This is a genomic window from Treponema pedis (assembly GCF_017161325.1).
GTDB lineage: Bacteria > Spirochaetota > Spirochaetia > Treponematales > Treponemataceae > Treponema_B > Treponema_B pedis.
Genome location: NZ_CP045670.1, coordinates 2,018,501 through 2,076,171 on the forward strand (window position 1 = coordinate 2,018,501; position 57,671 = coordinate 2,076,171).

At 36.7% G+C, this 57,671-nt stretch carries 49 protein-coding genes, 1 tRNA gene and 3 pseudogenes (2 of these 53 running past the window's edge); 18 read left to right on the forward strand and 35 right to left on the reverse strand.

What is annotated here, in order from left to right; translation table 11 throughout:
- A protein-coding gene (locus DYQ05_RS09275) for an aminotransferase class I/II-fold pyridoxal phosphate-dependent enzyme (RefSeq protein ID WP_206183312.1) crosses the window boundary here: on the reverse strand, nucleotides 1-724 show its 5' end (the start). It extends 1,121 nt beyond the left edge of the window; 724 of the gene's 1,845 nt are visible here — the first part of the coding sequence; it begins with the start codon at nucleotides 722-724; its stop codon lies beyond the left edge, outside the window.
- A gap of 107 nt (nucleotides 725-831) precedes the next feature.
- On the opposite strand from DYQ05_RS09275, the gene DYQ05_RS09280 reads away from it, so the two are divergent.
- Entirely contained in the window at nucleotides 832-2,172 is a 1,341-nt protein-coding gene (locus DYQ05_RS09280) for a DUF1015 domain-containing protein (protein WP_206183313.1), read from the forward strand.
- 92 nt (nucleotides 2,173-2,264) lie between these two features.
- Here the strand turns inward: DYQ05_RS09280 and ruvB are convergent, their stop codons facing one another.
- Genes ruvB through DYQ05_RS14020 form a run of 3 tightly spaced genes read right to left on the reverse strand, consistent with a single transcriptional unit; the run spans nucleotide 2,265 to nucleotide 4,487 of the window.
- Nucleotides 2,265-3,302: a Holliday junction branch migration DNA helicase RuvB gene (ruvB, locus tag DYQ05_RS09285; RefSeq protein WP_024467016.1), complete on the reverse strand. Its 1,038-nt coding sequence runs from the start codon at nucleotides 3,300-3,302 to the stop codon at nucleotides 2,265-2,267.
- 8 nt (nucleotides 3,303-3,310) lie between these two features.
- Nucleotides 3,311-4,354, reverse strand: coding sequence for an iron-containing alcohol dehydrogenase (locus DYQ05_RS09290; protein WP_353934598.1), 1,044 nt, complete (start codon nucleotides 4,352-4,354; stop codon nucleotides 3,311-3,313).
- A complete protein-coding gene (locus tag DYQ05_RS14020; RefSeq protein ID WP_252723331.1) occupies nucleotides 4,341-4,487 on the reverse strand; it encodes a hypothetical protein in 147 nt (48 codons plus the stop codon). The genes DYQ05_RS09290 and DYQ05_RS14020 overlap by 14 nt, the downstream gene beginning before the upstream one ends.
- 337 nt (nucleotides 4,488-4,824) lie before the next feature.
- Here DYQ05_RS14020 and DYQ05_RS09295 point away from each other — a divergent pair, with 337 nt between their 5' ends.
- Nucleotides 4,825-6,096: a glucose-1-phosphate adenylyltransferase gene (locus tag DYQ05_RS09295; protein ID WP_024465448.1), complete on the forward strand. Its 1,272-nt coding sequence runs from the start codon at nucleotides 4,825-4,827 to the stop codon at nucleotides 6,094-6,096.
- Here the strand turns inward: DYQ05_RS09295 and DYQ05_RS09300 are convergent.
- From DYQ05_RS09300 to DYQ05_RS09355, 12 genes are all read right to left on the reverse strand, one after another.
- Nucleotides 6,093-8,615, reverse strand: a complete 2,523-nt coding sequence (locus DYQ05_RS09300) for an ATP-dependent Clp protease ATP-binding subunit (protein ID WP_206183314.1) — start codon at nucleotides 8,613-8,615, stop codon at nucleotides 6,093-6,095. The genes DYQ05_RS09295 and DYQ05_RS09300 overlap by 4 nt on opposite strands.
- Nucleotides 8,616-8,633: 18 nt before the next feature.
- Complete coding sequence (locus DYQ05_RS09305) at nucleotides 8,634-9,701, reverse strand: ATP--guanido phosphotransferase (protein WP_024465447.1); 1,068 nt, start codon at nucleotides 9,699-9,701, stop codon at nucleotides 8,634-8,636.
- Nucleotides 9,685-10,188, reverse strand: a complete 504-nt coding sequence (locus DYQ05_RS09310) for a UvrB/UvrC motif-containing protein (RefSeq protein ID WP_020965739.1) — start codon at nucleotides 10,186-10,188, stop codon at nucleotides 9,685-9,687. The genes DYQ05_RS09305 and DYQ05_RS09310 overlap by 17 nt, the downstream gene beginning before the upstream one ends.
- Nucleotides 10,185-11,519, reverse strand: coding sequence for an ABC transporter permease (locus tag DYQ05_RS09315; protein WP_206183315.1), 1,335 nt, complete (start codon nucleotides 11,517-11,519; stop codon nucleotides 10,185-10,187). The genes DYQ05_RS09310 and DYQ05_RS09315 overlap by 4 nt, the downstream gene beginning before the upstream one ends.
- A gap of 1 nt (nucleotide 11,520) precedes the next feature.
- On the reverse strand, nucleotides 11,521-12,246 hold the full coding sequence (locus DYQ05_RS09320; RefSeq protein WP_020965741.1) for an ABC transporter ATP-binding protein: 726 nt from the start codon (nucleotides 12,244-12,246) through the stop codon (nucleotides 11,521-11,523).
- The gene (locus DYQ05_RS09325; protein ID WP_024467645.1) at nucleotides 12,239-13,516 is read right to left on the reverse strand and encodes an FtsX-like permease family protein; all 1,278 of its coding nucleotides are present in this window, start codon (nucleotides 13,514-13,516) and stop codon (nucleotides 12,239-12,241) included. Before DYQ05_RS09325 ends, DYQ05_RS09320 begins: the two co-directional genes overlap by 8 nt.
- The gene (locus tag DYQ05_RS09330) at nucleotides 13,516-14,229 is read right to left on the reverse strand and encodes a hypothetical protein (protein ID WP_206183316.1); all 714 of its coding nucleotides are present in this window, start codon (nucleotides 14,227-14,229) and stop codon (nucleotides 13,516-13,518) included. Before DYQ05_RS09330 ends, DYQ05_RS09325 begins: the two co-directional genes overlap by 1 nt.
- Nucleotides 14,230-14,239: 10 nt before the next feature.
- Complete coding sequence (ftsY, locus tag DYQ05_RS09335) at nucleotides 14,240-15,121, reverse strand: signal recognition particle-docking protein FtsY (protein WP_029409774.1); 882 nt, start codon at nucleotides 15,119-15,121, stop codon at nucleotides 14,240-14,242.
- Nucleotides 15,108-16,667, reverse strand: a complete 1,560-nt coding sequence (locus DYQ05_RS09340; RefSeq protein ID WP_206183317.1) for a DUF8525 domain-containing protein — start codon at nucleotides 16,665-16,667, stop codon at nucleotides 15,108-15,110. Before DYQ05_RS09340 ends, ftsY begins: the two co-directional genes overlap by 14 nt.
- Complete coding sequence (locus DYQ05_RS09345; RefSeq protein ID WP_020965746.1) at nucleotides 16,658-16,978, reverse strand: response regulator; 321 nt, start codon at nucleotides 16,976-16,978, stop codon at nucleotides 16,658-16,660. Before DYQ05_RS09345 ends, DYQ05_RS09340 begins: the two co-directional genes overlap by 10 nt.
- Nucleotides 16,979-16,990: 12 nt before the next feature.
- Nucleotides 16,991-18,083 (reverse strand): peptide chain release factor 2 gene (gene prfB / locus DYQ05_RS09350; RefSeq protein WP_252723332.1). Its coding sequence is split into 2 segments (ribosomal slippage): nucleotides 16,991-18,016 and nucleotides 18,018-18,083, totalling 1,092 coding nucleotides; the frame shifts between segments, so codons are not numbered across the junction.
- Between the two features lie 411 nt (nucleotides 18,084-18,494).
- The gene (locus DYQ05_RS09355; RefSeq protein ID WP_024467684.1) at nucleotides 18,495-18,776 is read right to left on the reverse strand and encodes a CRISPR-associated protein Cas2; all 282 of its coding nucleotides are present in this window, start codon (nucleotides 18,774-18,776) and stop codon (nucleotides 18,495-18,497) included.
- A 266-nt stretch (nucleotides 18,777-19,042) separates the two neighbouring features.
- Between DYQ05_RS09355 and DYQ05_RS09360 the strand changes: the two genes are divergently transcribed.
- The 3 genes from DYQ05_RS09360 to DYQ05_RS09370 all read left to right on the forward strand — a co-directional run bounded on the left by DYQ05_RS09360 (nucleotide 19,043) and on the right by DYQ05_RS09370 (nucleotide 22,704).
- Nucleotides 19,043-19,333: an HPF/RaiA family ribosome-associated protein gene (locus tag DYQ05_RS09360; RefSeq protein WP_024465510.1), complete on the forward strand. Its 291-nt coding sequence runs from the start codon at nucleotides 19,043-19,045 to the stop codon at nucleotides 19,331-19,333.
- A gap of 559 nt (nucleotides 19,334-19,892) precedes the next feature.
- Nucleotides 19,893-21,986, forward strand: a complete 2,094-nt coding sequence (locus tag DYQ05_RS09365) for a methyl-accepting chemotaxis protein (protein ID WP_024467683.1) — start codon at nucleotides 19,893-19,895, stop codon at nucleotides 21,984-21,986.
- Between the two features lie 109 nt (nucleotides 21,987-22,095).
- A complete protein-coding gene (locus tag DYQ05_RS09370) occupies nucleotides 22,096-22,704 on the forward strand; it encodes a TlpA disulfide reductase family protein (RefSeq protein WP_024467682.1) in 609 nt (202 codons plus the stop codon).
- A 78-nt stretch (nucleotides 22,705-22,782) separates the two neighbouring features.
- On the opposite strand, the pseudogene DYQ05_RS09375 reads toward DYQ05_RS09370, so the two are convergent.
- Nucleotides 22,783-25,148 (reverse strand): annotated as a pseudogene (locus DYQ05_RS09375) (ATP-dependent helicase).
- A 160-nt stretch (nucleotides 25,149-25,308) separates the two neighbouring features.
- Between DYQ05_RS09375 and DYQ05_RS09380 the strand changes: the two are divergent.
- Entirely contained in the window at nucleotides 25,309-25,812 is a 504-nt protein-coding gene (locus tag DYQ05_RS09380) for a GNAT family N-acetyltransferase (RefSeq protein WP_024467680.1), read from the forward strand.
- A 159-nt stretch (nucleotides 25,813-25,971) separates the two neighbouring features.
- Here DYQ05_RS09380 and fusA read toward each other — a convergent pair whose 3' ends face one another.
- From fusA to DYQ05_RS09400, 4 genes are all read right to left on the reverse strand, one after another.
- The gene (gene fusA / locus DYQ05_RS09385) at nucleotides 25,972-28,050 is read right to left on the reverse strand and encodes an elongation factor G (RefSeq protein ID WP_024467679.1); all 2,079 of its coding nucleotides are present in this window, start codon (nucleotides 28,048-28,050) and stop codon (nucleotides 25,972-25,974) included.
- Nucleotides 28,051-28,266: 216 nt separating this feature from the next.
- Nucleotides 28,267-29,718 carry an amidophosphoribosyltransferase gene (gene purF / locus DYQ05_RS09390; RefSeq protein ID WP_020965757.1) on the reverse strand — a complete coding sequence of 484 codons (1,452 nt, stop codon included), beginning with the start codon at nucleotides 29,716-29,718 and terminating at the stop codon, nucleotides 28,267-28,269.
- 112 nt (nucleotides 29,719-29,830) lie between these two features.
- Entirely contained in the window at nucleotides 29,831-30,001 is a 171-nt protein-coding gene (locus tag DYQ05_RS09395) for a hypothetical protein (RefSeq protein WP_020965758.1), read from the reverse strand.
- A gap of 261 nt (nucleotides 30,002-30,262) precedes the next feature.
- Nucleotides 30,263-31,555, reverse strand: coding sequence for a Na+/H+ antiporter family protein (locus tag DYQ05_RS09400; protein WP_024465507.1), 1,293 nt, complete (start codon nucleotides 31,553-31,555; stop codon nucleotides 30,263-30,265).
- Between the two features lie 154 nt (nucleotides 31,556-31,709).
- Between DYQ05_RS09400 and DYQ05_RS09405 the strand changes: the two genes are divergently transcribed.
- A complete protein-coding gene (locus tag DYQ05_RS09405) occupies nucleotides 31,710-32,153 on the forward strand; it encodes a hypothetical protein (protein ID WP_020965761.1) in 444 nt (147 codons plus the stop codon).
- A 15-nt stretch (nucleotides 32,154-32,168) separates the two neighbouring features.
- Nucleotides 32,169-32,766: pseudogene (locus DYQ05_RS09410) on the forward strand (RsmD family RNA methyltransferase).
- Between the two features lie 28 nt (nucleotides 32,767-32,794).
- On the opposite strand, the gene aroC reads toward DYQ05_RS09410, so the two are convergent.
- Nucleotides 32,795-33,850 (reverse strand): chorismate synthase, encoded by a 1,056-nt coding sequence (gene aroC / locus DYQ05_RS09415; protein ID WP_206183318.1) that lies wholly within the window; start codon nucleotides 33,848-33,850, stop codon nucleotides 32,795-32,797.
- A 459-nt stretch (nucleotides 33,851-34,309) separates the two neighbouring features.
- Between aroC and DYQ05_RS09420 the strand changes: the two genes are divergently transcribed.
- From DYQ05_RS09420 to DYQ05_RS09440, 5 genes and pseudogenes are all read left to right on the forward strand, one after another.
- Nucleotides 34,310-34,882 (forward strand): TetR/AcrR family transcriptional regulator, encoded by a 573-nt coding sequence (locus DYQ05_RS09420; protein ID WP_029409910.1) that lies wholly within the window; start codon nucleotides 34,310-34,312, stop codon nucleotides 34,880-34,882.
- Nucleotides 34,883-35,027: 145 nt separating this feature from the next.
- Nucleotides 35,028-36,774, forward strand: a pseudogene (locus DYQ05_RS09425) (ABC transporter ATP-binding protein).
- A gap of 196 nt (nucleotides 36,775-36,970) precedes the next feature.
- Nucleotides 36,971-38,488: an ABC transporter ATP-binding protein gene (locus DYQ05_RS09430; RefSeq protein ID WP_206183319.1), complete on the forward strand. Its 1,518-nt coding sequence runs from the start codon at nucleotides 36,971-36,973 to the stop codon at nucleotides 38,486-38,488.
- Nucleotides 38,481-39,200 (forward strand): energy-coupling factor transporter transmembrane component T family protein, encoded by a 720-nt coding sequence (locus DYQ05_RS09435; protein ID WP_252723333.1) that lies wholly within the window; start codon nucleotides 38,481-38,483, stop codon nucleotides 39,198-39,200. The genes DYQ05_RS09430 and DYQ05_RS09435 overlap by 8 nt, the downstream gene beginning before the upstream one ends.
- Before the next feature lies 1 nt (nucleotide 39,201).
- Nucleotides 39,202-39,801: an MptD family putative ECF transporter S component gene (locus tag DYQ05_RS09440; protein ID WP_029409908.1), complete on the forward strand. Its 600-nt coding sequence runs from the start codon at nucleotides 39,202-39,204 to the stop codon at nucleotides 39,799-39,801.
- A gap of 204 nt (nucleotides 39,802-40,005) precedes the next feature.
- Here the strand turns inward: DYQ05_RS09440 and DYQ05_RS09445 are convergent, their stop codons facing one another.
- Together DYQ05_RS09445 and DYQ05_RS09450 are read right to left on the reverse strand one after the other, a co-directional pair.
- Nucleotides 40,006-41,967 carry an ABC-F family ATP-binding cassette domain-containing protein gene (locus DYQ05_RS09445; RefSeq protein ID WP_206183320.1) on the reverse strand — a complete coding sequence of 654 codons (1,962 nt, stop codon included), beginning with the start codon at nucleotides 41,965-41,967 and terminating at the stop codon, nucleotides 40,006-40,008.
- 14 nt (nucleotides 41,968-41,981) lie between these two features.
- A complete protein-coding gene (locus DYQ05_RS09450) occupies nucleotides 41,982-43,280 on the reverse strand; it encodes an SH3 domain-containing protein (RefSeq protein ID WP_024469769.1) in 1,299 nt (432 codons plus the stop codon).
- A gap of 213 nt (nucleotides 43,281-43,493) precedes the next feature.
- Between DYQ05_RS09450 and DYQ05_RS09455 the strand changes: the two genes are divergently transcribed.
- Nucleotides 43,494-43,566 (forward strand) — tRNA-Thr (locus tag DYQ05_RS09455).
- A gap of 52 nt (nucleotides 43,567-43,618) precedes the next feature.
- Here DYQ05_RS09455 and DYQ05_RS09460 read toward each other — a convergent pair.
- The 9 genes from DYQ05_RS09460 to DYQ05_RS09500 form a co-directional block, all read right to left on the reverse strand.
- Nucleotides 43,619-44,212 carry a class I SAM-dependent methyltransferase gene (locus DYQ05_RS09460; protein ID WP_206183321.1) on the reverse strand — a complete coding sequence of 198 codons (594 nt, stop codon included), beginning with the start codon at nucleotides 44,210-44,212 and terminating at the stop codon, nucleotides 43,619-43,621.
- Between the two features lie 44 nt (nucleotides 44,213-44,256).
- Nucleotides 44,257-44,799, reverse strand: a complete 543-nt coding sequence (locus DYQ05_RS09465; RefSeq protein ID WP_029409904.1) for an ECF transporter S component — start codon at nucleotides 44,797-44,799, stop codon at nucleotides 44,257-44,259.
- A gap of 148 nt (nucleotides 44,800-44,947) precedes the next feature.
- Nucleotides 44,948-46,795 (reverse strand): glycerophosphoryl diester phosphodiesterase membrane domain-containing protein, encoded by a 1,848-nt coding sequence (locus DYQ05_RS09470; protein WP_206183322.1) that lies wholly within the window; start codon nucleotides 46,793-46,795, stop codon nucleotides 44,948-44,950.
- Between the two features lie 519 nt (nucleotides 46,796-47,314).
- On the reverse strand, nucleotides 47,315-48,118 hold the full coding sequence (locus DYQ05_RS09475) for an ABC transporter ATP-binding protein (protein ID WP_206183323.1): 804 nt from the start codon (nucleotides 48,116-48,118) through the stop codon (nucleotides 47,315-47,317).
- Nucleotides 48,119-48,123: 5 nt separating this feature from the next.
- Nucleotides 48,124-48,609, reverse strand: coding sequence for an ATP-binding cassette domain-containing protein (locus DYQ05_RS09480; RefSeq protein ID WP_435372830.1), 486 nt, complete (start codon nucleotides 48,607-48,609; stop codon nucleotides 48,124-48,126).
- Nucleotides 48,554-48,907, reverse strand: a complete 354-nt coding sequence (locus DYQ05_RS09485; protein WP_206183325.1) for an ATP-binding cassette domain-containing protein — start codon at nucleotides 48,905-48,907, stop codon at nucleotides 48,554-48,556. Before DYQ05_RS09485 ends, DYQ05_RS09480 begins: the two co-directional genes overlap by 56 nt.
- A 9-nt stretch (nucleotides 48,908-48,916) precedes the next feature.
- Complete coding sequence (locus DYQ05_RS09490; protein WP_206183326.1) at nucleotides 48,917-49,597, reverse strand: ABC transporter permease; 681 nt, start codon at nucleotides 49,595-49,597, stop codon at nucleotides 48,917-48,919.
- Nucleotides 49,598-49,676: 79 nt separating this feature from the next.
- The gene (locus DYQ05_RS09495; RefSeq protein ID WP_206183327.1) at nucleotides 49,677-50,513 is read right to left on the reverse strand and encodes an ABC transporter permease; all 837 of its coding nucleotides are present in this window, start codon (nucleotides 50,511-50,513) and stop codon (nucleotides 49,677-49,679) included.
- 103 nt (nucleotides 50,514-50,616) lie between these two features.
- Nucleotides 50,617-52,110, reverse strand: a complete 1,494-nt coding sequence (locus DYQ05_RS09500; RefSeq protein WP_206183328.1) for an ABC transporter substrate-binding protein — start codon at nucleotides 52,108-52,110, stop codon at nucleotides 50,617-50,619.
- A gap of 176 nt (nucleotides 52,111-52,286) precedes the next feature.
- On the opposite strand from DYQ05_RS09500, the gene DYQ05_RS09505 reads away from it, so the two are divergent.
- The 3 genes from DYQ05_RS09505 (at nucleotide 52,287) to DYQ05_RS14030 (ending at nucleotide 55,011) form a co-directional block, all read left to right on the forward strand.
- The gene (locus tag DYQ05_RS09505; RefSeq protein WP_024469850.1) at nucleotides 52,287-53,714 is read left to right on the forward strand and encodes a TldD/PmbA family protein; all 1,428 of its coding nucleotides are present in this window, start codon (nucleotides 52,287-52,289) and stop codon (nucleotides 53,712-53,714) included.
- Entirely contained in the window at nucleotides 53,715-54,221 is a 507-nt protein-coding gene (locus DYQ05_RS14025; RefSeq protein WP_252723334.1) for a hypothetical protein, read from the forward strand.
- Between the two features lie 103 nt (nucleotides 54,222-54,324).
- Complete coding sequence (locus DYQ05_RS14030) at nucleotides 54,325-55,011, forward strand: metallopeptidase TldD-related protein (protein ID WP_252723335.1); 687 nt, start codon at nucleotides 54,325-54,327, stop codon at nucleotides 55,009-55,011.
- Nucleotides 55,012-55,130: 119 nt separating this feature from the next.
- Here DYQ05_RS14030 and DYQ05_RS14365 read toward each other — a convergent pair whose 3' ends face one another.
- Both DYQ05_RS14365 and DYQ05_RS09520 read right to left on the reverse strand, forming a co-directional pair.
- Complete coding sequence (locus DYQ05_RS14365) at nucleotides 55,131-55,415, reverse strand: CC/Se motif family (seleno)protein (protein ID WP_264175400.1); 285 nt, start codon at nucleotides 55,413-55,415, stop codon at nucleotides 55,131-55,133.
- A gap of 2 nt (nucleotides 55,416-55,417) precedes the next feature.
- Nucleotides 55,418-56,809, reverse strand: coding sequence for an L-cystine transporter (locus DYQ05_RS09520; RefSeq protein ID WP_206183329.1), 1,392 nt, complete (start codon nucleotides 56,807-56,809; stop codon nucleotides 55,418-55,420).
- Between the two features lie 210 nt (nucleotides 56,810-57,019).
- Here DYQ05_RS09520 and DYQ05_RS09525 point away from each other — a divergent pair, with 210 nt between their 5' ends.
- Nucleotides 57,020-57,671 carry the 5' portion of a peptidyl-prolyl cis-trans isomerase gene (locus tag DYQ05_RS09525; protein WP_206183330.1) on the forward strand. Its footprint extends 887 nt past the window's final position, so the window shows 652 of its 1,539 coding nt (coding positions 1-652); it begins with the start codon at nucleotides 57,020-57,022; its stop codon lies off the right edge, out of view.

Consider the following 57,671-nt stretch of genomic DNA (forward strand, 5'->3'; position numbering starts at 1 on the left):
CCAAATCCGCAGGGTCATCTATTTCATACCAATCATCTCCGTTTACAACCAAACCTTTTAAAACGGAAGCTGATAAAAATGAAAGAGCTTTCAGCACTTGCTCATAATATTCATTTTTACCGAAGGCCTTTTGATAAGCTTCAAGAAACGGAATATAATATTGACTCGTAAATTCTTTTGAAAATTTATAAATGTTTACGGTTTTAAAATAACTTCCCGTATCCTGCCAATTAAAATGAGCCTTATCCAAAATACTTATTATATAATTATTTTCATCAAGCAAAGTACAGGTTCCGTCCATCCACGGCTCAAAAGGCGAAACCACCGCAAGGTCTTTATCTTTGCTTTCAATAAGTTTTGTTATAATTGAAGGTTTAAAAATTAAATCGCTTTCAAGGAGAAGAGTGTCGTCTTTTGACATTTCATTACAGGCAAGATAAAGAGAATAAATATTGTTTGTTTTATCATATATGGGATTTTCAATATATTTTATTTCCATTCCGTTTAAATTTTTTTCATTAAATTTGGAAGAAATAAAATCTTTTAATACGTTACCCTTATATCCGATAACAATAACAAGCCGTTTTATCTTATTTAAAACAAGGGCTTCTATTGTGTATTCGATTAATGTTTTCCCGTTCACGGAAACCATACATTTTGTTGCATCTTTTGTGTAAGACCTCAGTCTTTTACCCATTCCCGCCGCAAGAATTATTGCCTGCATTTTAACCTCTCTATAAAGATTTTTTTTAATTATGCTGTATATGCAGGTTTTTGTCAACCTATCTGAAGTACTGGAATTTATTTACATTATCTATTATAATTTCCAATATGAACATATTCGAAAAATACGCTTTAAAAACTCCGGATATTTTACTTCCGGGTAAACTTACGGATTTTTCCGTTTGGGCTGTAATAGCCTGCGACCAATATACACAAGATAAAGAGTATTGGGATAAAGTACAATCCATTACAAAAAATAAACACTCCGCACGGCATATTATTTTACCGGAATTTTACTTGCACAATCTCTCGGAAAAACAGAGACAAGAAGAAGTCATAAAAATACATAATAATATGCAAAATTATATTAAAAATGCCGTTTTTGCGGAGCCTATTTCTTCCATGATTTATATTGAAAGAAAGACTTTTTACGGACGTACCCGAAAAGGGCTTATTACATGCATAGATTTGGAAAAATATGATTGGAAAAAATCTTCTAAAGCGGAAATACGGGCTACGGAGGCAACTATATTGGATAGACTCCCTCCGCGTATGGAAATAAGACGGACTGCTCCGATTGAACTTCCCCATATTATGCTCCTTGCAAACGACTATGATAATATTCTTATCGGAGAACTGGAAAAAAATATTCATAAAACAGAGGTCTCTCCTATATATAATTTTGATTTAATGATGAATGCCGGAAGCATTTCAGGCTGGGCTATTCCGCAAGAATTATCTTCCGCGGTAATAAAACCCGCACTTGAAAAACTTTATAAAAATAATACCGGTGAAGACGGTTCGACATTTATGTTTGCAGTAGGAGACGGGAACCATTCACTTGCCGCTGCAAAGGCAGTATGGGAAGAATTTAAACAAAAAACAGGCTCTATTCCGGCGGAAGACGGCTCCGTATCAATTCCTAAAAGTATTGAAAACCATCCTCTCAGATACGCATTAGTGGAAATAGTAAATCTATACGATTCGGGACTCACCTTTGAGCCGATTCACCGTATACTTTTCGATACCGACGGCAAAAAACTGACGGATTTTATACAATCAAAATTAGGCGGTACGGTGATAAAATGTAAATCCGAAGAAGAACTTTTGAATAAAGTCGAATCTTCAACATCATCTTTCGGCTTTATTTCCGAACGGGAAGGATTGATTTGTTTGGAAACAAATCTTGATTGTCTTGCAATAAGCGCAATTCAGCCGCTTTTAGATGAGTTTACAGGTTCAGAGAAAAAGATAGATTATATTCACGGAACCGATGAAGCCTTTCGCCTTTCGGAAAAGGTAAATTCCGTATCGGTTCTTTTACCGCCCATATCAAAAATGAACTTTTTTTCTACAATTGCGGAATACGGCTCGCTACCGCGCAAAAGTTTTTCTATGGGAGAGGCCAGCGAAAAACGCTTTTATCTTGAATGCAGAAGTCTTAGTTAAGCTCGCGAGTTTGCTTTGCAAACATCGTGTATTGTATGCCTTACATTACGAAACGGCGGTAAATAAACGATATTCAATAGGCTTTATTCATTTTAGTCAAATAAAGAATTCTCTTGAGAAACTTGGTTAAGTTTTACCGGAGGCTTTAAACCTAAATGGGTATAAGCCTTATCGGTAACCGTTCTGCCGCGCGGGGTTCGCTGAATAAGCCCGGATTGAATTAAATAAGGCTCGTAGTAATCTTCCAGTGTATCCTGCGATTCACCTATGGAAATTGCAAGGGTTTCAGCCCCTACAGGACCTCCGCCGTAATTTTCTATAATTGAGCTTAGAATCTGCCTGTCATAGGTTTCAAGCCCGAGTTTATCTATGTTAAGCTGTTTTAAACCCGCAACAACTACGGCTTCATCAATTTGAGCCTTTCCTGCAACTTGCGCAAAGTCGCGCATACGGCGTAAAAGACGGTTTGCTACACGAGGCGTTCCGCGCGAGCATTTTGCTAAAGCTAAAGCGGCGGCCTCTTTTATCTTTATTTCCAAAATGGAAGCCGAACGGCAAATAATTGATGAAAGCTCTTCATAAGAGTAAAATTCAAAGCGCTGCACAATTCCGAAACGGCTTATAAGCGGGCTTGAAACCATGCCGGCTCTGGTAGTAGCTCCTATCAATGTAAAAGGCGGAATCGGAATACGCACTGTTCTGGCTCCCGGCCCCTGCCCTATTATCCAATCAAGCTCGTAATCTTCCATTGCAATATAAAGCATTTCTTCGATTGCAGGTTTTAATCTGTGAATTTCATCGATAAAAAACACGCTTCTTTCGGTTAGGGTCGTTAAAATACCGGCTAAATCTTTAGGCTTATCCAAGGCGGGCGCTCCCGTAACCTTAAAATCAACACCGAGTTCGTTTGCCGTAATTTGCGCAAGAGTAGTCTTTCCGAGACCTGGAGGCCCTATTAAAAACAAATGGTCCAAACTTTCACCGCGCTCGCGGGCAGCCTTAATAAAAACCGCAAGATTTTCCTTAGCCTTACTTTGACCTCTAAAATCAGCTAAAAGTTTAGGTCTGAGAGCCCTATCCTTATCGTCTCCCGCCTGTTCTTCAGGCCGTACAACATCAAAATTTTCCATAAAGATTTTTACATTGCCGCCTTATAAATTGCAAGCACGTCTTTTTCCGTAAGTTCCTGAAAACCGTAAATTTTTCCGTTTTTTCCGCGGTGCCTTATTGCAGCTTCCGCCATCTCTTCCAAATGTTCTTCCCTTATATTTACATCTTTAAGCGTCATGGGAATACCCAGCGAAACGAAGAAATTATGTGTTTTTTGAATCGCATCTTGAGCCGTTTTGTAAACATCTTCATCTTGCGGAAGGTTCCACACATTTTTTCCGTAATCCGCAATTTTTTCTACGGTAGAAGAATTTAAACAATGAGAAAGCCAATGAGGAGTTAAGATTGCAAGACCTATACCGTGGGTAATATCGTAAAATGCGCTTAACTCGTGCTCCATAGGGTGAACGGACCATGCCGTATTTTTTCCCCCGTCAAGAAGACCGTTAATTGCCCAAGAATTCGCCCACAATAAATTGGCTCTGGCTTCGTAATTTTCGGGTTCCCTTATTGCGATGGGGCCGTATTTTATACAGGTTTTTAAAATACTTTCCGCAAAGCGGTCCTGCAAAAAAGCTCCGTCATTTAAGCTAAAATAACATTCAAATGTATGGCTCATAATATCGGCGGTACCTGCCGCAGTTTGTATTTTAGGAACCGAAAAAGTATACTCGGGGTTAAGCACGGAAAATTTAGGCAAAAGCAGTTTATCGGCAAACCCCAGTTTTTCTTTTGTTTTAAGATTCGAAATAACGGCACCGCAATTCATTTCGGAACCTGTAGCGGCAATGGTTAAAACGGTTCCTATCGGAAGAGTCTTTTGTATTACGGCTTTTCCGGTAATAATGTCCCAAGCATCCCCCCGATAATTTACGCAAGCTGAAACGGCTTTTGCACAATCAATAGTACTGCCGCCGCCGACCGGCAAAATAAAATCCAGATTGTTTTCACGTACGGTTTTTACACCCTCTTCCACTTCGGTAATACGGGGATTGGGAGAAATACCGGAAAGCTCTTTAAAAAAGATATTCTTCGATTTAAGCTGCTCCGTAATCTCATCATAAAGTCCGATTTTTTTTTATACTCCCGCTTCCGTAACAAAGCAACACTCTTTTACCGTATTTTAAAATTTCTTCGGCTAAATTTTTAACTCCGTTTTTTCCGAATAAAATCTTTACAGGCACTTCAAAATCAAAATCATACATAAAAACCTCCGTATAAAATAAACGCCCGCAAGGAATTTTCAAATTCCGAGGAGTGTTTATTTCCGCCGTTTCGTAATGCAATGAGAAACGGCATATAATAAGGAGTTTGCAAAGCAAACTCACGAGTTTAAAACAGACTAAAATAAACGAATATAAGTATATAACAAATACTCACTTTTTGCAACCTTACTTCTTGTATTAAACCTTCAGATTCCATTAGCCTTGTCAACTTTATAAAAAAATGTAATTTCCCTCTGGTAAAATTTTAAAAACCGTTATATAATTATGAAGTAAGAAATGTTAAAATTTCTTAAAATATTTTTTACGGAAGGAAAATATGGCAAAGGTTCTATCTATAATTTTAGGCGGAGGAAAGGGCACAAGACTTTTTCCTCTTACAAAACACCGCTCAAAACCTGCGGTTCCGTTCGGAGGGAAACACCGCATTATCGACATTCCGCTTTCAAACTGTATAAATTCGGGGTTTAGAAACATTTACATTGTAACTCAATTTAATTCCGCATCTCTTCATCTTCACATTGCAAAGGCCTATACCTTCGATACCTTTTCAAACGGATTCGTTGAAATTTTAGCCGCGGAACAAACCTTCGATAATACCGGTTGGTATAAAGGTACAGCCGATGCCGTACGCAAAAACCTTCATCATTTCAGACACGATAAACCTACTCATTATCTTATTCTTGCAGGCGACCAGCTCTACAGAATGGACTTAAAAAATTTTCTAAAATTTCATGAAGAATCGGGGTCGGATATCACCGTAGCCTGTACGCCCGTAACCCGCGAAGATGCCTCCGGTTTCGGTATAATGAAAGTAAACGAACATTCTCAAATAACCGAGTTTATGGAAAAACCTGGAACGGAAAAAGATATAAACACATGGAAAATTCCTTACAGCTCCGCAATAAAACCGGATAACCCTCAAAAAGAATATCTTGCTTCAATGGGAATTTATATTTTCAGCGCAAAAGTAATGGAAGAGTGTTTAGACAGTAAATATACCGATTTCGGAAAAGAAGTAATACCGGAATCGCTTAGTAAATATAAGGTATCTGCCTTTCCGCATAATGGTTATTGGACCGATATAGGAACAATACGTTCTTTTTATGAGGCTACTTTGGATTTAACCGAAATACAACCGAAATTCGATTTTTACGATGCACAAAGCCCGATTTATACGCACAACAGAAGTTTACCCACTTCAAAAATCAATTCCGCGGAATTAAAAAGAGCAAATTGCAGCGACGGCTGTGTAATAACAAATGCGGTCATTCACCATTCGGTAATCGGAGTACGCTCCGTAATTGAAACCGGCAGTTTTATAGAAGATACAATTTGTATGGGAGCCGATTATTATGAAAGCGGCGAAGAAAAAGAATTAAACAAAAAAAACGGTTTACCGAATATAGGTATCGGGAATAATTGTAAAATACGCTCCGCCATTATCGACAAAAATGTCCGCATAGGCGACAATGTTTCAATAGGTAACGGAAACATTCCGCCTGACGGAGATTACGGTACTTATCATGTTGTAGACGGTATTTACGTAATAATAAAAAATTCCGTAATACAAAACAATACGGTAATTTAATTTTCAGTATATTCCGCTGCAACCTTCATAGGCTCCGGTAAAGAATGTAAGTTGTCGTTTTCAAACTTATTTTCTTTGTTTACGGTTATACAAATTTCACCGTTTACACAGTCTATAAATGCCGTTGAATTTTTTACAAATTCTTCTTCGATAATTTTAACCGCTAAAACATCTTCTATTTTTGTCTGCAAAAGACGGCGCATGGGTCTTGCACCGTAAGAAGGATTATATCCGTTTTCTATAAAATATTTTTGAGCCGCTTGCGAAACTTCTATAAATAACTGTTTTTCCGAAAGGCGGGCTTTAAATTTTTCCATTTCCAATTTAAAAATATGTTTTATATTTTCTTCGGTAAGCGGTTTAAATACCAAAATGTCGTCAATACGGTTTATAAATTCAGGAGGTAAAAATTTTTTAATTTCATTCATCGCATTAGCTTTTATTTCAGAATAATCCATAACACCCGAACCTGAAGGATTAAAGCCCAACTGCTGCTCTTTAATTATGGACTTTGAACCTGCATTACTCGTCATTAAAATAACGGTATTTTTAAAATTAACTATTTTTCCGCGGCTGTCCCTAAGTTCTCCTTCTTCTAAAATTTGTAAAAGAATATTAAATACATCGGGGTGAGCCTTTTCGACTTCGTCCAACAGGACAACTGAATAAGGATTGCGCCTTATCTTTTCCGTTAAAAAGCCTCCGTTTTCAAATCCGATATATCCGGGAGGAGCTCCTATTAACCGTGCCGCATTGTGTTTTTCCATATAATCGCTCATATCTATTCTTATCAAAGAATCTTTTGTTCCGAATAAAAAGCCGGCAAGCGTTTTTGCAAGCAAGGTTTTTCCTACTCCCGTAGGACCTAAAAATAAAAAAGAACCTATAGGTCTATCGGGAGAGGAAATACCTGCACGGGACCTCCGTATTGAATTTGAAATAATCTCTACGGGTTCATCCTGTCCCACAACCGATTTTTTTAACTCGCTTTCAATTTGTAAAATGCGTTTTGTTTCGTCCGCTGTAAGTTTCGTAACGGGAATATCCGTCATAACGGAAATAACCTGAGCAACATCGTTTTCATCTATGCGGTGAGCGGGGTGTTCAGGCGGATTCAGCCAGCGCATTTTAATTTCCGCAAGGTCGTTTTTTAAAACCAATACTTCATCTCGTATCAAAGCCGCTTTTTCATAATTTTGAAGCGCAACCAATTCCGTTTTTTCTTCCGTAAGTTTTTTTATCTTTTCTTCGACTTGAAAAAGCTCTGCAGGACGTTTATCCAAAACGGTTTTTTTCATAGCGCCTATTTCATCTAAAACATCTATAGCTTTATCGGGAAAAAATCTGTCGGTAATATACCGTTTGGAATACTCTATTATTTTATGCAAAATTTCATCGCCGTAAATGACATTATGATGAGTCTCATACTTCGATTTTACACCTAAAAGGATTTCAAATGTTTCTTCAGGGCTCGGTTCTTTTATATTTATAGTTTGAAAGCGGCGCTCCAACGCTCCGTCATTTTGAAAATACCTTCGGTATTCATCGACGGTTGTAGCGCCTATACACTGTATTTCACCACGCGCTAAAGCGGGCTTTAAAATATTTGCAGCGTCCATAGCGCCTTGCGACCCGCCCGTACCTACGAGGTTATGCAATTCATCAATAAATAAAATGATGTTTTTATCTTCTTTTATTTCGGTAATAATTTGCTTTAACCGCTCTTCAAACTGACCGCGATATTTTGTCCCGGCAATTACGGAGCCTAAGTCTAAAGAAACAAGCCTTTTATTTAAAAGATTATGAGGCACTTGCTCGTTCGTTATCGCATAAGCCAAGCCTTCGATAATTGCGGTTTTTCCTATTCCGGGTTCGCCTACAAGTACGGGATTATTTTTTGTACGCCTTGAAAGAATTTGAACAAGACGCCCTATTTCTTTTTCTCTGCCTATTACGGGGTCCGATTTTCCGTCCCGAACAATATCGGTTAAATCCCTTCCGAATTCCATTAAGGTTGAATCTTTACGTTTTTGTGTTTCTGCGGGTTTATCGAAAGGAGAGCCTTTTTGCCTCCAATCCGGATTGGAAGTAAGTTTTAAAGCCGCATTTCTTACATCGTCAAGAAAAATATTATGCCTTACAAAAAACTGCGACAAAATTGAGTTATCTTCTCTTGAAAGAGCAATTAAAATATGCTCGGTACCGATATAATTATGCCTCATTGTTCTGGATTCTATTGCGGCAATATCGATGAGAGTTTTAATTCTGCGCGAAGGCGGAATTTCGCCTATAATCCGCTCACCTTGTCTTACAAAAATATTTTGCTCCACCGCAAGCTGTAAATTTAAGATATCGATATTAAGATTTTGTAATATTTCGTAACCGCGCCCGGTTTTATTTTTTATCAACGCCAATAACACATGTTCCGGCTGAAAAAAATCCGCATTTACTTTTCCCGCCTCTTGCTGTACGAAAATGTTTAATAATTTATGCGCATTTTGCGAAAGCCCTTGAAACATAATAACCTCCTGCCGCTCCTATTCTTTAATTCGGATTTTAGAGCAAATATCTTTAATAAGGTTTGCTCTGCACTCTTCTATAGAAGATTCCGTAATTGATTTATCAAACATATTATCGTTTAACAATAAAAATGCAAGATGTCCCATTTGAATTTTAAACAACATAGAATTGCATTGCTCATGAGTAATTCCTTCAATAAGATTTAAATTTAAACCAAGTTTGATTTTAAAAATAATATCCGCAGCTTCTTTAAATTCCATAAGTTTTGCATATTTAAAAATTGCAGAAGCACGGAAAATCATATCTTCCGTTTTTAACTTATTTTCCTCGGCAAAACTTTTACGTAAAGAGCGTTCCCTGTCAATAATATTTTGAACACCGGAAACAAATTCCGCAAGTTGAACAGTTTCATCTCCTCCCGCGCAAATCCCTGTAGAAATTGCAAAAAGAAACCCTATCGATTCTTTTGAATTGGCAGCATAGTAGCCTGAAACATTTAACCCGCATTCCCTTGCAAATTCCACTACAGAGCTTAATTTATTCGATAATAGAATTCCGGGAAGAGAACATAAAGCAGAGTATTTTATACCGGAGCCTATTCCGGTTATATCCGAAGTTATAAACCCTGCATCTTCTACGGCGGAAAATACAAACTTATTTTGCATTCTATCTTCCAAATCGGAAGCGGGAGCAAGGGCTGCATGCACATCAAAACCTGCGGCAAATGAAGAAATATTTATATGGTCCTCCATGTTTATTCCGGTATACAAAGAACCGTTATCATGTACTACCAAGGCTTTATCCGCTTCAACCGGCAATTTGCTGAAAAGGATACCGCGCTCTTCAAGAAGTTTTACCGCAAGAGGGTCGATTGCATCAAGTTTTATCTTTTTAAAATAAGCCGAATCTTCAAGCGTATCAAAAAAAGAAAAAAGGAGCGAAGTAATTTCTTGCGAATCTATATGCGAAATTAAAAGCGGGAATAAAAACCCTGAAATATTCCGAGCAATATTACATCTCGTAAATAAAACAACATCATTTTGCTCTCCCGTTTCACTGTACCAACCGTCAAGTTTCACTTTCATATTTTTTCTCCAAAGCTTTTAACTCATCGCGCAAAAAAGCCGCCTTTTCGTATTCTTCCGCTTCAATTGCCTTACGTAACTTTTGCCTGAGTTCAGCTGCAATAAGCTTATTTTCAAAACCGATTACCTTTGATTTTTGAATTACTCCGGTATACCGCAAATCTTTTTTCTTTTGCTTTAAAATTTCCGCAATTTCATTTTTAAAGGCCGAAAAACAATTTACACAGCCGATTTTTTGTTTAAATCTTATATCTAAAAGCTTTTGACCGCAGTGCGGACACACGGGAGAATTTTCAAATTCGAGTTTTTTGTTAAGCTCATAATTATTAAAGATATTTTTAATTGAAATATCCATTTTTTCGGAAAAAATTCCGAATCCGAATTTTGCAGCGCAATCTCTGCATAAATAAATATTTTTTTTAGCGCCGTCAGAAATTTGCTCGATAGAAACGGCTGCTTCGTTTTTTTTACACATATCGCAAATCATAATTTCCTCATAATTTCAATCGGTCTTTCTTTTCCCGCCCTCAAAGCCGGAATAATACAAACTGCGACCGATAAAATAAGCATCGACACGGCAATTAAATAAAGCTCCTTAAAATCAATTATTACGGGAATGCTTTCCAAATAAAAAGCCGGATCCAAAATATGAATTTCCAAAGGTACTCCGCCGGCAAAAACCGAATAAAAAAAATTTTGTAAATAGTTTAACAGTTTTTCAATAAAAGAAAATATTTCATTTATATGAAGGGCGGCCAAAATACCTAAGGGCATTCCGAAGATAATCCCGCCCAAACCGGTTAAAAACCCTGCAAACAAAAAAGAAAGAGTAATTGAAGAAGGCGGTGTACCCGTTGCTTTTAAAATCGCAACTTCCCTCCTTCTTTCCATTACAAGCATTACCACAGCAGAAGAAATATTTGCCGAAGCTACAAGCACGATTAAAAACATAATAAACATTAAAATATTTTTAGTTGTCGCAAAGGTTATAAAGCTCGTACGGTTTAAATCCTTCCAAGTATAAACCGTAAAATTGTCGGGTAAAATTTTATTAAGTTTAAAATATAACTCATTCAATTTAACTTCGTCAAAAGGATTTTCCGTCGAAACTAAAACCGATGTAAATGAAGAAGTAACAGGCATAATTTTTATACCTTGTTCAAGAGGAATAAAAACCCATAAAGAGTCCAATTCCTGATAACCTGAAGAAATAATGCCCGAAACGGTAAAAGAAGAAACCTTAGGCACAGTGTTCCCTTTTTTATTTTTATTTAAGGTTATAACCCTGCATACATCACCGGCTTTTAATTCCAGGGATTCTGCAATCTTTTTCCCGAGTATTACCGAGCGCTCCGTTTCAAATTCCAATTTTCCGTCTATAATTTTAATTAATTTTTTTACATTGCCGTTTTTTAAAAAAAATTCAGGCTCAATCGCTCGTATTGTCCCGCCGCTCCTTCCGTTTTTTCCGATAATTAAACCGTTTCCCTGCCGCTCAATCCAAGCATCTTTAAAAAAATCATTTTCAAGATTTTCCGAAAGAATTTTTTTTGCTTCTTTTTCCGTCTCACAGTTTTTTAATTCCGAAAATATACGCATATTTACAAGCTGCAAATGTCCCGTTCCGAGTTCTACAGTTCGGGAAGTAATACCTTCAATCATTCCGTCCGAAACTATAAGCACAACAACAACGGGAACAATACTGATTCCAATTCCCAAAACCGCACCGAGCAAACTTTTACGTGCATTTGAAACGCTTTTTCCCGAGCCTATTCCCAAAAAACGGAAGGCCATGCTTATAAAAACAAATTGCCTCATTTCAAAGCCGCTCCTCTTCTCCGAACCTTACCTGCACCAGCTTTCCGTTTTTAAGCCGATAACAGACATCGGTCAATTCGGCAATTTTAGCATCATGCGTAACTACAACTAATGTTTTTTTATGCTTATCCGCTACCGAAAACAAAAGATTCTGAACGGCTTGAGCATTTGCGGGGTCCAAATTACCTGTAGGTTCGTCCGCCAATAAAAGAGAGGGTTCATTTATTAAAGAACGCGCAACGGCAACACGCTGTCTTTCCCCTCCTGAAAGCTGCATAGGGAAATGCGATGCCCGTTCCTGAAGTTTTACATCTTCCAAAAGAGAAAGAGCTTTTTCTTTTATTTCCCGTTTGGGTTTTCCGGCAATTAAGGCGGGCAGCATAATATTTTCCAATGCCGTAAAATCTTTTAATAAATAATGAAACTGAAATACAAGTCCCAAAAAAGAACTTCTATATTCGGTTAAAGATTTTTCATCAAGCAGGTGAACTGCATATTGCCTCCCGGTTTCTTCAGGAGAACCTGCAAATATTTCACCTTCATCAAAGGATTCAAGCCCGCCAAGAACATTTAAAAAAGTACTTTTCCCCGAACCGGACTCGCCTATAATGGAAATCTTTTTATTTTCTTCAATTGTAAAATCGAGATTATCTAAAATTACAAGTTTTTCGTTTGCAGATAAAAAAGTTTTTGTCAAATTTGAAATTGAAACTACAATCTTACTCATAACGCATTACCTCCGCAGGTTTAAATTTTAAAATACGCTTTGCGGCAATAAGGGCTGCCGATGAAGCTGAAAAAACGCCGAACAAAAATACGCTTAAAATTTCACCGAAAAAAAGTCTTACCGGTACATCTTCCATATAAAGATAAACGGGATTAAAAACATAAAACTCTTCACTTACATAACCTTGACTTAAAATGGAAATAAACAGTAAAACCTTATTTACCGCTTGTTCCGTAATTGCAAATATCGAATTTATTTGCAGTGAAAGAAAAAGTCCGAGTAAAAGCCCGGAAACGGAACCTATAAAACCTATTGTAAAACCGTTTGCAATAAAAATAAACTGAACATATTTCGTATATGCACCCATTGAAACCAGTACGGAAATATCTTCACGCCTTTCATAAATGGAACGTCTCATTCCGTTATAAATATTGACCGCAACTACCAAAAAAATTAAAACAATCAATAAAAGCATCATATTTTTTTCTATTTGCAAAGCTCCGAAAAAAGCATGGTTATATGAACGCCAAGATTCAGCTTCTATTTCAGGGACTGCATTTTTTACGGAAGAGATGTATAAAGCATCGTTATTTTGATTTTTTAATTTTACGGAAGCATATAATTTTTTTTCGTTTCCTAAGATTTTGTTTCCGCCGTCAAGCGAAACAAAGGCAAAAGAAGAATCTACCGCATAATAGCCTGTCTTAAAAATCCCCGTAACAATAAGCTCCCGATTTTCGGGAAATATATCCGTATCGGAAGAACCCGCCGCTGCCAATATTATTGCGGTATCTCCTACGGATAAAGCAAGCTGTCTTGCCAATTCATAACCTATAACGGCATAATTGTCTTGCTCAAGATTAAAAGAACCCGATGTCATTTTTACGGTTTTTGCAAATCCGAAATCTTTTTGTAATACATCATGTTCGACTGCACGCAATAATATGCCGTGTTGTTTTTCATAGTCGCCTTGCAATAAGGTTTTTACTTCTTTAAATTTAAAAAAGGATTCGTGTAAATGCAGATTTTCGCATTTTTGTAATTCTTCCGAAGTCCCGTACAATCTTATATGAGCGGAACTTACCTGCATAATAGTATCAATGTATCCCATTTGAAAACCGTTCATTACAGAAAGGATTACTATTAAAACGGTAACACCGAAAGCTATTCCTAAAATCGAAAACATAGTCGATGCGGAGGAACGTCCTTGCGTGTCGGCGGAATTAAATCTGTTTAATACAAAAAAAATCCAGCTTAATTTTTTTTTCATTATATAGATTCCTCCAGTATTTTTATTTCTTTTCCGTCTTCAAAAAGATGAATAATTTTTTTATCGTTTTTATATTCTATAAAACTCAATTTTTTTCCGTCTAAAAAATCGGTTTGCGAAATTCTTTTTCCGTTTATATTATAAGAAAATTCGGAAGAGCGTTCGGTTTCATCTTTTATAAAAACGGTTTTAACCAATAAATCTTTTCCGTTATAAACGTTTACGGTTTTTTCGGTTAATTCCGATTCGAGAGTATACACTTCATTTTCAAGTTCAAACCCCTTTTTATTATATTTTATTTTTATTATCTTATCGGATAAAACAATTTCGGCGGCAGCCTTGTATCCGTCATTATAAGTATAACTCCGTTTTTCGATGAGTTTGTCTTTTTCGTAAAGCACTGAAATAATTGCATTTCCGTTTTCATCGAATTGTTCAAAAAACCATCTTTCACCGTAACACGCCGTAAGCCCCGAATTTTGTAAAGAATAAAAATCTTCCGCAGTCTTTTTATTACGTTTATCTTTTTTATCTTCAGAAGCCCCGTCATCATTTAAACCGTCTTTTTTTTCGGAGTTTTCAATTTTACTTTCGGATACCGCCGAACCGCTTTCCGAAGATTCGGTAAAATTTTTATCTCCCGCATTTTCGGAAAAACAAAAAGAGAAAAATAAAAAATACAAAATAAAAAAAATATTTTTTTTAATTTTCATAATTTTAATATTATCTTTTTCCTATAAATTCTTTTACATAATCTTCAGGAGAAAAAGGAATTAAATCTTCATATTTTTCGCCGGTCCCTGCAAACAAAACAGGAAGAGAAAGTTCTTTACCCGCCGTAATTGCCGCTCCTCCCTTTGCGGTAGAATCGTACTTGGTTAAAACGATTGCATCTATACCCACAGCATTATGAAAAACCTCAGCTTGGCGTAAACCGTTTTGTCCCGTAGTTGAATCAAGAACTAATATTTTTTTATAACATCCTTCGCCGGCCTTGGTTTTTGCAATGCGGTCAATTTTTTGTAACTCCCGTACCAAATTTTCTTTATTATGAAGCCGCCCCGCAGTATCGGCTAAAACCAATCCGCCGCCTGAGGCAGCCATTGCCTCTCCGGCATCAAAAATAACGGCTCCGGGGTCTCCCCCGTTTTTATGCGCTACAACACGTACATTATTTTTTTCTCCGTGAAATTTAAGCTGTTCAATGGCGGCGGCTCTAAAAGTATCTCCTGCAGCCAATATAATAGGCGTTGAATATTTACTTTTATAATAATGAGCCATTTTTGCAATTGTAGTAGTTTTTCCGACACCGTTTACCCCCAGAATAAGATAAATTGAAACTTTATCTTTTTCCGGAATAAATTCGCACGATTTTACATAAGGTAAAATTATTTTATAAAGAGAATTTAAAACATCTTCTTCGGAATTAAGTTTTTCTTTTTTACAAATTGCACGAAGCTCATCTTCAATCAGCATTGCGGTTTTTGCACCTATATCTCCTTCAATAAGCGTATCGCTTAACCGTTCAAAAAAAGCTTCATCAGGCCCGTTATATAATCCGAATATTTTTTTTAAACCGTCTGCAAAATTTTTACTCCTGCTCATCTTGTTTTATCTCCGTTTTATTTTCATTTGTGTTTAACTTTTCTTTAACTTTATATTCGGGAGTAACTATATCGGGTTTAATTTGACGAGGCAATGCTCTGTCGGCTTTTACAAGATAAATAATCAGCTGAATAAAATAATTTACGCCCAAAGCAACGGTTACCCATTGAAACCCCTGTTGAATATAACCGAACTTATTTATTTCATTTACCTTATCCTGAGTTAAAGGAAACTTCCCTTCTTTAAACGATTGTATTTTATCATCCAATCTGGATTTTAAAATCATAGTAACGGGAAGACTTACATAAAAGGCCGCAAGCGACCAATATAAAATTTTTCTATGTAATTCTATAGAATCCTTAGTATTTTTTTTATTCAAATCGACAATCATACTTTGTACATATTCAGGAGATAAATCCCCGTTAAGATTATTGCGTCCGGTTTTTTCAGGGTCAAATAAACCGAAGGTATGAACTCCTCCGTTATTAAATTCCAAAATTGTTTTTACACGCGGAATAGTTATAATACCCGGCACGGTTGCGGAATATTGTGTTTTAAAAAAAACATGAGGAGTTTTTTCCGCAAGATTAAATCCTATCTTAGTCTGTCCGTCTTTTTGTAAACTTATTTTTAAAGTATAAGCCTCTTGATTTTCTATAATAATCTCTTTCGAAGCCTCCGCATAATTTTCAGCGGAAGCGCTCACCGTATATTTACCGGCATGAAGAGCAATAGGCTTTGAAAAATCCGTTACCGCTTTATTATCTATATAAAGTTTTGCTTCTTTCGGAGTTACATCAAAAAAAACTTTTATTTCCTTTGCATTTTGAATTACCGTATAAATTTGATAAGCGAGAGCTTGAACAATTTGCTCAACGTCCTCATATCTTCCGGCATCCGAAAACTCATGCACGGGCATTCCTATTAAACCCGTATCAAGTTTTACTTTTATAACCATGTAGCCTGAAATATCTTTTACCGTTCCGTAAATAAGAGCCGAAATATTTTCTTTAGCCAAGGTTTCCGAAGAAACCGCATTTCCGGAAAGTTTGTATAAGGCTTGCCCCTGCTTCCACAAAACAACATTTTTAACGGAATCTTTTTGAAAAAATTTATTTTCCTGAATTGCGATATCCGCACGTGAATAAAAAATTTCTTTTTCTTTTTTTTCAATTTCACCGTTTAATTTTTTTTCTTTTTTTTCTTTTATTTTTACATCTTCCGCAGATAAAAAAAGCGAATCTCTTTCGGATATAAGTTTAGCCCTTTCTTTTATAAGGGAAAGCCGTTTATTCGAAGCTGAAGTTACGGCGCGCATTTTTTTTTCTTCAAACGGAACAAGCCGTTTTGCTCCCGTATCCAAATATATTAAAAACATTTCAGGAATTATTGTTTTATAATTTTGATAAGACTGAGCAACCGATTCCGTTTCAAATTCGGAAACCGCAATTACCCACTCATCTTTTTCAGCTCCGGCTTCCCGAGCAATTAAAAAACAGGGAAATGAGAAAAATAAAATAAACTTAAAAATACATTTTACAGACAATTTAACACCCCGCTTTCAAAAAATGGGCATAAAATAAAATCGGACGCTCCGCAACGGATTGCTTCGGCAGCTTTTTCTTCAAAACCTGCACGTGCAATAACTATAAAACGGGTTTCGGGGCTTACCTTCCTATACTTTGCGGAATCGATAAAAAATTCCGAATCGAAAAATACAAGGCGGACTTTTTTTTCACTTAAAGTCTTTAAAAGTTCAGGGAAAGAAGTTTCGTTTATTATTTCGTTTAAATGCGTTTCGCATATTTTTTTTATTTGAGAAGATAAAAATTCCGATTTACAAACTATACAAATCACAAAAGTTCTTCCTTATCTATTTTCAAGGTTCGTGTTTAAAAACACATTTATAAACTCATCTATTTCACCGTTCATAACGGCTTGGATATTTCCCGTTTCGTATTTTGTTCTGTGGTCCTTTACCATAGTGTACGGTTGAAAAACGTAAGAACGAATCTGATTTCCCCACGAAATATCTTTTTTTTCGGCGGCGAATTTCATATTCTCTTTTTCTTTTTGTTCTTCATAATAATTATACAGCCGGGCTTTTAAAACGTTCATTGCAGTAGTGCGGTTGCTTATTTGGCTTCGCTGCGATTGGCAGGCGACCACAATTCCCGTGGGCAAATGAGTAATTCGCACTGCGGAATCGGTTTTATTTACGTGTTGTCCGCCAGCCCCTCCCGAACGGTAGGTATCTATACGTAAATCTTCGGGGCGTATATCAACATCGATTGTATCGTCAAGCACGGGGAAAACAAACACGGAAGTAAAAGAAGTATGTCTTTTCCCGTTTGAATCAAAGGGACTTATGCGTACAAGACGGTGAATACCCGTTTCGCATTTTAAAAGGCCGAACGCATATTCTCCCGTTATTTGAAAAGTTACCGATTTAATTCCGCCTTCAGCCTCTATTAAATCGATTGTTTCCGCTTTAAAATTATGAGCTTCACACCAGCGTAAATACATACGCACCAGCATACTTGCCCAGTCGCAAGCCTCCGTTCCTCCCGCTCCGGCATGAAGAAAGGCATGGTTTTTATCTACTTCTCCCGAAAGTAAATTAAGAGTATTAAGTTTTCGGTATTTTTCGTAAAGTTCATTGTATGATGTTTCAACCTCTTTTGCCGTATTGATATCGCCCGACTCATCTAAAAGTTCGATTAAGACCTCCAAATCGGCAATTTCATCAATCAGGGCTTTCCAAGGTTCAATTCTGTTTTTTAAAGCCTTTATTTCTCCCATAGTCATTTCAGCCTTTTTAGTATCGTTCCAAAAACCGGCTGCAAGCGTTAAGGCTTCTTTTTCGGCAATTTTTGCGTTTATTGCAACGGGGTCAAAGACGCCCCCAAATTCCGTTTACATCATTTTTTAATTCAACAAGTTTTGTCCTATATTCTTCCATAAAAATCACCTCACAATATCAATTTTATCGATAAATCCGCCGTTTCAGCAGTTACATTTTATTTATTACAAGCGGACTTTCACCCTAAACTCTTTTATCGTCAGTTTTTTCTTTAAGCCCTTGTGTCTGCTTGCAATTATTTAAGCTTGTTTTTTTGTGTCAAGCACAACCTTTTCCCTTAATATTTGCTCTCATTGTTTAAATTAAAAGGCTTTTTTCGTCCGCTTTTTTAAAGGAAACCTTATCGGCAATTTTTTTTCACTAAAAAGACAGCCTTTAATAGTAAAAAGGCTTTTCCCGAAACGTATAAGTCGGTTTAAAAATAGCGTCCGTTTCCGTAAGAGTTAAAAATGTATTCGGATTTGTTGCAACCGAAACCTGTTTTAAGCTTCTTCAATAAAAACAAACCTCTTATTTTGCAGGCGGACGCACCAAAACCCGCCTCCACTTTTTTTTATAAAGCGTAGTAATCGCCAAAACGTCCTGTACGGGATATTGATAAAGACGGACAACATCATAATAGTCGGTAACCCTGTCGATATCCTGCTTTAAAGTAATAAGCCCTTCATCGCTCATCGTTACCGATTCCCAGCAAGCACGCTGAACGCGCTCAAAACCGTTGGAAGTTAAAACCTCGGCAAGGTTTGATGCTGTTTCTTTACCTCCCGGATCTATAACAACTGAAACAAACATAGATAATAGAATACGATAAAAAAGGAAAATTGTCAAACCCCTTGAACTTAACCGTTTTACTCAGAAGGATATAAACCTTTTATACCGCGCCTCAAATCATAATCAAGAAAACACGATAAAATCGAAAAATATGCTTTTTTGCTTGAAAAACGAAAGGATTTTTAAATTTCTTTAAATTTTTATTAAAAAAACGAAATTTTTACTCGACTTTTAAAAAAATATGTGCTATGCTATATATAAAGCTGAATGCTTTTCCGGAGGATATTATGAATATAAACACTCAAGCCGTAAAATTTACCATGGACGAAAATCAAAAAAAATATGTCGAGCAAAAATTTAAAAGAATCGAATATGCCGAAGATTTGATAACCGATATCCAGTGTTTTATAAAACTGGATAAAAAATTCATCTATGATACAACCATTAACTTCAGATGGGGCGGAACAGCACATATTTCTTCCGAAAATTATGAGTTTGAAGCAGGTATAAATAAAATGATGGATATAATCGACCAAAAGGTAAAAAAAGAAAAAGATAAAATTCAAGAGAAAAAATAAGCCCGAAGGCTTTAAAAGTTTCTCTTTTTAACAAATTTATTTAAGCCTTTATTTAAACCGCCGCTTTCGATAAGATTGCAGACTATGATGTGTTTTTTTATTCACTTCGGGCAGCGTGTGTACGGTAAATTTATTCGATATCGGAAAATATTAACAATAAAAACTCCCGGATTTAATTAAAACAATAACAAATTTAAATTATACCGATTGACAAGAATAAAAAAATAACTATAATAATTCTTCCAATGAAAATTATGAACAATTTATACGCTGCCGAACAATTTGAATACACACTTGAAAATTATTTTCATTCCTTTAATTTTTATCGCATACGAAAAATCATTCTTTATGCCTGAAATATCTGAATAAACAAAGCGCTTAAACCTTAACCGCTACGAACTGCACAAATACAGGGCTATCGATTATATTGAGAGCCGTTAGGGAACCTCATTATTTCGATAGAATTTATTTCTTAATATTTTAACAAAACAACTTATCAATCCGGCTTAATTTAAACCCGATTTTTAATTTTAAAAATCGGGTTGTAAGGAGAATATAAATGAACAAAAGGATTTCTATCAGAACAAGACTTTTAATTATCTTCGGTATATTGATTGCAGTAGCAACATTTATACTGGGATTTATCGCAATGCAGCTTACAAAAAAAGCCGTTACGGAAAAAGTTATTGAGCATTTGACCGATAAGGCGAAGGATACGGCGGAAGTTATTGACGGACGGATTACAGCCTTCTTTCAATTTCTTGAAGGTGTAGCACGGGCTCCTATCCTGCGCAATAAGGAACTGTCTTATCGGGAAAAAACCGCATATTTAAAAAAAGAAGCGGCCTTTAATAATCAGATAATAAATTTACATTTATGCGATTTAAGCGGCAACCGCCATCTTGATAACGGAGAAACGAATTTTATAGGAGACCGCCCTTGGTATATTTCCGCCAAAGGAGGTAAAAACTTTTTAAACGAACCTATAAACTCCCGCCTTACGGGAGAATTTATTGTAGCATTTGCAGTTCCGGTTTATGATTACGACCGCAATGTATCCTATGTCCTGCTTGCCACCTGTCCTGCAAACTGGCTCTCCGAAAATATTAAAAATATTACGGTAGGACAAAACGGCTATTGCTATATTTTAGGTGTGGACGGAACCGTTATTGCTCACAGAAATTTCGACTTTGTATTAAACAGAAATAATTCATCAAATATGGTAAAAAACAACAGCAGCCTTGTTTCACTTGCAAATTTCGAATCAAGTGCTTTAAAAAATACCGACTCGACTTTCGGCTATTATACTTATGAAGGAATTTCCAATATTGCTTCCCATGCGATTATAAAATCTACAAATTGGACGGTTATAGTAAAAGCGCCGGTAGAAGAATTTATGGGAACAATACAAACCTTACGCAATTCCATGTACGGTATAAGTATAGTAATTTTTATCGCCACTTTATGTGTTGTATTTATTGTCTCGCATGCAATTGTAAAACCCATAGTAAATGTTGTAACGGCACTTAAAAATATAGCCCAAGGAGAAGGAGATTTAACTGTACGGCTGCCGTTACACGGTAATAATGAAATTACTGACCTTGCCGGATATTTTAACCAAACTATACAAAAAATAGGAGCTTCGGTTAAAGAGGTTGAATCAAATACGGCCGTAATGGAAGAAGTCGGAGGAGAGCTTGCAAGCAATATGACTGAAACCGCAAGCGCCGTTCATCAAATAAGTGCAAATATAGACGGAATAAAACAACAAACCCTTACACAGGCTGCAAGCGTTACGGAAACTGCGGCTACCATAGAACAAATTATCCGCACTATAAAACAGCTTAACGGTAATATCGAAAATCAGGCGGCGTCCGTAGCCGAATCCTCTTCCGCAGTTGAACAAATGGTTGCAAATATAGGTTCTATTACGCAAACTTTGGAAACAACAAACGAAGTAGTTAAAAACCTCGCTTCGGCAACGGAAGACGGAAAAAAATCGATAATAACTTCAAATAATGTAACCCGGAAAATTGCGGAAGAATCGGGAGGTCTATTGGAGGCAAGTTCCGTTATTCAGCATATCGCAAGCCAGACAAATTTACTTGCAATGAACGCGGCTATTGAAGCCGCCCATGCCGGAGAAGCCGGAAAGGGTTTCGCCGTTGTTGCGGACGAAATACGTAAACTTGCCGAAGAATCAAGTATACAGGGAAAAACCATAACAGCCGTTTTAAAAACCCTGTCCGGCGAAATTGAAGCCTTATCGGAGGCTTCCAAAACGGCGGAAGAAAAATTTAATGTAATTTTCGATTTATCGGAGCAGGTAAAAACTATGAGCGGAAAACTTATGGAAGCCATGCAAGAGCAGGAACACGGAAGCCGCGAAGTTTTAACCGCAATTAAGGATATTAACACGGTTACGGCGGAAGTCAGCGACGGTTCGGCGGAAATGCTGCGCGGCGGGGAAAATGTAGCCGAAGAAATGAGAAAACTTGACAGTCTTACTCGTGTAATTACCGACAGTATGAATGAAATGGCGTCGGGAGCGGTACAAATAAGCAACGCCGTACAGGAAGTAAGCGAAATTACACAAAAAAATAAGCAAAGTATAGAAAACCTTGCAGATGAGGTAGGAAAGTTTAAAGTATAGCATAAATAATAACTAAAAAAACAATAAAAACGGCTTTTTTTTAAAAATTTTATTGTTACCTATAGCAAAAAAGACTGTTTATCTGTATATTTATATTAGGAGTTTTTAAATGAAACACAGTAAAATTATCTTAGCGGTATTGATTTGTGCCGTAATTTTCGGGTCGTGCTCAAAATCTGAAGAAATGAAACCTATGGAAGACTCTATGTCCATGAACGATAATGCTTCTTCAACTGCAGCACCTAAGGAAATGGAAGCTTCGGCTTCAAAATCGACGGTTTTGGAATTTTCCACAATCGATTTGGACGGAAACACCGTAACAAACGAAATCTTTTCCAAATATGACCTTACACTTGTAAACGTTTGGGGAACATTTTGCGGCCCTTGCAAGGTAGAACTTCCCGCTCTTGAAGCCGCATACAAAGAATATGCAAAAAAGAATTGTAACGTAATAGCCATTACTATTGACCTTTCCAAAGAAGATACTTCCACGCTCGATTTGGCAAAAGAAATTTGGAAGGATTCAGGCTGTACATTTAAAGCCTTATATTCCGTACCGGAATTCGCAGCGGTTACCGATACTCTTACGGGAGTTCCTACAAGCTTTTTTGTAGATAAAAAAGGTGCAATCGTTAAAGGTTCTTTCCATACGGGAGCCTTGGACCTTGAAGGTTTTAAAAAATTCTTTGACAAGCATTTAGGTATGATGATGAAATAAGCCGAGGCTTGTAAGCCGGAAGATTTTATAATCTTTCGGCTTATTTTTTTATTCCGTAAACACAAGGATATTAAACCCTTATTTTATAACCGTTAATTCGCCGCTCTGATATGCGGGCATAAACCTTTTTTCAAATCCCGTTTCAAATTTAACGCTTATAACAAGCTCCCCTTCCGTTTCTTCCGCTTTTATAATTCCGCCGTATCCGTATTCATCATGATAAATTCTTACCCCCTTTTTCCACTTGCCGTTTAAAGGATTTACGTTTTTTGGCTTCTTTATAGAGGAAATATCTATTTGTTTCCCGTACGGATTTTCTTTCAGCGAATAAGTTTTCTTTTTATACGGGTTTGCGTTAAGCTCTTGTCCGTAAGCATACTCATTTTTTTCATCTTCATCATTGTAATCATTGTAATTCCCGTTATTACCGTACAAACCGTTAAAAAACGATGAAGACATGCCTAAAAACTTTACAAGGCTTTTTTCGATTTCAAAAATAAAGCGGCTGGGTTGCATAAACGAAAGGCTTCCGTAAAGACGGCGCGAGGAACAAGTTGTCATATAAAGCATATCTTTTGCACGGGTACATGCGACATACATTAAGCGCCTCTCTTCTTCAAGTTCGTCAAAGTCTCCGTTGTCGCGGGGAAAAACTCCCGTTTCAAGGCCCGTTATAATAACATTTTTAAATTCCAAACCCTTTGTATTATGAATAGTAATTAAATTTACCGAATCAATATTATCGTCGGTTTCCGCAAGGCTTCTATCCAGCTCTATATGTTCTAAAAACTCCGTTAAGCCCGTTACCGAAAAATCATAAAGAGAGGCGGCATTAGCAAGTTCGTTTAAGTTGGCGGTTTTTTGTGTCCCCGAAGCGGCATCTTCCGACTCATAATGCTCTGCAAGCCCCGTACGCCTTAATATTTCGTAAATAAAGGGAGCAAGACCTTCACCCTTTTTACTGTAAGCATCTTCCTTTGAATTAAAGTTAATGTCTCCCGTTTCTATAACTTTGCGGAGATATTCCACCGCCGCTAAAAATTCGGTTAAACCTGTTTTTGCTTTTTTTGTAAGCGTAATCCGCTCCATAGACTTTGTAAGAGCCGAAATAAAATCTTCTTTCGGTTCCAAACCGGGTATATCGCCGTTTTGACCGAACATAAGGGAGCGTGCAGCTTCAATCAGTTTTGTCTGAGTAATTCCGCCTATACCGCGTGCAGGTTTATTTATAATCCGCCTTAGAGCAATTTCGTCCCTGCCGTTTGCAATTAAGGCAAGCACTGCAAGGGTATCTTTTATTTCTTCCCGTTCATAAAATTTTAATGTACCTATCACCTTATAAGGAATTTTTTTATGCAAAAAATCCGTTTCAAAATTAAGAGATTGAGCATTTGTACGGTAAAGAATCGCCCAATCGGAATAACGTCCGCCTTTTTTTATATCTTGAAGAATAAGCTGCCCGCACAATTCCGCTTCGGCTTCCTGGTTAGGTAAAAAATAAATTTCAGGCTTTTCTCCGGAACCTCTTTCGGCATATAAAGTTTTTCCCAACCTTCCGGAATTTTTTTTCACTACCGAATCGGCAACGCTTAATATTTCGGAATATGAGCGATAATTTTTTTCCAACCTTATTATTTGGTATTTTTAAAATTATCTGCAAAGGTTAAAATATTTTGTACTTCCGCTCCCCGGAATCTATAAATGGATTGGTCATCATCTCCTACAACACAAACATAAGTATGTTCCCCGGCAAGCTGCTTTAAAAATTCAAATTGAGCTATATTGGAATCTTGATATTCATCAACCATAATTACCGAAAATCTGTTTTGCAAAGAAGCCCGTATTTGGGGAATTTCTTTTAAAAGTTTTACGGGAAGCATAATCAAGTCCCCGAAATCGGCATTCCCCGTTTCTTTTAAACGCTCTTGATATCTTTGATATGCTTCGGCAAATTGAGGATTGGTATCTACCTCGTGCAATAAGGGGTTATCAGGTAAAAGACAATAATCTTTTGCACGAGATATTTTTTTTATGATTCCCCTGACTTGATTTTTTGAAAGACCGGGCATTGCCTGCGATAAAAGAGAACAGGCATCTTCATCATCGTAAATGGTAAAGTTGGGGCTTAACCCTGCCGCCTCGGAATATCGGCGCAAAATCCATGCACCGAAAGAATGAAAGGTACGGATTAAAGACCTTCCGGCTGCGGGCTCCAGGGCTTCCGCCCTTTCAAGCATTTCCCGTGCAGCCTTGTTTGTAAAAGTTACCGCTAAAATTTGCTCGGGTAATATACCGCATTCGGCTATAAGCCATGCAATTTTCGTGGTAATAACCCGTGTTTTTCCGGAGCCTGCCCCCGCAAGAATTAAAAGAGGTGCTCCCAGATGTTTAACGGCTTCAAGCTGTTCCTTATTTAAAATTTCCAAATAATTTAACTTATCCAAAACCCTTCTCCGTATTTTTCTTTATTACCGTAAGTAAAAGATTTGCAATATTTACCGCAAACCGAAGGTATTTTAACATCTTTTTTGATTTATGGAAAGATATTGCTTTATCTTCGCTTTTATGATACAATTTTCGTCTTACGTAAGGAATAAATCAAAAATGATAAGATTGGCACAAACTGAAGATATCCCCAGAATTGCCGAAATAAATATAGCGGGCTGGCGACATGCGTATATAGACATTGTTCCGAATGAATTTTTATTTAAAGAATTGTCAGTTTTAAAAACCGTTAAAAAGTTGGAAGAAAATTTTATGTCGGAAAAAATTCGGTATGTTTATGAAGACGATAAGGATAAAATAATTAAGGGAATGTGTATAGCAGGGAACTGCCGAGATGATGATACGGTTGAAGGCTTTGAACTTATGGCAATTTATATCGAACCCGCTTTTATTCGCTGCGGTATAGGTACGGAATTTATTAAACATTTTGAAAAGACGGCTCAAATGCAAAATAAGCGTGAATTATATATTTGGTGCCTTGAAAAAAATCGAAATGCAAGAGCTTTTTATGAAAAGTTCGGATATAAATTAGACGGAAAAACAAAAATGCTTGATAAGATAAAGGCTTTAGAAGTCAGATATAAGAAAATTTTAAACTTATAAATTTAAAATACGGGATAAACCTTGTACGGAAGTTACGGAACCGGCTAAAAAATTTTTAAGTTTTAGACGGTCCCGTTACTTTGCAGTATAAAATCGGCAAAAAAACCGTTTTATACTCCGACACGAAGAAAAATTAAAACACATTTTAGGGTGTTTAAACTACTCCTCCTGTTCTTCCATAAACGCTTTCGCTTCCGCAATTACCTCATCGGCAACCTTGCCGGAAATAGGGTCGTAGTGATCGAATGACATTTCAAACGAACCCGTACCGCTTGTCATTGAACGTAAATCTATTGCATAACGTAAAAGCTCTTTATGGGGAACTTGCGCTCTGATTTCTTCAATTCCGCTTGCAGGAGAAGATTGCCCTAAAATTCTTCCGCGCCTTGAAGATAAATCGCTCATTATATCCCCGAGGTAATTGTTTTCTACAAATACCGTTAAATTCATAATGGGCTCAAGAAGAATGGGGCCTGCATTGCGCATAGCATCTTTAAAGGCATTGCGGGCGGCTATTTTAAATGCCAATTCCGAAGAATCGACGGGGTGTTCTTTTCCGTCAAGAACCGTTACCGCAACATCAACAACAGGATAACCGGCCGAAACTCCGTTTTGCATAGCTTCCAAAATACCTTTTTCCACGCCCGGGATATAGCCTTTAGAAATAGCTCCGCCGTAAATCGCATTTGTAAATTTATAATGTTCACCGCGCGGAAGAGGCTCTATAGACAAAACTACCCGCCCGAACTGTCCGTGTCCGCCAGATTGCTTTTTATGCGTATACTCCGCTTGGGATTTTCTATTAACTGTTTCACGGTAAGCAATACGCGGAATTGAAGTTTGTAACTCAATTTTAGACTGCTTTTGAATTTTATCCAAAACAATACTTGTATGTAAATCTCCCATTCCCGAAAGTACGTTTTGCCTTGTTTCGGAGTTAAAGGCAAATGAAAGAGTCATATCTTCTTCGCAGGCTTTAAAAAGCTGTTCGCTTACCTTATCATCGTTTTTCTTATCGGTTGCGGAAACCGCAAGCGAATAAATCGGCTCGGGAGTTCTAAGGCGTACAAACGGAACGGCATCGGCGGAATATGCAAGCGTATCATTGGTTTTTGTATTTGCAAGTTTTACCAAAACGCCTATATCCCCTGCAAAAAGCTCTTTTATTTCATTAAGTTTTTTTCCGCAAGGCTTATAAATTTTACCGATACGTTCCTTTTTCTGCTCGCGTAAATTATACACTTCGGTGTCCGCCGAAAGTTTTCCCGTAATTACCTTTATATATGAAAGCCTTCCCGAAAATTGGTCGTTGGAGGTTTTTATGACAATTGCGGAAAGAGGCGAATTTTCTTCAAGTTTAACGGAAGTTTCGTTTCCTTCTTTATCTATACTGCGCTCAAGGCTGCCTTCAGGAGACGGCATTATTTCCGTAATAAAGCGCAAAAGGGAGGTAAGCCCCGAATTTTTTAATGCGGAACCTGCAAAAAGAGGTACAATTCTGTTATCTTTCATAGCAAGCGTTAATCCGCGGGATATTTCTTCCGGGGAAAGCTCCCCTTCATCTATAAATTTTACCAAAAGCTCTTCATCGCCTTCTGCCGCGGCTCCTCCCAAAACTTCAAGAGCTTCCTTATATTTATCTTTATACTCTTCAGGTATGGGAATTTCAACTTCTTTTCCGTTTTCAAATTTATAAGCAATACCGTGAAGTACATCTACAACGCCTGTAAACTCCGCCCCCTTCCCCATCGGAATTGTTACGGGGAAAACGTCCACCGAAAACTGTTTTTTTACATCGGTAATGCAGTTATCGAAATCGGCTCTGTCTTCGTCCATTTTATTTGCAAAAACAAGGCGGGGTTTATTGCGGCGGTCCAAGTCTCGCCAATACTTTATTGTTTCAATTTGAACGCCCGAACGTCCGTCCAAAACAATTATTGCGGCTTCCGATGAGCGGAAAGCGGCTATTACTTCTCCGATAAAATCCGAAGCGCCGGGCGTATCCCAAAGATTTACCAGTTTATCGTCTTTTTCCAAATTAACCAATGAAGAATAAATGGAAATTTTGCGCTCTATTTCTTCTTGAGTATAATCGGTAACGGTTTTTCCCGAATCCGTCGTTTCGGGTTTACTTATTACTCCTGCCGAAAAAAGCAAATGCTCTATAAGACTTGTTTTACCGGATTGACCGTGTCCGGCAACGGCTAACGTTCTGATTTTATCGGTTGAAAATGCCATAATAACTCCTTTAAATAGCTTATTTTACTATAAAATGATACATCATACTTAAAATGATACATCATATTTATAAAATTTGCAAGAGTTTTTTTAAGTATTTTTTAATCCGTAAAAGAGCTGTCCAATTGAAAGAAAATCTTTAAAGGTTTAGCCTCTTCCGCTTTGCCGGGACTTTAAAAAAATTCGCTTTTTATAAGCCTTGTAATCTTATACGGTTTATTCAAAACCGTCTTTGGAAGCGGCTTTACTTACATCAAGAGGGTATTTTCCGTCAAAGCAGGCACAGCAAAAAGCCGTTTCCGCTCCGGAATTTTTCATTGCGATAAGCATTTTTTCCTGACTTAAAAATGCAAGAGAATCAGCTCCTATGTGAACCCTTATTTCTTCCGCAGATTTATTGTGTGCAATCAAATTTTCGGGAGCTCCCATATCAACACCCATAAAACACGAATAGCGTACCGGAGGAGCGGAAATTCTGATATGTACTTCCTTTGCACCCGCCTTTCTAAGCATTTTTATAAGAGGCCCTATGGTACTTCCCCTTACAATGCTGTCGTCTACTACAACTATCTTTTTTCCGTTTACAGCCTGCTCCAAAATATTAAACTTCATTGCAACGCCCTGATTGCGCAATTTTTGCGTAGGTTGAATAAAGGTGCGTCCTATATAGCGGTTTTTGGAAAAGCCCTCATCATAAGGAATACCCGATTCTTGAGAATAACCTATTGCGGCGGAGCGCGAAGAATCCGGAATTGCAATTACAATATCCGCCACGACGGGGGCGGTTTTTGCAAGCTCCTTGCCGAAATTTACGCGTGCAGTGTGAACGGAGGCATTATTCCAAATGGAATCGGGGCGTGCAAAATAAACATATTCAAAAATACAGGGTGAAATATTTTTTTCGGGGATTTTACCGCAAAGGTCGGCTCCCGTATCGGTTAATTTTAAAATTTCTCCCGCTTTTACTTCAAAAACATTATCACAGCCCAAGGTAAGCATTGCACAGCTTTCGCTTGCGGCAGCCGAAATTCCGTTTTGGATACAGCCTACACAAAGCGGACGGAAGCCCCAAGGGTCGCGGGCGATATAAATTCCTTCGGTTGTAAGAACCGCAATCGAAAAGGCTCCCTCCCATTCTTTCATACAGGAAGCAATACGCTCCGCCCAAGAATTTCCGGAAGCGGCGGCAAGCATCATAATCATAACTTCGGTATCGGAAGTGGAAGAAAGCCCCACTCCCCTTTCCAAAAGTTTTCTGCGTAATAAGGGAGCGTTCACTAGGTTTCCGTTATGAGATAAGGCTATCGGACCGTGCATGGTTTCAATATAAAACGGTTGAATATTTCCGGCGGAAGAAGAGCCCGTTGTGGAATAGCGGGTATGTCCTATGGCTGCATAACCTTGTAAATTCGCTATATCGTTTTCGGTAAAAATATTGGAAACAAGACCGGGCTTTTTAAAGATTCTTATATGCTTTCCGTTGGATACGGCTATACCGGCAGCCTCTTGACCTCTATGTTGAAGAGAAAAAAGCGCATAAAATACGGAACGGGCGGCATCATCAAGCCGTTCAGGTGTTTTTGTTCCGCAAGACTTTGAATCCCAGACAGCGGCAATACCGCATTCTTCGTTTAGACTTGATTTAAAAAAATTACCTTCACGGTTCATTTTAATCCTTAAGAAAAAATCTTATCAGTTTAAAGAAAAACTGCAAGAAAAAGAAAAAGGAGAGATACTGCGGTACAAGAGCAGACCTCTCCCTTTTAAACTTGAACGCCGTTTAGCGGAAGTCTTTCGGGCGCCTTTCAACGCGCTTACACTTCGCACATTCGGCAATATTTTTAATTTTACCGTTTTCTACCATTGTTTTTAAAACGATATCGCCGCCGCACGGACATGTAAATTTCTGTGTAGCTACGGCAGTTCGTGAGTTTTTACTTGCACCAGCCATTTTATGCCTCCTAGCACCAATGTTTATCTAAATCGGATTTGAGAAATAAGTATAGAAAAAAAAACGGTTTATGTCAAGCGGTAAAAAATTACAATGTTTAAACACGAGGTAAAAAGTACAAGAGCCTTACCTGCCGCATTACAAAAAGCGCATAAGCGATATTGCATACGGCAAGAAAAGCTAATTTTTAAAATAAGCGCAACACCCGTCGGTATGCACGGCACCCGAAAGGTATTGCATATAAAGAAAACAGTTCCAATTTTAAAGCAGCATTGCCGCAATTGTTCCGAAAATTATAAGAGGAATATTATAATGTAAAAAGGTCGGTATACAAGTGTCCCAAATATGGTCATGCTGACCGTCGGCATTTAAGCCCGCAGTAGGCCCCAAAGTGGAATCCGAAGCCGGAGAACCGGCATCGCCTAAGGCTCCCGCCGTTCCCAAAAGACAGGCAATTGCCGCAGGACTGAAACCCAAAGCCATTCCCAAGGGGACGTAAATAGTTGCAATTACAGGAATTGTTCCGAACGAAGTTCCTATACCCATAGTAATACCCAGTCCGATTAAAAGCATAATAACGGCACCTATCAACTTATTGCCGCCTATAATATTTGCACTGGAAATTACAAGAGAATCTACGGCCTTGGTAGCCTTAATTACTTCCGCAAAACCGGCTGCAACAAGCATAACAAAAGCGATAAAACCCATAAGTTTAATTCCCTGGGCCATGGTTTCATCGGCATCTTTTACTTTTATAACGCGGGTAACAAGCAATATTAAAATTCCCATAAGACCTCCAAGCGGCATTGAACCGGAAAGTATTTGCACTACAAAGGCCGTAACTATAGCTAAAAGAGTAAACCATTCCCTCGAAGTAAATTTTATATCTTTATTTACCTCCGAAACGTTTTCAACCTGTTTATATTCGCGCGGTTTTTTATACGAAAAAAATACGGCTATAAACAATCCCAAAATCATTCCCGCACTCGGAATAATCATAGCCTTCCAAACATCGGTTTTTTCAAAACTGAGTCCGTTTTGGCTCATAGAATTTGCAATAATTCCATGAAAAATAAGACCGAATCCCGCAGGAAAGGCAACATATGGCCATTTTACCGAAAAAGTTAAACCGCAAGCCATTGCCCTTCTGTCAAGTTTCATTTTATTCATTACTACCAAAAGCGGAGGTATTAAGATAGGAATGTATGCAATGTGAATGGGTATTGCATTTTGCGAAAAACAGCCCAAAAATGCAATAATTAAAACAAAAACGGCTCTTTTATTGTTTAAATGTTTTGATAATTTTACCGCCAATAACTCTACAATTGAAGTTTGAGTTATAGCCGCCGCCAAGGTCCCCAAAAGAATATAGGATAACGCCGTTTCCGCATTATTCCCCATTCCGGAAATAAGGGTTTTAAGGGTAGTACTAAGCCCCAAACCGCCTACCAAGCCTCCTATTATGCCTGAAATCATAATAGCGATTAAGATATTGATTTTTAAAAGACATAACACCGTCATTATAATAACGGCTACAATAACAGGATTGAACATAAAATACCTCCTAAGGGTTTAATGTTAATATAATGCTAGCACAGGAATTTATACCTGTCAAGATTTTATTTTTAAATTTCATAAAAAAATATAGAATTTTCCCTTAACTCAAGTGAAACTGAATTTTGCCGAAATAAAATAAAGGAGAAAAAAAATGCTTCATAAGATTATTTTTCAAGATAATTTATTCCAGATAACAAGAATGCTGGATACCGTAAGAGACGGAATGCGTCTCGATTTGGCTCAAGACATTTTCAGTAAAAAATTCATACACGATATTTTATTTTTTGATTCGGCTTTACAAAAACTTTTTAATCAAATTGAGCCTCAATCGCATCTTCCTGACTATATGGATTCTATGCACTGTCTATATTTTTGTATGGCAAAATATATAAACTTGCTTCAAGTTATTTTAACCGAAAAAAAAGCGGCCGAGTTTTTAAACGGCTGCGATATCGAAAATTTGGAAAATATTTGGAAAACTCATAAAGACTTAATCGATAAAATAAATATAGACGTAGACGATACGGAAGTACACAGCGAATCTTATAATATGGTTTCGCAAAACGAGCTTTCCGAATTATTTAATTTTAATTAATTTTTTTTTTACCTTATGCGTATTACAGGCGGAATATTAAAAAAATAGAGTTGTAGTTTGTCCAAAGGGGATAATACGTCCTGCAATGGATAGAATGAGAGAATCTCTTTTTTCTATTTTGGGTGATTTAACGGGATTCTCATTTTTAGACCTTTTTACAGGCTCCGGGATTTGCGGGCTGGAAGCCTATTCCAGAGGGGCGTATCCCGTTTATTTGGTAGAAAAAGACGGCGGAAAATTTCCCGTGCTTCTTAAAAACGCTTCAATGGCCGACAAAAAGCTGGAATGTAAAAAAATGCCTGTAGAGCTTTTTATAAAGCGCTCAAAAATTTCTTTCGACATAATTTATATTGACCCCCCTTTTCCGTATAAATTTCACTTGGAATTATTGGAACAAATTGCGGAATCGGAGGTACTTAAAAAAGGCGGCTCGGTTTTAATTCACCGTCCTGCGGAAAAGGAATTACCCGAAATAATTACAGCCTTTAAGGACAAAAAAGAAGCGGACGGAATAAGCCCGGAGGAAAAAACGGAAAACTGTCAATACCGTTTAGTTAAAAAGGATAAGCGTATTTACGGCCGCTCTATTGTAGACTTTTATATTAAAGAATAATTTTTTTAATCCTACCCTTACAAGTCGCTTACACTCTGTCGTTTACCGAGGCAAGAACCGAATCGGCTAAGGTTAAATAAACCATAGCTTCAACTACCGGCACAATTCTCGGGAAAAGACAAACATCGTGCTCTCCTGTAACGGATAATTTTATTTTTTCTCCTTCGGAATTAAAAGCCGTTTGCTCTTTACGTATTGAAGGCGGAGCTTTTACCGAAAGCCTAAAAAAAATATTATCCTCCGAAATACCGCCCGATATTCCGCCTGAGTAATTTTTTCCGATTTTGTTGTTTTCGCTTGCGGTAAGAGATGCCGAAGCGAAACCGCCTCCTATTTCTACCCCCTTTACGGCACCTATAGACATAAGGGCTTGTGAAAGAACGGCATCAAGTTTATAAAAAACCGGTGAGCCCAAACCCTTGGGGACATTTAAAACCTCTGCCGATAAAACACAACCTGCGGAATCTCCTTCACGGGATAATTGTAAAAGTTTTTCCGAAATATTTTCAGGTAAGGCGGAATTTTCAAAGACAGGAGAGGTTTTTATCCCCGCAATTTCCTCCGCCCAGATTTTTATTTCAGTCTTTTTTTGTCCCGTTTTTTCAAAATAAGAATTTAAAAAAGCCCGCGCACAAGCTCCTCCTATAACCCGCCCGACAGTTTCTCTGCCTGAAGCTCTCCCTCCTCCGCGGTAATCTCTAAAACCGTATTTTATTTCATAAGCATAATCGGCATGTCCCGGACGGTAAATATCTTTTAAGTTTTCATAATTTTTAAAAGAGGTTTCCTTATTTTTGACCAGCACCGCTATAGGAGAGCCGAGAGTTTTTTCCAGATAAACACCCGAAAGAATTTCGCAAAGGTCTTCTTCCGCACGGGTTGTAGAAAAAATATGAGCCGTTTTCACTTCTTTACCGCCGCGGAGTAAAGGAGAAGGCTTTCTTCTATTCAGTGCGCTTTGAATATCTTCATTCTTAAGAGGAACTCCGGCAGGGCAACCGTCAATTACCGCCCCTACTCCCAAGCTCCTGCTTTCACCGAAAGTCGTAACCGTAAAAAAACGGCCGAATGAATTCGCTCCCATAAAAAAATCTCCCGTATTAAAAAACTTACAGTAAACCTTTATATCATATTTTTAAATTATATGGAAGGTTTTAAATTATTCCGACTGAAAAAGCTTTATCTTGACAAAAAATAAATATAATTTTACTATACATAAAACATATAATTTTAACCTCATGAGTTTGCTTCGCAAACTCCTTATTGTATGCCGTTTCTCATTGTATTACGAAACGGCGGAAATTCATCAATGCTCGATTTTTAAAAATGTCTTGCGCTTGATGAATTTAAACGGAGGCTTATTTTAGACAATGCAGATAGCATTGTCTAAAAACGCTGTCGAGTTTGCTTCGCAAACTCCTTATTGTATGCCGTTTCTCATTGCATTGCGAAACGGCCGAAATTCATCAATGCTCGATTTTTGATAAAATCTGCGCTTGATGAATTTATTTGGAGGTTATGATGTCTATTTCGGGAGAGATTTGTGCAGGTACTAAAAGAAAAAGTAAAGAATAAAATATTTTCAGCAGCGGAAGAAATCTTTTATGAAAAAGATTACCGCAGTGCAAAACTTACGGATATTGCCGAAAGAGCCGAAGTACCGGTAGCTTTAATTTATACTTATTTTAAAAATAAAGAAGTTCTTTTTGATTCCGTAGTTAATTCCGTATACATATCTTTTTCGGAAGCAATCAATGCGGAAGAAGCCGAAACGGCAGGTACGGCTTTAAAACGCTTTGAAGATGCCGGTGAAAAATATTTACATGAGCTTTTAAAGAATCACAAACGGCTTGTTATTCTTATGGATAAAAGTGCAGGCACAAAACACGAAAAGGCCAAAGAAAAGCTGGTAAAACAATTGGAACGTCATATAAAAAAAATGGGCATAAAAAGATTGTCCGAAAAAAAATACGACCCCATATTGATACATATACTCGCAAACAATTATACCGAAGGCTTATTGGAAATCGCCCGTCATTACGAAGGTGAAAAACGGGCAAAAGAAATCTTAACTCTTATGAATCAATGTTATTATAAGGGTGTGGAATCATTATAATTATAAAAAATATTTAAAACCGCCCGTAAAACCCGGTAAATTTTTAAGTGTGGTTTAAATATTTCAATTTATATTTGTATCCGATACTTGACAAAAACGTCGTATTCATTTAATATTGAATATATATTCAATTAAGAGGAAGACTATGCAAAAAATTTCCAATGAAGAAAGGCTTTTTCGGAAAAGCGTTATCGGAAAAAACGGAGCGGTAAATACATTATTGGTATTTAAAATTATCTTCGATTTAATTCCGCAAGTGTTGCTTGTATATATGATAAGGGGTTTAGCGGAAAAAAACTTTTCACAAAAACCGCTTATCGGTACGGGAGTTATAATGACGGCCTGTTTCGCATTAAAAGAAATATGTAATTATCTTTCCGTACGGTTTGCCCATGATAAAGCATACGGGTCTCTTACAGAACTGAGACTGCGCATTATAGAACATTTAAAAAAATTACCGCTAGGTTTTTTTAAAGAACACAGTGCCGGAGAACTTACCAATATCATACAGCATGATGTGGATCAGGCGGAAATCTATCTTGCACACGGATTACCTGAAATTATGTCGGCAATTCTAATGCCTCTACTTATCTTTTGTGCAATGTTTTTTGTGCATTGGAAACTGGCACTTGTAATGATAACAGGAGTACCGCTGATGTTTTTAGTTAAAACGCTTTCGGCCAAAGCAATGACGGAAGGATTTCGAAAATATTTTACACACGAAAGCAAGATGCGGGAAGAGCTTATGGAATATGTAAAGAATATTTCCGTTATCAAGGCCTTTGCAAAAGAAGAAACCGTGAGCGGAAAAACTCTGAAAACCGCACGTGAATATGTGCACTACGTAAAAAAAAGTATGGGAACGGTTACAGTTCCGATGGGTTTAATCGATATTTTTATGGAATCGGGTGTAGTTATGGTAATGATTACAGGTTCGCTTCTCCTTATAAAGGGAATGATTGATATGTCTAATTTTATTCTTGCCGTTATTTTATCGGCAGCCTTTACCGCCGCAATCGGTAAAACCGCAACATTGCAGCACTTTTCCGTCGTATTCGATGAAACCGTAAAAAGTATCGGAAAAATCCTTTTTACTCCGCTTCCTAAAAATAAAAAATACGATTCTTTAAAAACGGGAGATATTGTATTTGAAAACGTATCATTTGAATATAAAAAAGACGGCTTTAAATTGGACGGAATAAACTTGACGATAAAAGAAAATTCTCTTACCGCTTTTGCAGGAGCTTCCGGCTGCGGGAAAAGTACTGCAGCCAATCTTTTAATGGGATTTTGGCAGCCGGATTCAGGTTCCGTCACCATAGGCGGAAATGATATTTCTCAATACAGTCAGGAAAGCATATCGGAATTGATAGGAAGTGTCCAGCAAGATATTATTCTTTTTAATGCAAGCATTTTCGATAATATCGCTATCGGCAAAACAGGTGCCACAGAAAAAGAAATTATAGACGCCGCAAAAAAAGCCCGTATACATGATTTTATCCGTACGCTGCCGCAAGGTTATGATACGGTATGCGGCGAAATGGGCGTTAAACTTTCAGGAGGAGAAAAACAGCGTATTTCCATTGCGCGTATGATTTTAAAAAATGCACCGATTTTGATTTTAGATGAAGCTATGGCGGCCGTTGACAGTGAAAATGAACGGCTCATAAGTGAAGCGGTTGAAGAATTACGCAAAAATAAAACCGTCATAACTATTGCTCATCATTTAAACACAATTATAAACGCAGACCAAATTGTTGTAATGGATAATGGAAAAAATTATTGATATGGGAAAACATAATGAATTGCTTGACCGATGTGTCTTTTACAAAAATATGACGGAAGCCCAAAATAAAGTTGATAAATGGAATATCAATCAGTATATATGCTAACGGCTTCTTCATAATATAACGGATAAGGACTTCGACAAAAATGAGGTTTCTTTGCAATACTTGTAGGTACTTTCTAAAATTTATTTAATCAACGGTATGCAGTCATTACGGATTAAAACATTTTTGTATGCCCCGCTTGACAAAAATTGAATAAATATTTAATATTGAATTATAATTTAGTTTTATTGAGGCCGGTATGATTTCACTTAAAAATGTTTTTTATAAAACGGGGTCAGGGATTCCTATTTTACAAAATATAAATCTCGGAATAAAACAGGGAGAATTTGTGTTAATTACAGGCAAAAGCGGCTCCGGAAAGAGTACGCTCGGCTCCGTTATTAACGGCTTGATTCCTCATTATTACGGCGGCGTTTTTTCGGGAAACGCAATACTTGACGGCAAAGACACACGGGAAATGAGCCTTTTTGACATCGGAAAAACGGCAGGTACGGTATTTCAAGAGCCGAGAAGCCGCTTTTTTATGACCGATACGTTTAATGAAGTTGCCCTGGCCTGTACTGCAATGCAATTACCGCGGGAAGAAATTATTAAAAGAATTGAAAAAACTTTTATAAAATTCAATATTGAAAACTTAAAGCATAAAAGTATTTTTAACCTTTCAAGCGGAGAAAAACAAAAAATTGCAATAGCCTCCTGCTGCGCAACGGCTCCCAAAATACTTATCTTTGATGAACCGTCCGCCAACCTCGATATAAAATCTATTTTTGAACTGAAAGAAATAATAAAGGAATTAAAACGGGAAGGAAAAACGCTTATCGTTTTGGAACACCGTCTGTTTTACTTGGCTGATTTATTTGACCGAATGATTTATTTAAACAACGGAAGCATTGTAAAAACGTTTAATAATGAGCAAGCGAAAAAATTAACCGATACCGATTACCTTAAAATGCGGCTAAGAAGTTTTTCACTTAACACACTTTTAACGCGGAGTAAAGAAAAAGAAGAGCGAGAAATATTTCAAAAAAATATTACAAATCTTCCGGACTTACCTTATTTTGAAATACAAAAGATTTCATTTTCCCGCGGTAAGAGGAATCGTAAAATCGAAATACTGTCAGGTATATCGTTAAAAGCTCAAAGCGGAGAAATTATCGGCATCGTCGGAGAAAACGGAGCGGGCAAAACAACTTTGGCAAAACTTTGTGCGGGGTTATTAAAAGAAGAATCCGGAAGCGTTTTACTCCGCGGTAAAACACTTCCTGCAAAAAAACGTTTGGGAAAAATATATTTTGTTATGCAGGATTCCGATTATCAACTTTTTGCCTGTAGTGTATATGAAGAACTTTGTATCGGAAAATCGAATAAGGAAATAACCTCTGCGGAAAAAGAGCGCATTTTATCTTATCTTGAATTAACCGAATACAAAGAAAAACATCCTGCAAGTTTATCACGCGGACAAAAACAGCGGCTCACCGTTGCGGGAGCATTACTGAGCAATTGCCCCGTACTTTTTTTTGACGAACCTACCAGCGGCTTGGATATGGGTTGTATGGAACTTATTTCAAACAGTATGATAAAACTTGCCGATGAGAATAAAATTATTTTTGTTATTTCGCACGATTATGAATTTTTATTGTCGGTATGTAAAAGAGTTATTCATATTTCAAACGGAACCGTTAAACAAGATTTTCAATTAACGGAGAATTCAAAATTACAATTATGGAATATTTTAAGCGGAGGACAATTTGAGTAATAAGCTAACGAATACGCTGCAAATAGACCCGCGTGCCGGTCTTCTCATTGTATTTTTATTTGCTTTTACGGGACTTACGGTAAATAAACCGCTAAGCTCTCATGTACTTGTTTTTTTCTGTGCATTGTATGTAATAAGTGTAAGGGCGTACAAGGCCTGTATCATATATACGCTTATATACGTAATCATTTCATCGGCCATGTACTTTATTGCAATGATTCAAAATACGGCTGTTATACTGATGATTGTTTCTTTAAGTTATATTACTCAAAAGTTTATCATTATGCTTATGGCGCTGGCCTTTTTAAAAAAGGCAACATCTATGCCGTATCTCATATCGGCAATGCAGGTTTTAAAGTTTCCTAATGTATTTTCAATTCCGTTTATCGTTTCTTTAAGATACTTACCTACAATAAAAGAAGATTATCGGTGTTTAAAAGACAGTTTAAAAATACGCGGGATTTCAACTTCAGGTATACAATTTTTTATTCACCCCATAAGAACCTTGGAACTTTTAATTGTTCCGATTTTGTTTAGAAGCGTACGTGCAGCGGAAGAATTGTCGGCTTCGGCATTATTAAGAGGAATAGAAGAATTCAAACAAAGGACAAATCTCTATCCTTTAAAATTTAAAAGGACGGATTATGTATATACGGCTTCAGCAATAATTGTTGCAGTTGCAGTCTATTTTTTACAGTTTTGGAGGTTTTAATATGAAAGACAAAACGGAAAAATTAAATGCCCGCGATTTTATCGGTATAGGTATTTTCGGAGCAATAGCCTTATTGCTTTTTTTCGTTACGGGAGCTTTAGCGGCGCTTACACTTGCAGGTACTATAGCGAATATTCCCATCGTAATGTTTTTTGAGTCAATAGCGTTTATGCTCGCAGCTCTTAAAATACGTAAACGCGGAATTTTTTTAATTATGGGAATAATAACGGTTTTACCCGGTTTTATGGCGGCAAACGTGTACGGAGTTTTATTATCCGTTATCGGGTGGTTTATTGCAGATTCCGTTGCCGCATACAAAAAATATGAAAATAAAAAAATACTCATCGTAAGCTATGTTATCGGAGCATCTCTTCAATCGGCGCTTTTTTCTTTACCGATGTATATTTCACACGGACAATATTTTATTGAACGCCGGGAAATATTACATTTAACAAACGAAACCTTACAGCAATACCTTAATCTTATTTCATGGTATATGTACGGCTCGATGATAATCCTTACCGTCTTTACATCTTTTGCAGGAGCGGTTATTTCGATAAAGATTTTAAAAAAGCATTTTGAAAAAGCGGATATGATTTAATTAAGGGAGCCTTTAAAAACTTAAGTTTTTTAGAGGTTTTTCTTAGATTTAATTTGCGAAGTTTTTAAAGATGCCCTTAAGCCTTTAAAGAAAAAACGGCTAAAATAAAACCGCCTGTAAACTCAAGTTCAAAACAGCGGCTTGGACCATGAATTCAACAAGCGGCTTGTACCATCGATTCAACAAACGTCTTGTATCAGAGATTTAACAAGCCGCTATTTTTTCTCCTATCGCAGCCCAATCTTCAGAAAGCCGTTCTGCAAGTTGTTTCAGTCTTGAAATTTCCTGCTGAACGAATTTACTTTTTTCTCCGTCCGAGTAAATTTCAGGTTCGGCTAAAAGGTTTTCATTTTCGGAAATTTCGTCTTCACATTTTTCTATTTCCGCTAAAATTCTTTCTTCCTCTTTTTCAAGTTTACGCTTTTCCGCTTTCAATCGTTTTTGTTCTTCGTAAGAAAGCTGCTTTACGTTTTTCTCTACGTCTGCCGTCCCGCTCAGTTTGTAATTAACCTCTCCTTCGATTGCACTGCCTTTTTCTTCCTGCTCCAAACGGTAAAGATAATAATCGTAAGTGCCGGGAAAATTCCGTATCCGTGACGGCTCCGACGGATTATCGGAGGCCTTAAGTTCCAAAACTCGTGTTGCCAAATCTTTTATAAAGCCTTTATCATGCGATACAAATACTACGGTACCGTCAAAACGTTTTAAAGCGTCCAAAAGCACATCTTTTGAATGCAAATCCAAGTGGTTTGTCGGCTCATCAAGAATTAAAAGATTTAAAGGTTTTAATAAAAGAGAAAGCAGGGCAAGGCGGCTTTTTTCTCCTCCGGATAAAACCGAAAGGGGTTTATAAATGTCATCGCCACGAAATAAAAATGCGGCAAGCATATCATAAAGTTTAGGAATAAGTTCCAACGGGGCGGTGCGCTCAAGCATTGCAATTATAGTTTCGCTTCCTGTAATTGTTTCGGATTCATCTTGCGAAAAATACCCCATTTTTACTCCCGACCCTTCTTTTACGGTTCCAGAGAAATCCGAATCCTCCCCTGCAAGAATTCTTAAAAGAGTGGATTTTCCCGCTCCGTTTTTACCCGCCAAAACAAGCTTTTCATTTCTCTCAACCGTTAAATCCAAATTTTTAATTACGGAGCGGGTACCGTAAGCCTTACAAATATTTTCCGCTTGTAAAATAATATTGCCCGAATGGGGAGCGGGAGGAAAGCTAAAGTGAATTTTTTTTAAGTGTTCCGGGATTTCTATCCTTTCCAATTTTTCAAGTTTTTTTATTCTGTCCTGAACGGAAGCGGCCTTACTCGCCTTGTAACGGAATTTTCTTATAAAATCTTCCGTTTTGGCAATTTCTTCCTGCTGGTGTTTATAAGCTTTTACCAAACTTTCGATTTCCGTTAATCTGGTTTTTTCATAGTCGGTATATGAACCCTTGTATTTTTTTAACGAACCGTTAAACAATTCATATATTTCCGAAACACATTGGTCCAAAAAATACCTGTCATGGCTTACAAGTAAAAAACCGCCCTTAAAATTTTTCAGCCAAAGTTCAAGCCAATTGCGGGCTTCCATATCAAGATAATTTGTAGGCTCATCTAAAATTACAATGTCCGTATTTTGTAAAAGCACCTTTGCAAGGGCAATCCTCATTTGCCAGCCGCCTGAAAATTCTTCCGTATTTTTATTAAAATCCCGCTCCGTAAAACCCAAGCCTCTAAGAGTTTCGTCAATTAAACCCTTACGCGCATTCCAACCGGAATTCTCAAGTTCCGTTTGAAGACTGTGATATTCCTCAGCAAGATTTGAAAGTTTTTGCTCATCTTTTTCGGAAGTCATATCACCGCCTATTTTATCCATCTTGTTTAAAATTTCCAAGCCGTAATCAAATGCCGTTTCAACCTCATCTATAAGAGCCTTTCCTTTATGAACAATACCGGATTGCGGCAAATAGGCAAATGTAGTTCCCTTTTCCGAGGATATCTCTCCCGAATCGGCAGCGCTTAAACCCGCTATTATCTTCATCAATGTGGATTTTCCGCAGCCGTTGGCACCGGTTAAAGCAGCCTTTGTACCTCCGGTTAAAACCAGGGTAATATCTTTTAAAATATCTCTATCGCCGAAAGCAAGCGAAATTTTTGAAAGCTGAATAAATGGCATTTTCTATCTCTGTTTTAGTTTACCGCAAAAAAGAGAATTACCGGATTTAAACTTCTTCGGTTTACGATGTTTTCGCTTATGTTATTTCGCTCAACAGCTTCAAGTCTTAAACCTTTTGAAGATATACTGTACATAAAAATTACCGGTTCGTCCGCTTTTTCAAATTTAAAACTTAAAACTCCTTCATAATCCGATTTCAGTTTCGGAGTTAAAAAACCGCTTACCGAAACCGTCCCCGAAGACCCGGCACCTGAAGGTATTATTGAAGGCGAGATAACATTGTATCCGCTCCAAATAAATTGTCCTCCGTTTAAAATTTTTAATGTACCGAAATTTGCCGAAGTGAATTCGGAAGAGGTTTTTGCAATCGCTTCAATTTCACCGCTTCGGCGTTTTAACTCGTTATTTATTATTTCTTCGGGAGTTGCATTTAAAATTACGAAATTTTCTATTCTGTTTTTCCCGTTTTGGTCCGAAAATTCCAAAGTAATAATATCTTTTCCCCTGATTTGAAGAGAAAGACTTACTCCTTCAAACTGATATTTATCGCGTATTTTTGTAATTTTCGTATACGGAAACGATACCTTTATATCCTTAAGTTCTATACGGGCAATTCCCGACTTGGAGCCCGGGAAAAAGCCCCAAGTTAAACTCATTTTATCAAGGTCCACTTGTTTTGAATTTATCATTTTACGGTAATTTTCAGGATACCAAGTTTCGTTTAAAACTTTTTCCAATTCTTCATCGGTAATTTTTTCGGTTTCGGTATCGGCAACCGAAGAGGCTTCGCGCTCGTCATACATTGTAAGGTTATACGAAAAACACCAGCCCTTAGCTCCGTCGCTTGTAAGCACCTCATACCACTGCCCGTCCATAGGTTTGCCGCCCTTTAAAACGGGAATACCCTCACCGAACCATAAAACCTTTACGGTTTGTCCCTGTCTCAACCTGTAAACCTGCTTTGAAGTATTATCCGGTTCAGAACGCATAGGAAGACCGTCAAGGTTAACCGTTGCATAAGTATTTTTATAATCTTCAAGTTTTTTTTGAAATTTTAAAGCATCTTTTTTCGATTCAAAAAAACTTAGTTGCCACAAAGGAATCTCCACGCGCAGTTTAGTCTGCTCGTTTAAGCCGACGATATAAACGCTTTCGATATTGGAGCGGACATAAATCGGAATTATATCTCCAGCCGTTAAATTATATTCAGGTATCGACCAGTTTACAACTCCGTAACCTAATTTATTGGAGCAGTTTAAAAATAAAAGCGGTAAAATTAAAAAAACGGCTAATTTATATACGGATTTTAACATAGAAAAACCTCTTGTACAAGTTTAATTTATATTTATTTTGCACAGTATAATGTAGAATATGTATTTTTGCAATAGGAGGGAAAATACCCGATTCGTATTTACAATAAATAAAATATCATCTTAAAATAAAAGTATTTAAAAACCGTACCGGCTTGACTTATTTAAGTATTTTTGATATACTCTTTTTTATAACATTTAAGCTTAAATGTATTTGCCAACTTAGCTCACCCGGCAGAGCAGCACCCTCGTAACGTGCAGGTACTCGGTTCAAGTCCGAGAGTTGGCTTATTAAACAAATAAAAACGGCATTGCTTTAAACAAAAGTTGCCGTAAAAATATTATTTTTTTACCCCGGAAATCATATAAAGGTTTTCCTTATCTATAAGAGTATCTATTTTAAAAAACTTTTTCCATATTACGGCTTCTTCCTCTGCGGATTTTAATTCAAAAGAAATGGGGGCTTCCCGTTTTATCGTTTTATCATGTCTGGAATTTACTTCATACCGTGAATGGTCGTGGGCTATAATAAAACGTCCGTTTTGTTTAAGGCAGCCGTACAATTTTTCGGCAAGGTTTTCTTTTTCTATAAAATGCGGGTAAGCATTAAAAATAAAAGCACGGTCAAAACCGTTTTCACATAACGCATAAATATCCGCATTCAGAAATTCTATCCTTGAATCTTTGAATTTTTGCTTTGCCTTTAAAATCATATTCATTGAGATATCTATCGCAAGAATTTTTTTCGGATTGAATTTTAAAATACGCCCTTCTAAAATCCCCGTTCCGCAGCCTATATCCAAAACCGTACATTCCGGTTTTAAATCGGCATATTCAACAATAAAGTCTATCGACCTTTCATTATTTTCCGCAATATCGTCCCACCGGTTTGCAAGTTCGTTAAAAAAATCTATTATATGAGTTTTTTTTTCCATAAAATTAAAACTCTTGCCGGCACTTTTTGTGCCGGACAAGTCAATTATTTTTCTATAAGTCTTATACGTTTAAACCATGTTACTAAAAAAGGAATCAGGACTATCTGAACTAAAAGACCGGGCCAGCCTTTGGAAATGCCGCCTATTAAAAACTTCACGGGAGTTCCTTTGTATCCCGTTACGGTAAGTGAAAAAATAAATACCAATATTGCACAAACGAGTCTGCCGCTTATCATTCCTAAAATAAGGGAAACATAAGAGTTAAGTTTTAACCTTTGTGAAAATACGGCGATAAAAAAGGCATAAGCGGCAAGTTCTACGGCCATTTGACTCATTACAACCGGGAAAGGAGGCATACCTGTAAATGCCGTACTTAAAATCGGAGTAATAAAGCCTACAATACATGCCGATAAAGGATTAAGCATAAAACCTGCAAGCATTACGGGAATATGCATGGGTAAAAATACCGGGCCTCCCAGTTTAAATGTGTGAAATCCTATAGGCAACAACACACCCGTCACCAAAAGAATACCTGCCATTATAAGCTCTCTTATAAAAACAGCCTGCTTTGTAATTGTTTTTTCCATTGTTATTCTCCTTACAGTTTTATGCGGAAGATAAAAGCCCCCGCTGTTTAAAGTATACTCCAATATGAAAAAAAAGCAAGTATATTCTATAATTTTTAAATATTATTTTTTTATTTTAAAAATCCCGTTCAACATAAAAACTTTTAATTTAATCCGTAAGGAAAAAGTTATCCAATATCAATTCCAAATCCGTTTTATTGTTTCTTTCCTCGATAGCTTCTTTAACGGAAATAACATAATCGGTAATAATTCCGTCTACGGAAGAATAAATAAATTTTTGAATGGAGTCGTCCGTGTTTACCGTCCAAACAATCGCTTTTTTTCCTTTTTGCCGAATATTTTCAATGTTTTCAAAGGTAGCTTCACGTTCTTCCATAATTAAATAATCGCCGACAAGCTCATCGGTATTGCCTATGGAAAAAAAATAAAGATAACCTGTTTTTATTTGCGGGTATTTTGTTTTTATGTATTTAATCAAAGAATAATCCAAGGAAAGAAGTACCGATTGATTTTCCATATTTTCATTTTGCAGCATCTTGACTATATCATCGGCCATTTTTGTATCGGCGGTTTTTCCTTTCAGTTCTATAAATAAACCTATTCTATCCCTTGCAACTTTTATAACTTCTTCAAGAGAGGCTACATTTTGAGAAGGAGCATTTTCGGTAAATTCGTTTTTTACTTTTAATCTTTTAATTTCTTCAAGCGTCATTTCATCGGAGGCTCTCGGTTCCCCGCATAACCGTGCAAAAGTTTTATCGTGGTTAATAATGTAATAACCGTCCTTTGTACGCTGTACGTCTATTTCAGTCCATTCTACATTTTCTTTTATTGCAGACAAGATTCCTTCCAAGGTATTTTCCGCACCCAAGTTGCCTCCACCTCTGTGAGCTATAATTTCTATTTTATTATAGTCTTTAAAAAACGCATCAAAGTTAAAAGATAAAATAAGTGAGATAAAGATATTTACGGCGGTAACGATTATAAAGAAAAGTAAAATAAAAAATTTTGTTTTTACCCTTATTTTTTTCTTTTTAAAGCCCTCCGTTTCTGAAGTTTTTAAAAACCGAATTCCCTCTCCTTCTTTTTTATTATATTTATAAAATAATTCCGTAATACGAAAAATAATTATAGGTATAAATAAGAATAAAATAAAAATTCCCAATTCCGCAGTATTAAGTAAAAGAAAAAGTAATAAAATTCTTACCCATTCTTTTGCAGCAAATTCGAAAACCGTAAGTGAATATAATAATATAATTGAAACCGCAAAAAAGACGACAATAAAAACGGCGGGTTTTAAATATCTGAAGAAAAAATCCTTCAGGAATTCCTTTTTATATTTTTTCGTCAATCCCCATGAAGCCTTTATTCCTTTTTTTACACTATATCCGTATAAAATAATAAAGTGAAACGAAAAAACGGAGCGAAAACTTAAGTAGATAAAAAATAAGATAACTGCAATATATATGCTCAAATATAAGCCGTTTCCGTATATTACGGAAATAATAAAGTTAGGAATTTGAAACGATTTCATAGGAGATACGGTAATTCCCAATCCTATAATGGGAAATATTAAAGAAACATAACACATAATTAAAATACCGGAAGGTTTAAGAAAAGCTTTTAAAGATTTTATTCCTGCAATCAGGACGCTCCTTGCCGTAATTTTAAATTTTTGTTCTTTTATAAAAGCCGATATTATGATAAAAACATTTATATCAACACCTATCAATAGAACCATCAATAAAAGTGTTATCAACAAAACACCTGCCCCGTTAAAACTGAATAAAAAGCTTAAAAAATCTCCGCTTGAAATTCCCGTTCTTCCCGATAAGCGTATAAAATATTTTACACATGCCGAATACCCCGGCAATATAATCATACCCAGCAATGCTTTTGTAACCAATTGGTACTTTATAAAAAGCCAAATTATGGAGAATCTGTAATATAAAGATGATGTAATACCGGCTTCAGTATCAACCTTTCCCTTAACCAATTTAACCTCCTGATAAATTCATCAAACGCAGATTTTATCAAAAATCGAGTATTGATGAATTTCCGCCGTTTCGTAATACAATGAGAAACGGCATACAATAAGGAGTTTGCGAAGCAAACTCACAAGTTTAAATTAAGCGACGCTATTTAAGGAGCTTAATTTAAACCTCCTGATAAATTCATCAAACGCAGATTTTATCAAAAATCGAGGATTGATGCTTTTCCGCCGCTTCGCAATGTAATGAGAAACGGTATATAATAAGGAGTTTGCAAAGCAAACTCACAAGTTTAAATTAAGCGACGCTATTTAAGGAGCTTAATTTAAACCTCCATATAAAATAAACTCCCGCAGGAATTTTCAAATTCCGAGGAATGTTTATTTTCGCCGTTTCGTAATACAATGAGAAACGGCATACAATAATTCAGTTTTGCTTTTAAGCAAAACTGAAAGTTTATATCAAAGCAATGTAACAACATTGCGCAGATTAAACCTCCGGATAAAACAAACAATAAACGGTTTTTACCGATTTCGGCACAAACCGTTTAAACTCGGAACGGAATTTACAAGCTGTCTTGTATATTCATGCTCCGGATTTAAAAATATTTTTTCCGTCAGGTTTTCTTCTACAATATTTCCGTTTTTTAAAATAACAACCCTGTCGGCAATATTTTTTATTACGGATAAATCATGAGAAATAAATAAAATACTCAATTTATAATTTTTTTGTAATTTTTTTAAAAGCTTTAATATCCGTATTTGAACGGGCACGTCCAATGCCGAAACGATTTCATCGGCAATTAAAAATTTAGGATTGACCGATAATGCCCGTATTATTGACAGCCTTTGCAGTTCACCTCCGCTTACCTCTCCCGGGAAACGTTTTAAAATTTCAGATTTCAAACCGAATTCTTTCATAAAATTTATAAGGCGCTCTTGCGCTTCTTTTTTTAAATAAAGTTTGTTTATAACGGGAGCTTCCAATAAAGAAGGTTTTAACTTAAGTTTCGGATTCATTGATGCAAACGGATTTTGAAATATCATCTGAATGTCGGTACGGTATTTTAAAAATTCTCTTTCCTTTATATTATCTATGCGCACTCCGTTAAATTGAACGGACCCGCAAGTGGGAGCTTCTATTTTTGTAATTATTTTAGCAACCGTAGTTTTACCGGAACCGCTTTCTCCGGCAAGTCCTACAATCTGTCCTCGATGTATTTTAAAAGAAATATTTTTCACCGCATGAACCGTTTCTCTCCTTTTAAAAATGCCTTTGCGTATCTCATAATCTTTTTTTAAATCTTTTACTTCCAATAAATATTTCATATACATTAGTTCCTCATCATCTGTTTTGCGGAGTTGACTAAAATTTCAGTGTATACATGTTTAGGCTTTATAAAAACATTTTCAGGATTACCCTTTTCTACAATTTCACCGTCTTTTAATACTATTATATCTTTACATATTTTTAAAGTCAAGCCGAAATTATGCGTGATATATATCAATGTAATATTTTTTTTATTGCATACCGATTGTATATAATTTATAAATTTCAGTTGATTTATTGCGTCTAAAGAAGTTGTAGGCTCATCGGCAATTAAAATTTTAGGACTGTTTAATAAACAGAGCGCAATTGCAGTCTGCTGTCTCATTCCTCCGCTATATTCATGAGGGTATTTATCGTAATCTTTAACCTTAGTGCTCATTCCCAGTTCTTCCAACAACGAAAAAACTTTTGTCAATGCTTTCCCCCTGCTGCTATTATTGTAAAGCCGTGCGGTTTCGACAAACTGCGTATATATTTTTTTTATAAGGATTTAACGAATTAATGGAATTTTGTAAAATTATAGAAATATTTTTAGAACAAAAAACTCTTTTCTCTTTTTCCGAAAGAGTTAAAATATCGGTTTGTCCCTCTACAATTATTTTCCCTGTTACCTCGCTTAATTTCGGCAAAAGAGAGGTTATTGCATACATCATGACGGTTTTACCCGAACCGCTTACTCCTATAATGCCTAAAGATTGTCCTTCCTTGACGGTAAAATCAATATTTTTAAGAATTTCAGTTCCGTTTATAAATACCGATAAATTTTCTATTTGCAATATGTTTTTCATTTTTATCCTTTAAAAAAAATCCCGGTCATCAAAAAGAAAATGGAAAGCCGAAGCTAAAATAAAAATAGCCGCCGCAGGCCAAAATATTAAAACGGGTTTATCTACAATGAAAATTCTATAGGTATACAACATTGTACCCCAATCCGCATTTGTAATATCCGCGCCCAAACCTATAAAAGTTAAAGATGCATACTGAAGGATTATTCCTCCGGCCTTCGTACTTAATGTAGTAAATAAGTGCGGTAAAATATTAGGTAAGATATGTTTAAACAAAATTCTTCCGTTGCCAATACCCAATATTTTTTCGGCTTGAATGAATTCGGCATTTTTTAAATTCTTTGTTAATATTGCAGCCTGGTTTGAATAAACTCCTATATCGGAAATACCTATGGCCAAACTTGCGGTAATAGGAGTCAATCCTAAAGCGGAGGCAATAATCAATGCGGCAATAAATGAAGGAATTATTAAAAACATATCGGTTATAAGTTTAATAAACATCTCCGTATTCTTTCCGCAAAAGCCGCCGGCTAATCCGAGTATTATTCCTATTATAAATGAAATACTTGAAGCCGTAACAACTACGGTTATTGTTCTAATAAAACCTATTACAATTAGAGAATATATATCTCTTCCCAAGTGGTCCGTACCGAAAAAATTAGTGCCGCTGACAGGAGAAAATGTATTTTTCAAATCCACATGCTTTACATTTTGAAGGGGTAAAAAAACATAACAATACAGCATATAAAAATTAAAACAAAAAAAATACGTTTCATCTTTGTCTTCTATCCAATAAGATTAAAACAAATTCCAATAAAAAATGTACAAAAAACATCCATATCGCAACTGCAATAATATATGCCTGAATGACATTATAATCCCTTCGCATAATACTTTCTATTAAGAAAAAACTTATTCCCGGTATTGTAAAAATAAATTCCATAACCGCAGAGCCTCCTATGACCCATGCGCATTTTGAAATCGTCAGCGAAATTAAACCTATAAGAGCCGGTTTACAACCTTCATTTAATAAGGCCTTTTTAACCGTAAAACCTCTTGAAACCGCAAAAATAAAATAAGACTCCTCCGTTACTTTTTTAAAATGACTTTTAACATTTCTGCTTAAACTTCCCATATTCCCGAACATAATTAAAAGCATCGCCGAAGTAATTTTTATACCGTTATTGCCTGTAAATATTTTTAAAAGTTTATATTTAACACCTATAAAATATATAAGAATAACGGCAAGTATAAAAACGGGCACGGTTTGATTTATAATTACAAAAATTCTTGTAATAAAATCTGCGCATCCCCTTTCTTTTAAAGCCGCCTTATAACCCAGATAAAAAGACAGAGCGGCTCCTAACAAAAGGCCGCCTAAACCTATGCCGATTGAATACGGAAGACGTTTAATAAATTCGGTTTTAACGGGTTGTCTTGTAAGCATGGATACACCTAAATCGCCTTTAATCAGACGGCTTGTCCATATTAAATATTGTTCCGGCAAAGATTTATCCAAACCCCACTCATATTCCAAAAAACTTATATTCTCCCGAGTAGGAGGAAGCTGACGGGAGGTAAGTAAAATCTGAACCGGAGATGTAGGCATTGCCCTGCTTATCCCGAAAGCAAACAGGGTAGCACCTAAAAAAACAATACAACATTTTATAAAAAAATTAAAGCAATATTTTATCTCCGGTTTCATTTTAAATTTATTTTACAAATAATTCAGAGTTAACGATATAATAATCGCCGCAATAAGGCTTGTAATTTTTAAGTCTGTCTGAAAGAGCAATATGCCATTGCGGGTCTACAAGATACAAAACCGGAAGGTCCGTAAAAATTATTTCCTGAATATCTTTTGCATAACTTATTTTTTTATCAAAATCTACGGAACCCATTTCTTTTAAAAGCTCATCCACCTTTGCGGAATTATATCTTGAAAAATTCTTAGCCTGTTCGCTTCTGAAAAACTGATTTAAAAAGAAAGACGGGTCTCCCGTAGGAGCCGTATGCTGCGCATATAATATTAAATCGAATTCTCCGGACTTTGCCTTTCCGTCTATATTATCTACAATTTCGGTATACGGCTTAATTCCAAGTTCCTGCATTTGTGAAGCCATTATCTGCATAATTACCGTAAGGTCAGGACGCGAAGGATAGGTTACAAGTTTAAGCTCCAATTTTTTACCGGCCTTTTCTCTAATTCCGTCGCTTCCCATAATCCAGCCGGCTTCATCTAAAATTTTTTGAGCCCTTTGTTTATCATACTTTAAACTGCAATTTCCCGCAAACTTATAATATGAAGCAAAAATACCCGTCGGAATGCGGCCGCCCTTTAATGCGGTAATATAATCCTCTCTGTTTAACCCGAAATTTAAAGCGGTTCTCACATTTATATCACTAAGAATATTTGAAGCCGTATTTACTATACCGAAATACTGATAGCCGGCATCAATAGTTTTTACGATATGCTTTTCCGCTTCAAGCATTTTTGCGACTTCAGGCGTTACCGTAAAAGCCATATCCAATTCACCTGCCGAATATGCAAGTTTCATAGCGGCCTCATCTTTAAATAATTTTATTATAACCTTACTCCTGTTTTCGGCATTCGGATAATACGGATTCGGCTCTAAAACCAGTTCATTGCCTGCATCTATTTTCTCAATAATATACGGACCCGTAAAAACAAATTTACCGTTTTCCAATCTTTTAAATACCACATTGCTCCATTCCGCAAAAACGGATTTTATACTTTCTGCAGGTCTTTCGGTTTTAATTTCAAACTCAAAGTCGCTTAAAGGCATAAAAGTTATAATACCTGCGGTTGCATTGGAAAATTTATTCTTTTCCATTATTTCATTCATTGCGCCGCAAAGAGTTTTTGCATTCACCGTTTCTCCGTCTGAAAATTTTGCCTCTTCTTTCATAAGGGCTTTCCACTTTAAATCATCAATCCGTTCAACTTCTTTAATAAAGCGCGAATATAAATTACCGCTTTCATCAAGCATATAAACGGTTTCGCTTATACCTGAACTTGTCATAGACCACGGGACACTTGCGTTAAGAGGGCCTTCAGCTTCCAAAATCCATGTTTGACCTATATATATAGGTCTTTCGGTTTCGGCTTTACCGCTTTCTTTATTCGAGCAGCTTAACACGAGCAAAAGAGCCGCTGCCGATAAAACAAATTTTATTTTTTTCATATTTATCACTCTCCGAGTTTTATATACTATATCAACGAATATAAAAAGTCAACCGCAGCTTTGTTGTAAATATAATTTTTTTAACTTATAATCTTGATTAAAAAGCGTTTTAAGTATATATTTATTTTAGATAATTATATATACCTGTTATAAATTTTATTAAGGACTGTTTTTATATGAAAGCAACAATGTCTCAATTTTTAATTGAAAGTAAACCCCTGCTTAAAAAGCTTATAGAAGAACTTTCTAATGAATTTAAGTATGTTTCCGTTCTAGGAAGCGATTCAAAGGGAGAGGCTTTTTCGGTAAGAAAAAATGCCGTGTCGGTGAGCGATTCCTTTTCTACCGAAAGAGGTTTCGTTTTGCGCGTTTATAACGGCATTGGTTATTCCGAGTATTCTTTTAACACTCTCGATATCGAAGAAATAAAGAAGAATATAAGGCAAATTGCAAAAGACGATATTGAATTTTTAAAATCCGACAATTGCGATATTACAAAATATCCGGTAATTGAAGAAGAAAAAATTACAAAAAGTTTTTATGCTGAAGTAAAAGAAAGTTTTAATTCCGTTACTTCGGAACAAAAAATTAGACGACTTGAAAAGATTATGAAAGCGGGCTTTGATTATTGCCCGTCAATGATAGACTTTCAAGTACGCTATGAAGAAGTTTCCGTATGCAAAATATTCCTTTCACAAAAAAAAGATTTGGAACAATCTTATGTTTATGCGATTTCGTATCTTATTCCGTATTTGAAAAAAGGTGAAGAAGTAAAATACAGTTTTAAAGCATTTTCAGGTAATTGCGGAATGGAGCTTTTGCATACTGTGGAAAAAGCTGTAAAAACGAGTATAGACTCTACAATGGAGCTTTTGCAAGCGGAAAAAATTAAACCCGGAGTATATGAAATTATTTGTAAACAGGACGTTACAGGTCTTATTGCGCATGAAGCTTTCGGACACGGCGTAGAAATGGATATGTTCGTAAAAGAAAGAGCCAAGGCAAAAGAGTTTATAAATAAAAAAGTCGCTTCCGAAATTACGGATATGCACGACGGAGCGGCGGCTGCCGAACAGGTTTCTTCATATCTTTTTGACGACGAAGGTACTCTTGCACAAGATACTCAGATTATCGAAAAGGGAATTTTAAAACGCGGAATTTGCGATATGCTTTCCGCTTTAAGCTTAGGCGTAAAACCCACAGGCAACGGCAAGCGTGAATCGTTTGAGCGAAAGGCTTATACAAGAATGACAAATACGTTTTTCGGTACAAAAAATTCCACACTGGAAGAAATGATAAAATCGGTTAACTCAGGCTATCTTTTGGACGGATACTTTAGCGGAATGGAAGACCCGAAAAACTGGGGTATTCAGTGTGCGGTGGAAAAAGGTTATGAAATAAAAGACGGAAAACTTACAGGTAAAATTGTAGGGCCTATTTTTTTAACCGGTTATGTGCCTGAACTTCTTTCTTCCATTTCGATGATTTCAGGTGAAGAAGATTTTCAACTCGGAGGTTCAGGTTTTTGCGGTAAGGGATATAAAGAATATGTACGCACTTCGGCAGGCGGCGCATATATTAAGGCTGTAGGGAGATTGGGCTAAATGAAAGAAAAAATTATTTCGATTTTAAAAAAGCAAAACATAAGCGGCTATAGAACGGTAATTTCAAAAACCCGTTCCGCCGAAATGTTTTTTGTAAAAAACAAAATGGATATGAACAGGGCAAAAAACGTTACACATATTCTTCTTACCGTTTACAAAGATTTTGAAGAAAACGGTAAAAAATACAGAGGTTCAGCCGATGTAAAAATACCTCCTACTATGAGTTGTGAAGAAATTATAAAAAAAATAGAAGCGGCGGCTTTCGCGGCTGGTTTTGTAAAAAATGAATGGTACCCTTTGGCAAAACCTTCAACGGAAAAGCCGTTTAAAATTACTTCCTCATTCGATACGGAAAATTTAAACGGGGAGCTTATTAAAATTAAAAATTCAATTTACAAAAAACGCAGCACAAAGGCTGAGTTAAATTCGGCGGAAATTTTTATCGATAACATAGAAGTGCAAATTATCAATTCCGAAGGCATAGATGTAAATTATAAAAAAATATAACGGATTTATCGAAGTTATTACGAACTGTTCTATCGGAAAAGAAGATGTTGAAATTTACGGAGCTTCTTCTTTTGCAACCGAAAGCGAAAGCCTTATAGATGAGATGATTACAAATCAGCTTAAAGAAACGGAAGAACGAGCCGCAGCACAAAAGGCAAAACACCTTAATTCGATTAACGTTATCATTACCAATAAGGCTGTAGCTTCCTTTTTTAACTTTTATATCGAACAAAGCTCCGCTTCTATGGTTTATACGAAATCTTCCCGCGCAAAATTAGGTGTAAATTTTCAAGGGGAAGAAATTAAGGGAGATAAGGTAAATATTAAACTTGTTCCCAATTTGCATAATTCGCCTTCTTCAGCTCCATACGATTCGGACGGGCTTTTACTTAAAGAGCATGAGCTTTTTAAAGACGGCATCGTAAAAACTTACCACGGCTCTCTCCGTTTTTCGCATTATTTAAATGTTGCTCCTACCGGAAAAATAGACAATTTTGAAGTGTCGGCCGGAACAAAGACGGAAGCCGAATTAAAAGCACAACCCTATTTGGAAATTTTAACCTTTTCGGATTTTTTCCAAGACAGCATAACGGGAGACTTCGGCGGAGAGTTCAGGCTCGCCCGTTACTTTGACGGAAAAGAAATTCATATTGTAAATAACGGTTCGATTTCGGGAAATATGTTCGAGGCTCAAAAAGAATTCTTTTTTACAAAGGAAACGGTTCAACTCTCAAATTATTCGGGGCCTAAAAGCGTAATGATTCCCGATATGGAAGTTTTAGGTGAGTAAATATTAAAAAAAATGCCGCTTCGGTGCAAAGCGGCATTTTTCCTTTAAAATCGGGACAAGGCTAAAAAAAATCAACAACCTCACCCGCAAAACTTTAATTCTTTTATATCGCTTATAATTTAATAAGCCATACCCTGTACTACAAGAGATTCTTTCCATAAAAAGCGTTTTGCAGATATAGTAAGAGTATCGTCATTTGCAATTACACCTTTTTTTACATATACGGAAATTTCATCAACCTGTATTAAATTAAAATCATCGATTTTACTCGGCTGCCCGACAAGCACGGTCGGTTGCGGTTCTCCGGTACCTCACGAAGCGCAGCCTTTTAAAAAAAGATAAACGGAATTTTTTCCCGTTTCACTGATAATTTTTTTTGCATTCTGTTCTATAATTATACGCATAGTTACACTTCCTTTTTATCTTCATTAAAAATTTCCGTATTCAATTCTTTCATTGTTTTGGCCGTAACAACTCCGGCTACAATTGAACCGTTTACGTTCAAAGAGGTTCTACCCATATCAATTAAGGGTTCTATGGCAACAAGCAAGCCCGCCAAGCCTACAGGCATTCCCATCGCGGAAAGAACCGTCAAAGCGGCAAAAGTTGCCCCTCCGCCTACACCCGCAATACCGAAAGAAGCAAAAGTTACTACAATTGCCAGTTTTATTAAAAAGGTCGGGTCCAAAGGAGATATACCTAAAGACGGAGCAATCATAACGGCAAGCATAGCAGGATATATTCCGGCACAACCGTTTTGTCCTATACTTGTTCCCAATGACGCCGATAAATTGGCAATTCCCTCAGGCACTCCTATTTTTTCAATCTGCGTTTTTACGGTTAAAGGAAGGGTTCCGGCGGAAGACCTGGATATAAAGCCGAACATAAGAGGCTCCAAAGCTTTTTTTAAATATTTAACCGGGTTTATACCGAATAAGGCTAAAATTACAAGATGAATTATAAACATAATAATTAAAGCGGCATACGAAGCAAGAACGAATTTTATCAATCTGAAAATATCGCTATAATTACTGCTTGAAGCTATATTTGCCATTAAAGCAAATACACCGTAAGGAGTCAACCGCAAGATTATTTGAACAAGCCGCATAATTATATCATGAAGCATTTGCACAAAATCTCCGAATTTTTCCGCAGGCTCTCTTTTAATCCTACGCAGCTGAACCGTAGCAATACCCAGCATAGCTGCAAAAAAAACGGTTGCAAGTGTGGAATTACCGCCCTGCCCCGTCATAGCGTAAAACGGATTCGTAGGTATAATTTCTATAATTTGCTGCTGTATGGGCTTTGAAGAAAAATCGTCCAACTTCTTTTCAAGTAATGCGCCCCTTGCCTGCTCGGCTTCCCCGGCCTGCAAATCTCCGGCTTTCAGTCCGAAACCGACAGTTACGAAGGCTCCTACAAAGGCTGAAACGGCAGTTGTAATAAGCAAAACCGCAAGCACTCTACCCGCAGTTTTTCCGAGGTTTCCGGTTTTTTGATTTATAATTGCACCCAAAATTGAAATAAATACCAACGGAATAACAATCATTCTCAATAATCTTACATAACCTGAACCTATAATTCCTATCCATGAATTGGATTTTGAAATAACGGGACTGCCGAACCCGTAAATCAGTTGAAAGGCGACTCCGATAATGATACCCAAAATCAAGGCTGTCATAACCCTAACGGTAAAAGATAAATTTCTTTTTTTCATAAATATCAGCAATACCGTTAGAATTGCGAAAATTATAACATTAACCGCAGTCAATATTACATTTTGGTCAATACCTGACATAAATTTTCTCCTAACTCTTTTTTTATTCTCCCTCCGCAGCTTTTAACCTGCATCCGGCAAGGAGGATGCGTATTTTACAGTAAAATACTTTATTTTTCAAGACACCGCAAATAAAAAGGCTTTATCATACAAGTCGTTTATGTATTGACAAAGCCTTTTATACGTGATATCTTCTATTGTTATTATTTAACTTAATGTTTAGAGGTTTTTATGGTGAATACGAAAAAAATTGCAGCTTCAGCCGGAGGAATAATTATTTTAGGTCTTGCAATTATCGCATTTATAGTCGCTCCGATAATAGGCGAAAACATGGCGAGCAACAATCAATACATTGTTTTAGGCTCATGGAACGGGATTAAAATCGATAACGGCATATCTTCTTCCTTCCGTAACCAATACGGCTATTTAAAAAATTTTGCCGAACAACAAAATATAATCCCGCAGAATGCTCAGGCTGCAGAGAGCTTTCAACATCAATTGCTGTATTTGAGCTTTAGATTGGCTGTAATTCAAACGGCTATTGAATCCGAAATGGACAATATCGGCTATACCGCTCCGCTTTTCAAAGTGGACAAAGAGCTTGTAAATCATTATCTTGACGAAACCGGCTCATATTCCGATTTAAAATATTCACAAACGCCTGAAACCACCAGAGCCGCTTACAGAAAATCTATGGAAAGGGCTCTTTTACAAACACGCTATATTGAAGATGTTTTCGGAAACGGAAATTCTTACGGTCTTAAAATATCCTCAAAGGAAGCGGACTTTGTAGCAAATATGGCAAAAAAAGAAAGAAGTTTTCAATATGTTACGTTTAATACGGGTATGTATCCGTCTTCCGAAATAGTAAAATACGGAGAAG

Coding starts and splice junctions, on each gene's coding strand:
- DYQ05_RS09280 (WP_206183313.1), top strand. CDS start 832: ATGAACATATTCGAAAAATACGCTTTAAAAACTCCGGATATTTTACTT.
- ruvB (WP_024467016.1), bottom strand. CDS start 3,302: ATGGAAAATTTTGATGTTGTACGGCCTGAAGAACAGGCGGGAGACGAT.
- DYQ05_RS14020 (WP_252723331.1), bottom strand. CDS start 4,487: ATGTATGATTTTGATTTTGAAGTGCCTGTAAAGATTTTATTCGGAAAA.
- DYQ05_RS09295 (WP_024465448.1), top strand. CDS start 4,825: ATGGCAAAGGTTCTATCTATAATTTTAGGCGGAGGAAAGGGCACAAGA.
- DYQ05_RS09300 (WP_206183314.1), bottom strand. CDS start 8,615: ATGTTTCAAGGGCTTTCGCAAAATGCGCATAAATTATTAAACATTTTC.
- DYQ05_RS09305 (WP_024465447.1), bottom strand. CDS start 9,701: ATGAAAGTGAAACTTGACGGTTGGTACAGTGAAACGGGAGAGCAAAAT.
- DYQ05_RS09310 (WP_020965739.1), bottom strand. CDS start 10,188: ATGATTTGCGATATGTGTAAAAAAAACGAAGCAGCCGTTTCTATCGAG.
- DYQ05_RS09315 (WP_206183315.1), bottom strand. CDS start 11,519: ATGAGGCAATTTGTTTTTATAAGCATGGCCTTCCGTTTTTTGGGAATA.
- DYQ05_RS09320 (WP_020965741.1), bottom strand. CDS start 12,246: ATGAGTAAGATTGTAGTTTCAATTTCAAATTTGACAAAAACTTTTTTA.
- DYQ05_RS09325 (WP_024467645.1), bottom strand. CDS start 13,516: ATGAAAAAAAAATTAAGCTGGATTTTTTTTGTATTAAACAGATTTAAT.
- DYQ05_RS09330 (WP_206183316.1), bottom strand. CDS start 14,229: ATGAAAATTAAAAAAAATATTTTTTTTATTTTGTATTTTTTATTTTTC.
- ftsY (WP_029409774.1), bottom strand. CDS start 15,121: ATGAGCAGGAGTAAAAATTTTGCAGACGGTTTAAAAAAAATATTCGGA.
- DYQ05_RS09355 (WP_024467684.1), bottom strand. CDS start 18,776: ATGTTTGTTTCAGTTGTTATAGATCCGGGAGGTAAAGAAACAGCATCA.
- DYQ05_RS09360 (WP_024465510.1), top strand. CDS start 19,043: ATGAATATAAACACTCAAGCCGTAAAATTTACCATGGACGAAAATCAA.
- DYQ05_RS09365 (WP_024467683.1), top strand. CDS start 19,893: ATGAACAAAAGGATTTCTATCAGAACAAGACTTTTAATTATCTTCGGT.
- DYQ05_RS09370 (WP_024467682.1), top strand. CDS start 22,096: ATGAAACACAGTAAAATTATCTTAGCGGTATTGATTTGTGCCGTAATT.
- DYQ05_RS09380 (WP_024467680.1), top strand. CDS start 25,309: ATGATAAGATTGGCACAAACTGAAGATATCCCCAGAATTGCCGAAATA.
- fusA (WP_024467679.1), bottom strand. CDS start 28,050: ATGGCATTTTCAACCGATAAAATCAGAACGTTAGCCGTTGCCGGACAC.
- purF (WP_020965757.1), bottom strand. CDS start 29,718: ATGAACCGTGAAGGTAATTTTTTTAAATCAAGTCTAAACGAAGAATGC.
- DYQ05_RS09395 (WP_020965758.1), bottom strand. CDS start 30,001: ATGGCTGGTGCAAGTAAAAACTCACGAACTGCCGTAGCTACACAGAAA.
- DYQ05_RS09400 (WP_024465507.1), bottom strand. CDS start 31,555: ATGTTCAATCCTGTTATTGTAGCCGTTATTATAATGACGGTGTTATGT.
- DYQ05_RS09405 (WP_020965761.1), top strand. CDS start 31,710: ATGCTTCATAAGATTATTTTTCAAGATAATTTATTCCAGATAACAAGA.
- aroC (WP_206183318.1), bottom strand. CDS start 33,850: ATGGGAGCGAATTCATTCGGCCGTTTTTTTACGGTTACGACTTTCGGT.
- DYQ05_RS09430 (WP_206183319.1), top strand. CDS start 36,971: ATGATTTCACTTAAAAATGTTTTTTATAAAACGGGGTCAGGGATTCCT.
- DYQ05_RS09440 (WP_029409908.1), top strand. CDS start 39,202: ATGAAAGACAAAACGGAAAAATTAAATGCCCGCGATTTTATCGGTATA.
- DYQ05_RS09445 (WP_206183320.1), bottom strand. CDS start 41,967: ATGCCATTTATTCAGCTTTCAAAAATTTCGCTTGCTTTCGGCGATAGA.
- DYQ05_RS09450 (WP_024469769.1), bottom strand. CDS start 43,280: ATGTTAAAATCCGTATATAAATTAGCCGTTTTTTTAATTTTACCGCTT.
- DYQ05_RS09460 (WP_206183321.1), bottom strand. CDS start 44,212: ATGGAAAAAAAAACTCATATAATAGATTTTTTTAACGAACTTGCAAAC.
- DYQ05_RS09465 (WP_029409904.1), bottom strand. CDS start 44,799: ATGGAAAAAACAATTACAAAGCAGGCTGTTTTTATAAGAGAGCTTATA.
- DYQ05_RS09475 (WP_206183323.1), bottom strand. CDS start 48,118: ATGAAATATTTATTGGAAGTAAAAGATTTAAAAAAAGATTATGAGATA.
- DYQ05_RS09485 (WP_206183325.1), bottom strand. CDS start 48,907: ATGAAAAACATATTGCAAATAGAAAATTTATCGGTATTTATAAACGGA.
- DYQ05_RS09495 (WP_206183327.1), bottom strand. CDS start 50,513: ATGCCTACATCTCCGGTTCAGATTTTACTTACCTCCCGTCAGCTTCCT.
- DYQ05_RS09500 (WP_206183328.1), bottom strand. CDS start 52,110: ATGAAAAAAATAAAATTTGTTTTATCGGCAGCGGCTCTTTTGCTCGTG.
- DYQ05_RS09505 (WP_024469850.1), top strand. CDS start 52,287: ATGAAAGCAACAATGTCTCAATTTTTAATTGAAAGTAAACCCCTGCTT.
- DYQ05_RS14025 (WP_252723334.1), top strand. CDS start 53,715: ATGAAAGAAAAAATTATTTCGATTTTAAAAAAGCAAAACATAAGCGGC.
- DYQ05_RS14030 (WP_252723335.1), top strand. CDS start 54,325: ATGATTACAAATCAGCTTAAAGAAACGGAAGAACGAGCCGCAGCACAA.
- DYQ05_RS09520 (WP_206183329.1), bottom strand. CDS start 56,809: ATGTCAGGTATTGACCAAAATGTAATATTGACTGCGGTTAATGTTATA.